Origin of the sequence: Pseudomonas sp. BF-R-19 (assembly GCF_019956445.1) — a bacterium.
GTDB lineage: Bacteria > Pseudomonadota > Gammaproteobacteria > Pseudomonadales > Pseudomonadaceae > Aquipseudomonas > Aquipseudomonas fluorescens_BH.
On sequence record NZ_JAHBDN010000030.1, the window covers coordinates 1 to 57671 of the forward strand.

Annotated in this window: 47 protein-coding genes and 1 pseudogene (1 of these 48 running past the window's edge); 16 read left to right on the forward strand and 32 right to left on the reverse strand. The window is 56.2% G+C overall.

Translation table 11 applies throughout. The features are described 5' to 3' along the window. Window positions 1-138: 138 nt before the first annotated feature. The 23 genes and pseudogenes from KGB28_RS02440 to acnA form a co-directional block, all read right to left on the reverse strand. Window positions 139-1686 (reverse strand): methyl-accepting chemotaxis protein, encoded by a 1548-nt coding sequence (locus KGB28_RS02440; RefSeq protein ID WP_223442153.1) that lies wholly within the window; start codon window positions 1684-1686, stop codon window positions 139-141. 267 nt (window positions 1687-1953) lie between these two features. Then, window positions 1954-2337, reverse strand: coding sequence for a VanZ family protein (locus tag KGB28_RS02445; protein WP_223441931.1), 384 nt, complete (start codon window positions 2335-2337; stop codon window positions 1954-1956). Next, window positions 2334-4427 carry a YjbH domain-containing protein gene (locus tag KGB28_RS02450; protein ID WP_223441933.1) on the reverse strand — a complete coding sequence of 698 codons (2094 nt, stop codon included), beginning with the start codon at window positions 4425-4427 and terminating at the stop codon, window positions 2334-2336. The genes KGB28_RS02445 and KGB28_RS02450 overlap by 4 nt, the downstream gene beginning before the upstream one ends. Beyond that, on the reverse strand, window positions 4424-5155 hold the full coding sequence (locus tag KGB28_RS02455) for a capsule biosynthesis GfcC family protein (protein WP_223441936.1): 732 nt from the start codon (window positions 5153-5155) through the stop codon (window positions 4424-4426). The genes KGB28_RS02450 and KGB28_RS02455 overlap by 4 nt, the downstream gene beginning before the upstream one ends. A gap of 38 nt (window positions 5156-5193) precedes the next feature. After that, a complete protein-coding gene (locus KGB28_RS02460) occupies window positions 5194-5853 on the reverse strand; it encodes a YjbF family lipoprotein (protein ID WP_223441938.1) in 660 nt (219 codons plus the stop codon). Between the two features lie 14 nt (window positions 5854-5867). Beyond that, a complete protein-coding gene (locus KGB28_RS02465; protein ID WP_223441939.1) occupies window positions 5868-6974 on the reverse strand; it encodes a polysaccharide biosynthesis/export family protein in 1107 nt (368 codons plus the stop codon). 86 nt (window positions 6975-7060) lie between these two features. Next, on the reverse strand, window positions 7061-7354 hold the full coding sequence (locus tag KGB28_RS02470) for a hypothetical protein (RefSeq protein ID WP_223441941.1): 294 nt from the start codon (window positions 7352-7354) through the stop codon (window positions 7061-7063). Window positions 7355-7356: 2 nt separating this feature from the next. After that, window positions 7357-7596 carry a hypothetical protein gene (locus tag KGB28_RS02475; RefSeq protein ID WP_223441942.1) on the reverse strand — a complete coding sequence of 80 codons (240 nt, stop codon included), beginning with the start codon at window positions 7594-7596 and terminating at the stop codon, window positions 7357-7359. 123 nt (window positions 7597-7719) lie between these two features. Further along, window positions 7720-8745, reverse strand: coding sequence for a UDP-glucose 4-epimerase GalE (galE, locus tag KGB28_RS02480; protein WP_223441944.1), 1026 nt, complete (start codon window positions 8743-8745; stop codon window positions 7720-7722). Between the two features lie 58 nt (window positions 8746-8803). Then, window positions 8804-9541 carry a WecB/TagA/CpsF family glycosyltransferase gene (locus tag KGB28_RS02485; protein WP_223441946.1) on the reverse strand — a complete coding sequence of 246 codons (738 nt, stop codon included), beginning with the start codon at window positions 9539-9541 and terminating at the stop codon, window positions 8804-8806. A 174-nt stretch (window positions 9542-9715) separates the two neighbouring features. Next, complete coding sequence (locus KGB28_RS02490) at window positions 9716-10777, reverse strand: glycosyltransferase family 4 protein (protein WP_223441949.1); 1062 nt, start codon at window positions 10775-10777, stop codon at window positions 9716-9718. 127 nt (window positions 10778-10904) lie between these two features. After that, window positions 10905-12110, reverse strand: a complete 1206-nt coding sequence (locus KGB28_RS02495) for a glycosyltransferase (protein ID WP_223441952.1) — start codon at window positions 12108-12110, stop codon at window positions 10905-10907. Then, the gene (locus tag KGB28_RS02500) at window positions 12107-13423 is read right to left on the reverse strand and encodes a hypothetical protein (protein WP_223441955.1); all 1317 of its coding nucleotides are present in this window, start codon (window positions 13421-13423) and stop codon (window positions 12107-12109) included. The genes KGB28_RS02495 and KGB28_RS02500 overlap by 4 nt, the downstream gene beginning before the upstream one ends. Then, the gene (locus KGB28_RS02505; protein WP_263296516.1) at window positions 13420-14094 is read right to left on the reverse strand and encodes a glycosyltransferase family 32 protein; all 675 of its coding nucleotides are present in this window, start codon (window positions 14092-14094) and stop codon (window positions 13420-13422) included. Before KGB28_RS02505 ends, KGB28_RS02500 begins: the two co-directional genes overlap by 4 nt. After that, window positions 14084-15331 carry a lipopolysaccharide biosynthesis protein gene (locus KGB28_RS02510; protein WP_223441960.1) on the reverse strand — a complete coding sequence of 416 codons (1248 nt, stop codon included), beginning with the start codon at window positions 15329-15331 and terminating at the stop codon, window positions 14084-14086. The genes KGB28_RS02505 and KGB28_RS02510 overlap by 11 nt, the downstream gene beginning before the upstream one ends. 347 nt (window positions 15332-15678) lie before the next feature. Continuing rightward, window positions 15679-16944, reverse strand: a complete 1266-nt coding sequence (gene wecC, locus KGB28_RS02515) for a UDP-N-acetyl-D-mannosamine dehydrogenase (RefSeq protein WP_223441965.1) — start codon at window positions 16942-16944, stop codon at window positions 15679-15681. A gap of 70 nt (window positions 16945-17014) precedes the next feature. Continuing rightward, window positions 17015-18145: a non-hydrolyzing UDP-N-acetylglucosamine 2-epimerase gene (wecB, locus tag KGB28_RS02520; protein ID WP_223441968.1), complete on the reverse strand. Its 1131-nt coding sequence runs from the start codon at window positions 18143-18145 to the stop codon at window positions 17015-17017. 80 nt (window positions 18146-18225) lie between these two features. Then, entirely contained in the window at window positions 18226-19617 is a 1392-nt protein-coding gene (locus tag KGB28_RS02525; RefSeq protein WP_411740568.1) for an undecaprenyl-phosphate glucose phosphotransferase, read from the reverse strand. A 771-nt stretch (window positions 19618-20388) separates the two neighbouring features. Beyond that, on the reverse strand, window positions 20389-20895 hold the full coding sequence (gene rfaH, locus KGB28_RS02530; RefSeq protein ID WP_223441971.1) for a transcription/translation regulatory transformer protein RfaH: 507 nt from the start codon (window positions 20893-20895) through the stop codon (window positions 20389-20391). Between the two features lie 54 nt (window positions 20896-20949). Beyond that, window positions 20950-23187, reverse strand: coding sequence for a polysaccharide biosynthesis tyrosine autokinase (locus KGB28_RS02535; protein ID WP_223441973.1), 2238 nt, complete (start codon window positions 23185-23187; stop codon window positions 20950-20952). 24 nt (window positions 23188-23211) lie between these two features. After that, entirely contained in the window at window positions 23212-23646 is a 435-nt protein-coding gene (locus KGB28_RS02540; protein WP_223441975.1) for a low molecular weight protein-tyrosine-phosphatase, read from the reverse strand. Window positions 23647-23862: 216 nt separating this feature from the next. After that, window positions 23863-24638 (reverse strand): annotated as a pseudogene (locus tag KGB28_RS02545) (type II CAAX prenyl endopeptidase Rce1 family protein). Window positions 24639-24738: 100 nt separating this feature from the next. After that, a complete protein-coding gene (acnA, locus tag KGB28_RS02550) occupies window positions 24739-27480 on the reverse strand; it encodes an aconitate hydratase AcnA (protein WP_223441977.1) in 2742 nt (913 codons plus the stop codon). A 222-nt stretch (window positions 27481-27702) separates the two neighbouring features. Between acnA and rlmM the strand changes: the two genes are divergently transcribed. Both rlmM and tusA read left to right on the forward strand, forming a co-directional pair. After that, window positions 27703-28776 carry a 23S rRNA (cytidine(2498)-2'-O)-methyltransferase RlmM gene (gene rlmM, locus KGB28_RS02555; RefSeq protein ID WP_223441979.1) on the forward strand — a complete coding sequence of 358 codons (1074 nt, stop codon included), beginning with the start codon at window positions 27703-27705 and terminating at the stop codon, window positions 28774-28776. A 200-nt stretch (window positions 28777-28976) separates the two neighbouring features. Further along, a complete protein-coding gene (tusA, locus tag KGB28_RS02560; RefSeq protein WP_056721984.1) occupies window positions 28977-29228 on the forward strand; it encodes a sulfurtransferase TusA in 252 nt (83 codons plus the stop codon). Between the two features lie 48 nt (window positions 29229-29276). On the opposite strand, the gene KGB28_RS02565 is transcribed toward tusA, so the two are convergent. Continuing rightward, window positions 29277-30686: an MATE family efflux transporter gene (locus KGB28_RS02565; protein WP_223441981.1), complete on the reverse strand. Its 1410-nt coding sequence runs from the start codon at window positions 30684-30686 to the stop codon at window positions 29277-29279. Window positions 30687-31049: 363 nt separating this feature from the next. Here KGB28_RS02565 and pdxB point away from each other — a divergent pair, with 363 nt between their 5' ends. Continuing rightward, window positions 31050-32192 (forward strand): 4-phosphoerythronate dehydrogenase PdxB, encoded by a 1143-nt coding sequence (gene pdxB / locus KGB28_RS02570; protein WP_223441983.1) that lies wholly within the window; start codon window positions 31050-31052, stop codon window positions 32190-32192. 188 nt (window positions 32193-32380) lie between these two features. On the opposite strand, the gene KGB28_RS02575 is transcribed toward pdxB, so the two are convergent. Then, window positions 32381-32560, reverse strand: a complete 180-nt coding sequence (locus KGB28_RS02575) for a PA1571 family protein (RefSeq protein WP_007987263.1) — start codon at window positions 32558-32560, stop codon at window positions 32381-32383. A gap of 251 nt (window positions 32561-32811) precedes the next feature. Here KGB28_RS02575 and KGB28_RS02580 point away from each other — a divergent pair, with 251 nt between their 5' ends. Together KGB28_RS02580 and KGB28_RS02585 are read left to right on the forward strand one after the other, a co-directional pair. After that, the gene (locus KGB28_RS02580; protein WP_223442158.1) at window positions 32812-34629 is read left to right on the forward strand and encodes an ABC transporter transmembrane domain-containing protein; all 1818 of its coding nucleotides are present in this window, start codon (window positions 32812-32814) and stop codon (window positions 34627-34629) included. A 54-nt stretch (window positions 34630-34683) separates the two neighbouring features. Then, window positions 34684-35751 carry a Fic family protein gene (locus KGB28_RS02585; protein ID WP_223442161.1) on the forward strand — a complete coding sequence of 356 codons (1068 nt, stop codon included), beginning with the start codon at window positions 34684-34686 and terminating at the stop codon, window positions 35749-35751. 65 nt (window positions 35752-35816) lie between these two features. Here KGB28_RS02585 and KGB28_RS02590 read toward each other — a convergent pair whose 3' ends face one another. Beyond that, window positions 35817-37745, reverse strand: coding sequence for a transglycosylase SLT domain-containing protein (locus KGB28_RS02590; RefSeq protein ID WP_223441994.1), 1929 nt, complete (start codon window positions 37743-37745; stop codon window positions 35817-35819). Between the two features lie 214 nt (window positions 37746-37959). Here KGB28_RS02590 and KGB28_RS02595 point away from each other — a divergent pair, with 214 nt between their 5' ends. Continuing rightward, on the forward strand, window positions 37960-39879 hold the full coding sequence (locus KGB28_RS02595) for an ATP-binding cassette domain-containing protein (RefSeq protein ID WP_223441996.1): 1920 nt from the start codon (window positions 37960-37962) through the stop codon (window positions 39877-39879). Between the two features lie 189 nt (window positions 39880-40068). On the opposite strand, the gene KGB28_RS02600 is transcribed toward KGB28_RS02595, so the two are convergent. Beyond that, window positions 40069-40509: a universal stress protein gene (locus tag KGB28_RS02600; RefSeq protein ID WP_150724698.1), complete on the reverse strand. Its 441-nt coding sequence runs from the start codon at window positions 40507-40509 to the stop codon at window positions 40069-40071. A 104-nt stretch (window positions 40510-40613) separates the two neighbouring features. On the opposite strand from KGB28_RS02600, the gene KGB28_RS02605 reads away from it, so the two are divergent. From KGB28_RS02605 to KGB28_RS02635, 7 genes are all read left to right on the forward strand, one after another. Beyond that, window positions 40614-41051 (forward strand): hypothetical protein, encoded by a 438-nt coding sequence (locus KGB28_RS02605; RefSeq protein WP_223441998.1) that lies wholly within the window; start codon window positions 40614-40616, stop codon window positions 41049-41051. Between the two features lie 513 nt (window positions 41052-41564). Continuing rightward, the gene (gene fadB / locus KGB28_RS02610; protein ID WP_223442000.1) at window positions 41565-43712 is read left to right on the forward strand and encodes a fatty acid oxidation complex subunit alpha FadB; all 2148 of its coding nucleotides are present in this window, start codon (window positions 41565-41567) and stop codon (window positions 43710-43712) included. A 29-nt stretch (window positions 43713-43741) separates the two neighbouring features. Further along, window positions 43742-44917 (forward strand): acetyl-CoA C-acyltransferase FadA, encoded by a 1176-nt coding sequence (gene fadA / locus KGB28_RS02615; RefSeq protein WP_053160736.1) that lies wholly within the window; start codon window positions 43742-43744, stop codon window positions 44915-44917. 99 nt (window positions 44918-45016) lie between these two features. After that, window positions 45017-45253 carry a DUF1653 domain-containing protein gene (locus KGB28_RS02620; protein ID WP_008050054.1) on the forward strand — a complete coding sequence of 79 codons (237 nt, stop codon included), beginning with the start codon at window positions 45017-45019 and terminating at the stop codon, window positions 45251-45253. 114 nt (window positions 45254-45367) lie between these two features. After that, window positions 45368-47995: a type I DNA topoisomerase gene (gene topA / locus KGB28_RS02625; protein WP_223442003.1), complete on the forward strand. Its 2628-nt coding sequence runs from the start codon at window positions 45368-45370 to the stop codon at window positions 47993-47995. Between the two features lie 143 nt (window positions 47996-48138). Beyond that, window positions 48139-48663 carry a DUF6586 family protein gene (locus KGB28_RS02630; RefSeq protein WP_150724703.1) on the forward strand — a complete coding sequence of 175 codons (525 nt, stop codon included), beginning with the start codon at window positions 48139-48141 and terminating at the stop codon, window positions 48661-48663. Window positions 48664-48757: 94 nt separating this feature from the next. Then, window positions 48758-48991: a hypothetical protein gene (locus tag KGB28_RS02635; RefSeq protein WP_223442005.1), complete on the forward strand. Its 234-nt coding sequence runs from the start codon at window positions 48758-48760 to the stop codon at window positions 48989-48991. A gap of 93 nt (window positions 48992-49084) precedes the next feature. Here KGB28_RS02635 and sulA read toward each other — a convergent pair whose 3' ends face one another. Next, on the reverse strand, window positions 49085-49561 hold the full coding sequence (sulA, locus tag KGB28_RS02640; protein WP_223442009.1) for an SOS-induced cell division inhibitor SulA: 477 nt from the start codon (window positions 49559-49561) through the stop codon (window positions 49085-49087). A gap of 10 nt (window positions 49562-49571) precedes the next feature. Then, window positions 49572-50180, reverse strand: a complete 609-nt coding sequence (gene lexA / locus KGB28_RS02645; protein WP_007995278.1) for a transcriptional repressor LexA — start codon at window positions 50178-50180, stop codon at window positions 49572-49574. Between the two features lie 229 nt (window positions 50181-50409). Here lexA and KGB28_RS02650 point away from each other — a divergent pair, with 229 nt between their 5' ends. From KGB28_RS02650 to KGB28_RS02660, 3 genes are all read left to right on the forward strand, one after another. Further along, window positions 50410-51117: a TetR/AcrR family transcriptional regulator gene (locus KGB28_RS02650; RefSeq protein WP_223442011.1), complete on the forward strand. Its 708-nt coding sequence runs from the start codon at window positions 50410-50412 to the stop codon at window positions 51115-51117. A 158-nt stretch (window positions 51118-51275) separates the two neighbouring features. Further along, complete coding sequence (gene nagZ, locus KGB28_RS02655; RefSeq protein WP_223442014.1) at window positions 51276-52286, forward strand: beta-N-acetylhexosaminidase; 1011 nt, start codon at window positions 51276-51278, stop codon at window positions 52284-52286. 12 nt (window positions 52287-52298) lie between these two features. Then, window positions 52299-53036, forward strand: coding sequence for an S-methyl-5'-thioinosine phosphorylase (locus KGB28_RS02660; RefSeq protein WP_223442017.1), 738 nt, complete (start codon window positions 52299-52301; stop codon window positions 53034-53036). 140 nt (window positions 53037-53176) lie between these two features. On the opposite strand, the gene KGB28_RS02665 is transcribed toward KGB28_RS02660, so the two are convergent. The 3 genes in view from KGB28_RS02665 to mfd are tightly spaced (at most 11 nt apart) and all read right to left on the reverse strand, a layout consistent with a single transcriptional unit that may run on beyond the window. Further along, window positions 53177-55870: a DEAD/DEAH box helicase gene (locus KGB28_RS02665; protein WP_223442021.1), complete on the reverse strand. Its 2694-nt coding sequence runs from the start codon at window positions 55868-55870 to the stop codon at window positions 53177-53179. 11 nt (window positions 55871-55881) lie between these two features. Next, entirely contained in the window at window positions 55882-56460 is a 579-nt protein-coding gene (locus KGB28_RS02670) for a CsiV family protein (protein WP_223442024.1), read from the reverse strand. 10 nt (window positions 56461-56470) lie between these two features. Then, on the reverse strand, window positions 56471-57671 hold the 3' portion of the coding sequence (mfd, locus tag KGB28_RS02675; protein ID WP_223442026.1) for a transcription-repair coupling factor. The gene runs 2249 nt beyond the window's last position; the window shows 1201 of its 3450 coding nt (coding positions 2250-3450); its start codon lies off the right edge, out of view — the gene reads right to left on this strand; it ends in the stop codon at window positions 56471-56473.

Here is a 57671-nt window from a genome sequence, read left to right on the forward strand (position 1 = left end):
CTACTCATCGAGGGCCGAGTGTTGTTACAGCAACGCTCACCACGAGCCCGGATACATTAGCGCAAGCCAGCTTTACCGAAAACAGCCCATGGGGTTGCAGGAGATGGGCTGACCATACATTTTATTGATCAACAACAATCAGCGGTTAAACCGCTCCACCAGTGAATACTGGGTATTGGCAGTCCTGGTCAGCTCTTCACTCAGCAACGCCGAGTTCTGCGCCTGTTCCGAGGTCTGGTCCGCCAGTTCCGAAATGTTGCTGATGTTGCGGCTGATTTCTTCGGCCGCGGCACTTTGCTCTTCGGTCGCGGCAGCGATCTGGGTGGTCATGTCGGTGATGTTGGCCACCGCTTCGCTGATGCCCACCAGTGCCTGGTCCGCTTCCAGTACCCGCGCCACGCCTTCTTCCGCCTGACGATGCCCGGCTTCCATGGTTTGCACGGCGGTGCCGGCGGTTTGCTGAAGCTTGGCGATCAGCGCATGAATCTGCCCGGTGGATTCGCTGGTGCGTTGCGCCAGCTGACGGACTTCGTCGGCCACCACCGCAAAACCACGACCCATCTCGCCGGCACGGGCCGCTTCGATGGCAGCGTTCAACGCCAGCAGGTTGGTTTGGTCGGCGATGCCTTTGATCACGTCGACCACGCCACCGATTTCGTTGCTGTCCTTGGCCAGTTGGGTCACGGTCACGCCGGTTTCACCGACGACTACCGACAGGCGCTGGATGGCTTCGCGGGTTTCCCCGGCAATGTCACGACCACGACCACGACCACGACCACGACCACGACCACGACCACGACCACGACCGGTCAGGCGATTGGCTTCCTGGGTGGCGTCGGCGGTGCGTTGCACGTGGCTGGCGACTTCCTGGGTGGTAGCGGCCATCTGGTTGACCGGAGTGGCCACCTGCTCGGTCTCGACCCGTTGACGTTCCGGGCCGTTGGAGCTGTTGTGCGCCAGGGCGTCGGATTGCCTGGCCTGATCGGTCAGGTGTTCGGCTGTGTCCTGCAGGCGCGTCAGGCAGGTTTTCAGGCGTGCTTCTTGACTGAGGATGGACATTTCCAGACGCGCCTGGGCGCCGCGACTGTCGGTGTACATTTGGGCGATCAACGGATCGGAGGTGGTCTGCTCGGCCAGGCGCAGCAAACGCTTGAGGCCACGCTGTTGCCACTGGAGGCCCATCAGGCCCAGCGGCACCGAAAGACCGGCCGCCAAGGCAAACCCCCAATGGGAGTTCAGCGACGCACCGATCATGAAGCTCAATTGGCTGACTAGAATGAACGGCAGCCAATCCTGCAGGACCGGTAGCCATTTATCGGCGGAAGGTACTGCCGACTTGCCCTGATTGATGCTTTGGTAGAGCGCTTCGGCACGGCGGATCTGCTCTGCGGTGGGCTTGACCCGCACCGACTCGTAACCGATCACCTGATTGCCTTCAAAGATCGGCGTCACGTAGGTGTTAACCCAGTAGTGATCGCCGCTCTTGCAGCGGTTCTTCACAATACCCATCCATGGCAAGCCTTGCTTCAGAGTGCCCCACATGTGCGCGAACACCGCGACCGGAACGTCGGGGTGACGCACCAGGTTATGCGGCGCACGAATCAACTCATCACGAGAAAACCCGCTGATCTCAACGAAGGCATCGTTGCAGTAGGTGATCATGCCCTTGGCATCGGTGGTGGAAATCTACCGTTGCTGAGCGGGGAAGGTTCGTTCGCGTTGTGTAATAGGCTGGTTGTTACGCATGGCGTTTTCAATCCGTGAGGCTTTGACAGGGTGTCGGCAGGGGAGAGGATTTGTTGAGTTTATTTTTCAACAGCCGATGTTGTGCCAAAGGGTGTACACAAAACCAATGTGGGAGCGGGCTTGCTCGCGAAGGTCTGTCAGACAACATGGATGTCAACTGAAGAACATCGCGAGCAAGCTCGCTCCCACAGTGGGACGGCTAGCGCTTTACGACGCCAGCGCAGACACCTTTTTGAACTTGGTGTTCCGATACCCGCGCCACGCCAGAATCACCAACATGCCGCACGTCACACCCGTGGCATTGGCCACCATGTCACCCCATGACGCGCTGCGCAGCGGCATGAAGCTCTGTTCCAGCTCAATCACCATCGAGCCCACCAGCGGCCAGAACAACAACCAGATCAACCGCGTGCCGGGGAACGCCAGATCGGCACTCACCGTCAGGCAGGCAAAACCTGCCCAGTGATGCAGCTTGTCCTGGTTCTCGAACACCTGAGGCACCGGCTCACCGCGCATTCCGGTGAAAACCAGCACCAGCAAGATCACGAAAAACGCCAGTTTGGGCAGGGCTTGCAGGATCCGCTGCTTCATTCGGTGACCTTGTAGAAGTTGTTGTGGAACAGGTCGATGTTGCGACGCTCCGTCAGGGAATACAGCGAGTAGCTGCGCGCCAGTGCGGCACCACCGTCACGGGTCAGCGGCGTCCACGCCAGGCTGGCACGGCGGGTGGTGGAGCTGGCCATCAATTCGTCGAACGGAATCGAGAAGTAAATGCCTTTGCCGAAGCTACCTTCGCCGTACTCTTCCTTGGTCGCATTGGTCACCGTCACCCAGCCACCGAAACGCACGCCATTGTTGAATTCACGGGACAGGTCCAGGGTCACCCCGTAGTCCTTGGCCAGATAACGTCCAACGCTGACCGCACCGAGAATGTCCTGGAACGCACTGCGATAGTAAAGCGTGGCATTGCCGGTGATGGTGTCGTAGTCACGCAGACCAAAGCCCTGATCGAAATCACGCTGCTTGACCCAGTTCATGTCCACACCCACGGCCCAGCGTTCGCCCATCGGACGATACAGCGCTTCGCCACCGACACCGGCAAACATTGACTCCAGATAACCGCCATACAGCATGCCGTAGAGGTCTTCATCCAGCTGTTTGACCTTGTTCATCTGGAAGGTCGGCATCGTCACTTCCGAAGTCGTCATGTACTGGCGCAGGTCGGTACGCACACGTGGCAGACCGCTAGGTGCGTCGTACTTGAACTTGTCGAAGTTGTTCGCCAGGTTCGCGCTCAGGGTGCCGCTCCACCACAGATCAGGCTTGAAGCGATACTCGCCGTTCAAGTCCGCACTGAACTGGTACAACAGGAACCCGTCGGGGCCGCCGACGTTTTGCTTGTAGCCCAGACCCAGGCCATAGCTAAGCGGGTCAGGCTTTTGCTCGAACAGGGTCTTTTCCTGATGCGGTACCGGGACGTTCATCTCGGTCACCCGACGCAGGTCTTCCAGCGGACGATCCTCTTGCATCACTTCACGGAAGGTATCCCGCGGCAGGCTGACTTCCTCGACCGGCAGGCTGTAGCGCGTGTCGACCATGGTGAACCAGTCGATCTCGTCGTTGACGCTGTTGTCCAGAATGCGTGAAGCGCGGCCAACGGCTTTCGGCGTGTGGAAATAGCGCCCCTGTTCGCCATAGACAATCACCTCGGAATCCCGCTGGGTGATACGCGAAACCGTGTAGCCTGCGTTGTTTTGCAGACGCTTGGCGACACCGGCCCACTGCACATCTTGCGGCGCGACCATGGGTTTGGTGTCGGACACAGGCTCGGGCTTCGGGTCGAAGCTTTTGGTCGGCGCCTTGCGGGTTGCAAAGTTGGTGTGCATGGTGATGCCGAACATCGCAGTGTTGCCGCGTTCCCAGGCAGCGTGCAGATCGATCCAGTCGTTGGCTTTGAAAACGAAGCCGAGGTTGATTGGCGAGTCCTGGATTTGGTTGTTGTTCTGCGGCTCGTGCTGGTAGTCGTTGCCTTCGTATTCGAGCTTCAGAGACAGTGGGTCCCAGGGCGTTTGGTAAGTTGCGCCGCCAAAGAAGGAGGGCGATCCGCGGAAGTACTGGTTGCCGTTGAAGTCACCCGCCTGACTACTGTTGGTAGTGGGACGTTCATCGAACTTGTCGTCGATCCAGCCCAACGGATTGTCCATGTCACCACGATTGCCGATGTAACCCCATGCCAGGCCCAGGCTCAGGTCAAAATTGCCAAAGCGTTTGTTGCCGACAAAATATTCGCTGGAGAACAAGCCGGTACCACCAATGTCACGCGCACCCAGTGCCACTTGCGGTATCCAGTGAGACTCTTCGAGCAGGCGCACTTTGGCGTCGATTGCCTTGTCCTTATAGCTTTGGTTGCCACTCAACTCTTCCGAACCATAATCGCGGTTGGTAATAGCGGTGTAGCGGAACGAACCCTCCAACCAATCGAACGGCTGAAACGACACGCTGTAACGACTGTAAGGATCGGTACGGTTAGCGTTCAGTGACAACTCACCCGCAGGCGCCATACGCGCAGTAGGCGTTTGCAGCAGCCCCACACCGCCGAAATCGTTCTGGGTATAGCGCGGCTCTGCCACCGCCCACGTGCTGCAACCCAACAATAAGCAAGGGATCAAGTGATACTTCATGGCTTCACCTCCAGCAATGGCTGGGTGGCAATGAAGGCAGCCAGTTCGGTATTCAGATCAGGCGTGGGATCGCCTTGTTTGCTGTTGTGCACTGGCACATAAATGCGTGCGCCCGGAGCCGGAGGTACGGATGTGGTTTCGTTCCATAACGCCACACCGCCCTTGAATACCCGGCCGTCAGGCTGAATCACGAACAGCCAGTCGGCGTCAGCGTTTGGATCACGGGGACAGTCTTTCAGATAGTCAATCGCTGCCTGTAAAGGTTGGAACGGCAATTCGCACTCACCCAGCACCGCGCCTTCGATCCGAACCGTGGTTGGGCGAAGCGGGTAAAGCAGTACATCGCCGTCACTCAGGAAGCGGTTATCAACGCGGTTCAATTCAACCTGCACCGGGTCAAGTTGGGCGATCTTGCGTCCTGTCACCGGCATGGCCTGCACCTTGTCGCGAAGACGTGCGGCAAGTGCCGCCAATCCAGCCTGATCGCCCACTAGCGCATTACTGTGCAAGGTCGACAGATCGAAAAGAACACCAACCTTGAGACGCTCTTGCGCATCACGCAGAGGGGTATGCAGCCAGGCGGCCCCGAGCAGATAAGCCTTGGGACTCACCTGAGCCTCCAGCAGCACGTCATGCAGGCGCGTGCCGTCCACAATCGAGTAACGCCCGGGCTTGGCGGCATCGCCCTGCACCGTGACCAGCGAGTCAGCATTTGCGGCAAAAGTCATGAGCAGGCTGCAGCAAAGCAGCCAGGAAGAGCGAAAAATCATTGCACTACCGGCTTATTCGGGCGCACTTGAACAATGCGTAGGGGCAATTCGGGGGTCAGGTGTTGCTCGCTGGCCATGATGAAACCATCGGCGGGGTCGACCCAGTAGCGGTTCTGCGCGGTGAAGCCCAGACCGTCCATCGCGATCTCTTCGTCCACGCGCAGCAGTTCCACATCGCGGTCGAGGATGTGCACGGTCTCCAGGCCTTTCCTGTTGAAACGGCTGGTTACGCTGACACCCATTCGATAACCGTCGTTAAAGTCCACCTGACGTCGGGTTTGCAAGCCATCGGGAATACGGTGCAGTCCGGTCTTGAACGGGGACACGCCGTCGAAGCGAGTGCCATCCAGATTGTCGTTGAAACCGACACTGCGAATGGCCAGGCCGTCCTCAAGCATCAGGATCTGGCGGGTCGAAGCCATCCAGAAACCCACACCATCCTGCAGACGCACCAGTGCCATCACGGCTTCACCCGTAGGTGCCGCGATAGTGATCTGGTAGTACGGAGTCGCATCGACCTGCTGCCGTGTGAGTTCCAGAGGCTCAGGCCCTTCGAAAGCTGCCCTCAGCGTATCCATGGAAGCGGTCATCAACGGGTTGCAGGCGCTTACCAGCAAGGAGGCCACCGTTAGGGTGGCCAGTCGCAGAAATTTCACAAGAATTCCAAATCTTAGTTTTCGCTGCCCATGTCATCTTGAATAGCAACACCCGTACGCAGCAGGTTGGCAGTTGGGAAGACCTGGCTGATAAAGCGGTTCCAGCGGGTGACATCGGCCGGGCCGACATAAACCACATCCTGGGGCTTCAGTTTGAACTGCTGGGCAAGGGCAAACGCAGACGGCGACTTCAAGTCTATCTGGAACACCTTGACTGGTTCGTCTGCCAGATTCTCAACCCCACGGATTACATAAACCTCCTTGCCGCTGGAGGTTTCCTGACGTAGGCCACCAACACTGCCAAGGGCATCGGTGAGATTCATGTTGCTACCCTTGAAAATAAGCGGACGGGCTGCAGTGACTTCACCCAACAAATAGACCTTTTTCTGGTCGTTGTAGGGCAGGTGCAATTGGTCGCCGTCTTTCAGGTAGAGATTGTGCAGATTCGAGTTTTTGCGATTGAGTGCGTCGAGATCGATCAGGTATTCACGGCCGTCGCGCTTAAGCACCAGTCCGGAAATATCGGCAGTGCCGGTTTGTACTGAACCTTGGCCAACAGCGTCCAACAGGCTCAAAGGCGTGTTGGTGATCGGCAACTGGCCAGTTTTACCAAAGGCCCCCGAGAGAATCACTTTCTGACTGACAAAGCGCAGGATGCTGACATCCACTTGAGGTTCGGCAACAACCTTGGCCAGGCGAGAGGCAATGATCGAACGCAGTTCGTCAATGGTTTTGCCGGCCGCTTCGATGGTACCTACATAGGGATAGAAGAGCGTGCCATCCGGGCGAATCAGGCGTCCGTTTGCTTCAATTTGCTGCTGTGGACCGGACGGAGCAGTCAGCTCGGGGTGATCCCAAACGGTGATGTAGATCAGGTCGCCAGCACCAATCCGGTACTCGGCCGGTTGATAGCGCAGGAGCTCCGGGGCTACCACGTTGGAGTGGTCTGCCGCCGCTTCAATAGCGACCAGCTTCGGTGTAATCGGAACCAGCTCGATACGGCTGCTTTCCGGGGAACCTTCACGTACCAGATTGCCCGTGTCCATGTGCTGACCAGGGGAGAAAATGCAGCCTTGCAGGGTCAGGCCAACCAGCATGGCCAGGGGAAGCGCGCGATTCATTGTCGAAATTGCTCAAGGGAATAGGCAAAACAAAACCCCCCAGCAAGGCTGGGAGGTTAGCGTATCGAACTTTAAGCGGGGGGCTGTTACCGAGTGGTACCAGTAGTGCCGGTAGTACCAGTGGTGCCGGTAGTACCTGGGGTACCGTCGTTACCGCCGCCACCGCTGTTGGAAGCAGCAACACCGGCAGCGATTACGCCAGCGCCGATTGCCAGACCAGTACCGACGGTTACACCGCCAGCGATTGGAGTGGACAGGGACAACTCGGAAGATGCTCCAGGTTTTGCAGCGGTAGAAGGCGCCTTTGCAGGAGCGGTTTCAGCAGCCATCAATGGCAGGCTGATGGAGGTAACGAGGGCCAAGGCCAGTAGTTTTTTCATGTTCATGCTCCTTGAAAGGATAATCCCTGATGGTTACTTGGCATTAGGGTATTGTAGGACGGTGCTGTATTGCAAGCCTGAGCTGCTATGAGTAACCATTTTTTACGAGATTCAGATGTTAAATGTAAATAAAACATTGACAACAAGTGGTTTTGTAGTGCGCTCACTACCAGTGCTTGCTGGCGACCTTGATCGCAAAAAGACCCATCTCGGCTTAGCATCGCTCCAATTGGCTTTTCCATTAAAATCACCAGCAGGGGAAAGATAAGGGCGCGATAGCATCAGGCTATTTTAAAAAATAGCTTCAACCACTAGTTTTTCGAAAGTTGAGCGAAAAAATTTTCTTAGATGTAAAGCTCTTAATGTTATTTAGTATCGTAACCCAGTGGATTGAGCGACTGCCAGCGCCATGTGTCTACCATCATATCTTGCAGTCCACGCTTGGCCTTCCAACCGAGTTCTAGTTCAGCTTTGGTTGGGTCAGCCCAGCATTCAGCTATGTCTCCTTGACGCCGGTCGACAATCCGGAAAGGCACTGCCTGCTCGCTAGCCTGCTCAAAAGCGCGAATGATTTCCAACACGCTATAGCCCGTACCAGTCCCGAGATTCCAAATATTAATTCCATTTTTTTGGTTAATCACCTGCAACGCCTTGATATGCCCCTCGGCTAGATCAACCACATGAATATAATCTCGTATGCCAGTACCGTCCCGGTTTGGATAATCGCCGCCGAAAACTGAAAGTTCCGGAAGTTTGCCTATAGCGACTTGACTAACATATGGCATCAAATTACTGGGAATGCCATTGGGGTCCTCACCGATCAAACCACTTGAGTGTGCTCCGACTGGATTGAAGTAACGTAATAGTGCGATGCTCCAGCGAGGGTCAGAATACGCTAAATCCTTCAGCATTTCCTCGGCCATTAATTTAGAACGGCCATAAGGATTTGTAGGTGCAGCTGTTGGGAAATTTTCACAAATGGGCATTTGTGTTGGTTCGCCGTAGACGGTAGCGGAGGAGCTGAATACTAAATTAAATAAACCTGCGTTGGCCATGGCCTGACATAGCGTGATGCTACCTCCAACATTATTTTGATAATATGCTAGTGGTTCACGAACGCTTTCACCTACAGCTTTAAGGCCAGCGAAGTGCATTACTGCACTGAAGTTTCGGGAGGCGAAGATATCATCCAGCAATTCCCGATCGCGAATATCTCCTTTAATAAGTTCAGGAGTTTTGTCGCAAATCGTACCAATTCGTTCGAGCGATTTAATCGAGCTATTGCAGAAGTTGTCTAGAACCGTTACTTCAAAGCCTGCATCAATTAATGCTACTGTAGTGTGCGAACCGATATAACCGGCACCACCGGTGATTAATATTTTTTGCGACAAAATAAATCCTCAGAAATAAAGATCGGGCGGTGTGAGTCACGTGTAGCTTGCCTTAGCGCTATGAAGAGCGCTTAAGTTTTTCCTTTAATAGTAACCATGCGAATTTGCTATTTGTATTCAGATAACGCTGCCACATTCTTCCCGGTTCTTGGATAACCCTGTAGAACCATTCCAGTCCGTATTTCTGCATCCATTTAGGCGCGCGTTTGACTTTTCCGGCTACTACGTCAAAAGTTCCACCAACTCCCATTACGAAACTGACACCTAACTGATCACGCCAGCGGTTGATAAAGTTCTCTTTCATAGGGGAAGTAATTGCAACAAATAATAATTGTGCTCGTGACGCACGGATTTTATCGACCAGCGCTGCTTCATCATCCCAAAAATAACCATGGTGATAACCGGCTATTTTGAGCGATGGGTAAAGGGCCGTTACATTACGGGCTGCTGTAGAAACGATGTCTTCTTTCGCTCCCAGCAGGAATACAGAAAAGTCATTAGTTGCACTCATTTTTAACAATTCATGAAACAGGTCTACACCAGCGACTCGCTCCGGTACAGTGTGGCCAAGAAAACGAGCGCCCAGAACTACTCCCATGCCATCAATATTGATGATGTCACATGAGCGGATTGACTCGCTTAGTTGAAAATCGTCACGCATGTTCACCAATTTAGCGACATTTATTACTACATGCTGAGTGAAGCGACCGGCAGCAACTGCGTCGTGGATGTATTCGACAGTTTTATCCATAGATAAAACATCCATGGGGCAACCCAAAACTTCAATTCTTTGCATAGTCATTCTCAGGGGGTAGTATTTGACAGCGTTGGTAGCGTTATGCTGAGAAAATCATGGACACCAAGTCTTAATTTTATACCTGGTTTATGTGTTTAACCTCAGTGCTTGATCTTTCATAATAAATATCTGAGGAGATTTGTGAAGAGGGTTTAAAGCCAGGAGTAAAGTGATTTAATTAAATTTTTTGTATATATTTGATAGTAGATTTAAAACGATTTCTGGCGAGTATTTTTGATTGTAGAGTGCCAATGATTCTATACCCATCTGGGCTTCGTCTATTTTATTATCCATTATAGAGAAAATAATTGCTTTTAATGCTTCTTTATCTCCCGGCTCAAATATAAATCCACTTTTACCATGTGTGATTAGGCTCGGAATTCCTCCCACATTAGTAGCTATAATTGGAACTCCTGCAGACATTGCCTCAAGTAACGACATGGGCATGCCTTCCCCGTATGACGGCAATATAACAAATCGACTTGAGTGTATTAGTTGTTCTTTTTGCTCTCCGGTGATCCAACCAACATACTCTACTTGTTTTTGAAGGTTGTTGCTGTTGATGTATGAAAAAAGCTCATCAACATCGCCATCGCCGCCTACAGCAATTTTAATATTTTCCAAATGGTCTAAGTCGTTTCGTATAACGTCTAAAAGATCGAATAGACCTTTTCTTGCACCGATTCTACCTAGGAATAATAAATCATATATTTTTGGGGTGCTAGGTTTAGGTTTAATTGGTACGACATAGTTATTAAGTATCTGAGTTTTAGCAATGGGCTGTATTTGTTTTATGTAGTGAGCCCAGCTTTCCGACAAGCAAATTATCACGTCGCACTTCGCTAAGATTGACCTTATTATGGATTGTAAGAAATTATTAGATCCTCCATAAAATTTATCAAACTCGCTAGCATGCAGGTGTAATATTACGGGGACTGAAAATAATTTAGATATTCTTATTATAAGTGCTTTTCTGTAAAAGCTCCCCCGTTGAGCAACATGGATGTGAATTACTTTTACGTTGCAAGTGGTAAATTTAATTAGGATTTTAAGTATTGAAAGTAAGAAATGGATTTGCCTTCTAATAAAGCTTCCTTCAATCCATGTAGATATGTAGGAAATATTTTCCTCTACAAAGAGGCCTGAAGCTTTATAGTTGTTTATAACAGATGAAATTCCCCCTTTTCCTAAAATATGGGGCCCGATCATTAAAATAAGTTTCTTAGATTTGCTCAAGAAAAAACCTCTTGTATTTTTATGGGTGTACGTGTTCGGGAAGCTATATTGTTGCTAGTAGCGCTCTATCGAAGTTTCACGAACGTTACAACTATGCATAATTTTTGGCAGTTACTTTTAGTTTGCGCTAGTTGCTAGGGTTTTGTGGTTGAGGTTTATCTTTTATGAGCGTTCTAAAAAAGCTGTCTAGCGCAATTGCTCGTTGCTGATAAGTGTGTTTTTTGCAAATAAACTCGTAGCCTAACTGCCCAATTTCTTTTAGCTCATCCTTCAACATGGAAATTTCCATGATTGTACTTGCGAGCTGCTTGCTTTCCAGAGCACATGACCAACCCGCTCCAGACTCTGCTATTAATTGGTCCTGATACGAATGTTGTGTTGCTATTACTGGTTTACCTAGCGCCATGTATTCAAATATCTTTGTTGGGCTTGCAACATCATATAAAATGTTTTCAGGTATTGGAGATATGCAAACGTCGCAACCTGCCATAGTAGCACAGGACTCCTCCCATGATTTACGCCCATGCATTATAACGTCTGCCGAAATGGACAGTTCTTGTAGAAGATTTTCCAATCGAATCTGATCAATAATGGTTTCATACCAGCCAACCAAATGAAGATTTATCTTGATATTCTTTCTTTGTAGAAGTTTTACCGATTTGAAGACTTCCTCAAATCCTCTCAAGCATGATATTGAACCTGAGTAACCTATGTTTAAAAATTCTATATTTGTTGGTGTTGGCTGTATAGTTGCAGTAGCTTGGATGTCAGCGGCCATATGCATGACAGTTGATTCTCTAAGATACAGTTTTTCTTGAAAGATTCTTTCTTGCATCTTTTCACTTTGAACGATAACGTGCGTTGGTAAATACAATGCTATTTTGCCTAATTGTCGATACGTTCGACCATATATTCTGCGAAGTAGACCGCCTAATCCCTTGCGCTGATAACCAAGCTGTATATAGCCTTCTTCCATTAAAAAGGACATCCAATATACGCATGGTATTTTTTTTAGTTTGCATATGGCGCCAATTAATAGCATCGAGAAATAATCATCTCTGACCACCACTATATCAGGGGCAGTTTTTACAATGGATATAACTGCTAGCAAGTCCCTATATCGTTCAGCTAGATATAAGCCGAGTGGGGTTTTCCACTTTTTGACCGATGTGCTTTGATCATTCAGCATCCAGGTGGGCTTATGTCTATCCCCAATAGCAAACCATGAAAACTTCCAGCCGAGGCTCCGCATGTATTTACCAAAAAGTACAGATATATCTACTCTCCAGAGGGGCATTCTATCTCGGCACACAAATAAAATATTAATAGTCATGTTTGTGTCCTAAGAGTCAATTTGGCGTTTTTAGTCTGTTCTTGTGATGCTTTAAATGCTAAAGCAATTACTAATGCTTGAAGCCATTGGGCTTGAATGGTGGTCGTAAGGCTTAAAGTGTACGGATAAAATAAGAGGCATACGATGCATCCCGAAAAGGCAAAGCTGGATGTCACTTTATTTATGTTTGTCGTTGATGCTCTTAGTGCTTTAAAAGAATATGAAGCTCCAACAATCAGAGGAGCCATGGATATAATTACACCTGCTATACCCCATTCCCATAACATGGCAGATAAGGTTGTGTTGCCCAACTGGAAGCTACTGTGAGCCTGTAGAGCCCCCCCGCCTCCTAGGAAAAAATCTTGTTTTGTTGACAGTAGACCCGATCCGAATAGTAGCGAGAGTATATTATGCTCGTTGCTCGAGTACCAAATTCCGATCGCCGCAATCCGACCTACCTCTCCGGTATCCGGATTGGTATAGCTGTAATCTAGCAATTCAGGAGATAGGTATACAAATATATCTGAGAATGAATTTAAAAAACTGGAATAAAATATATAATAATAGCCATATAGCAGCATTAACGAGAGTGCTGATCCAATGATCACGATTAACATCAGCTTTAGAGGGTTGGCAAATAACACTTTTGGTCTTGAAAGTATAAATATAATAGGAGTGATAAATATTAGGTATTTGATTTCGGCAAGTAAACTGACGCTAAAAATTGCTATTATGTTTGCGGCAAAATATTTAAATTTTATCGATGAGTATAATTGTCTTGCTAGCACTAAGCACAGGTGTAAGCCTAGAAACAGAGCAAGTCCGGCGCTGTTACCGCCGCTAAGGGGAGAGCCGCCAAACGTCCCCACCATGGAGTCCCAAGAGTTGGACAATGGGTAGTAGACAAGATATTGGATTGCTAGTATTGGGATTTGAATGGCAAAAAGCAACTCCCATTGGGTTAGAAGTTTTTGCAAATTTTTTAGTTTAAGTGCATAGAGGCAGAATGCAAGTATTGGAACTAATAAATAGTATCTGATTGATATTAGGAATATGAAAAAATCACCAACTAGGGCCGCACAGTTTACTGAGGCATAACTTACAAATAACAAGGTCCAGAGTAAAATGAATCCTTTTACCTTGTTCAGGTATGTGGCGCTAATTAGAAGCGCCAGAAGAATACAGGTGCAGAAGCCAATCCAGGAAGTGAGAGTGTTTATATCTAGAAAATAGCCAATAGAGCCTATGACTATTAGCGTGACTAGTTGGTTTAATTTAGCTAGTCGAGCTACAGATAGAGTGAGGGGGGTCATATTGGAAATGTCTTTTTGGCGTAGCGGAGTATGTGGATTAGATAGTCAATATATGTTTTTGGCTTCGTCCAAGAAGCGTTCCAATGATGTATTGCATATGTATTTTCGGTGATGTCGGAAAACATTAATTGGCTGGTTGTGCTCTCTTGACAATACGGGTTGTACGGGTAGAAAAATTCTTTTGGGTAAATGTAGTTGCTGTGATTTGAGGTGTTGAGAATATTGCCCATTATCAATGGAATAGTGATGAATTGAGGCTTTTTTCCTGCGATATTTTGGTTCATGGCGTTCATGCAGTCGAGGAAGAATGCGTCGCCTGCGACGGCTCCAATGATCCCTGCACTAACTTGTGTCGATGTTTCAAAGCCCATGAATAACTTGTTGTTTAGAAGGTCGCTCAAAGGTCTGATTACTTCCATGTCAGTATCAAGATAAATACCTCCATGTTCATAGAGGGCAAGCATGCGCATATAATCGGCTACAAATGCCCATTTGCCTTTTTCATACGCTAGTTTCATATATGGATGTTCATCAATGGGGGTGTTACTTTCATTCCATTCGATGATCTCAAAATTTTCTAAATTTGCATGCCAGCTCGCCATACAACGCTTAATCAATGCTGGAAATGGTTGGCCTCCAAACCAGCAGTAATGAATTTTGTTAGGAATCATGTTGTACTCCTTTTTTTTCTTTATAGATAAGTGCGAACTTTGGGGCAATGGAAAAAACGTATTGAACGCTATTTGCTGCGATTAAACCCCACATTCCAAATGTGGACATTAATAGTATACTGGCGACAAAGATAATGTTAGAGGTGAAAGTTATTATCATGGTCTGTTTGTATCCGCCGACTGCTAAAAGTAGGGGGTGGATAAAAATAAAAGAAGCAACCAGTGTCTGAATTGCTAAGAAGCAAAAGATGTAGTCTTCATATCCTTTGTTAGCTACTTCGTTTGTGATGAAGTAATGTAGCCAGTATTGGGATGTCATGTATAGAATAAGAAGTCCTAATGTGCCAGCTACAAATAAAATAATTCCAAGCTTGTATGAGCGCTCCAAGGCACAGTTTAGCCCATTGTTTTTGATATCGTTCAGCATCTCTGGGTATAATATTTGGTATATAGGGCCTGCGAATTGTAAAAAGACGCCAGAAATTCTTTTCATTATATGGTAGAGCGATAATAGCTCTAGGCCAAATATGGCACCTACAAGTAGGCGATCTAAATAAATAACGGGTAGGTCCGCGATCTGGGCAAGCCATCCCCATTTAGATTGTGTGAATAATAAATTTAATGGTCGACATCTGGCTTTTCGCACGCTGAAGAATGTTGCTGCAATGAATGCAATTTTTACTGAATCCCCCAGAGCATTGATCCAGAGAGCATCTAATATGCTATGTACAGTTAAACTTAATGCAAGGATAAGTTTTATTCCTGCAGGTAGGAGAGTGTAAATAGCAATGGTGGTATATTTGTTTTCGGCTCGAAGGTTTGATAATAGTGTGCCGCTTGGCGAACTGATAATTGTCAGTGCGCACGGAATCAGCCATAAAAATATAATTCCATCAAGTTTAAGGATGAGTAATAGGAAAATGGCAGTTGAAAGACCTAGGGCTAAAGAAATTATAGTGCCAGTGTATTCGAGTAAAAATCCGGTAAGTAAATATTCATCTTTGTTCTCGCAGCCTTCTGATAACTGCCTAGATATTGGTTGCCAAACTTGAAAATTTGTTAAAGCAATAGCGATTAATGTGATGGTTTGAACTAACGTTAAAACGCCAAAATCGGCATATCCTAGCTTTCTGATAAAAATCGGAATGATCACGAATGCTGCGGCGCTTGCAAGTAAATTAGCACTCGTCAACATGCCGGTATTTTTGAATAGTTTTCCAAGTGCTCGGTCTAGCATCTTCGAGTGTTCCTGTTCATACCTTCCTCCATTTTTATTTGATGGGTCGGATAACGATTTTGAAGGCGTGACTTACCTATGGTTATATATCGTTTATATCTAAAAAATGGTTGTTCGCAGTTTTTATAGTATAGATAAAGCTTGATTGGTGTGGATTTTTAATTTGGCTGGTTACGAGTTTTACGCTGTAAATTAGTCGTTTCAATTGTTATGTGGTGCATAGAGAATTTATTTAATGTTCGCGACTATTAAAAATAGGCTTTTTTTCAATTATAAGTTCCATGGGCTTGCTTTCCAGTGTGAAACTACTGCACGATTTTAGTTGCGTGTTGCTGGAGTGGTGTTTGTCAACTAAGAATGCCGCGTGCGTCAATACAGATCTTCTCTAAAAATAGATTTTTTGGTGTGTCTTTAAATTCCTTGTGATCAACAAGTAGTAGCACGATATCCGCCTCCGCTAACGAACGTTCGATATTGGTGAGCTCGAGCTTTGTCACTAGATTGTCAGGTAGTTTTTCTATGTTTGGTTCGACTGTGAATACGCGACCGGAATGCAAGGCCGCTATTTGCATTGCGATGGCAAGTGCAGGGCTTTCTCGAAGATCATCGATATCCGGTTTGAATGCTAGCCCAAAGCACGCAATGGTAATATCTCGCGCCGTTCTGTCTTGTTTGTCTTTCAAGAATTCGGAAATTGCTAGTTTAACTTTCTCAATTATCCATTGAGGTTTGCTATCATTTACTTCACGAGCTGTGCGAATTAATTTCGCTTGTTCCGGTGTCTTGCTGACAATAAACCATGGGTCAACTGCAATGCAGTGACCTCCGACACCAGGGCCGGGTTGAAGTATGTTAACTCGGGGGTGGCGGTTTGCCAGACGAATTAGCTCCCAAACACTAATGTCTAATTTATCGCAGATCATCGAAAGTTCATTGGCGAAAGCGATATTTACGTCGCGGAAGCTGTTTTCAGTAAGTTTGCACATTTCCGCTGTGCGGGCATTGGTGACAATGCATTCGCCTTGGACGAAGATCTTGTAGAGACTAATGGCTAGTTCTGAACACTTCGGCGTCATGCCCCCGATTACCCGGTCATTCTGTACTAGTTCGCGCAGTACGTGGCCCGGCAATACGCGCTCAGGGCAGTGAGCAATTCGGATGTCTGAGCTTTCACCATGGGTTTGCGGAAAGCTCAAGTCCGGACGAGCGACAGAAAGCCACGCGGCCATCTGCTCGGTGGCTCCTACCGGAGAAGTCGATTCAAGAATAACCAAGTCGCCTTTCTTCAGTACCGGGGCAATGCTTTTACTGGCGGACTCGATATAGCTCAGATCCGGTTCATGGTTGCCCTTGAAAGGTGTCGGTACGGCAATTAGAAATGCGTCAGCAGGTTCTGGTTTGGTAGTTGCGCGTAAATAACCTTCAGTTACGGCTGCGTGCACAACCATGTCCAAGTCTGGCTCAACGATATGAATTTGTCCGCGATTGATGATATCTACCGCGCTTTGATTAACGTCAACTCCGATGACTTTTTTCTTGCGTGAAGCGAATACGGCCGCTGTGGGCAAACCGATATAGCCGAGACCAATGACAGAGATGGTTGCGAAAGGCATGAAACGTCCTTGCTTAATGATAGTTGAATTCGATGTTAACTTGATTGCCGTCGAGCGAAGTGATGGCTCTCTAGTTGGAAGTGTGATGGCCGAGTAGCGTTTCAAGAATGCGTTGGCAAGCGTTGCCGTCACCATAGGGATTATGGGCAACGCTCATTGTGCGGTAAGCAACTGGGTCGATCAGTAGGCGGTTCAATTCCCGGACGATGTTGGCGGTTTGGGTACCGACCAACTTCACTGTGCCAGCGGCGACTGCTTCCGGTCGTTCTGTCGTATCGCGCATTACTAGTACCGGTTTGCCCAGCGAAGGCGCTTCTTCTTGAATGCCGCCAGAGTCGGTCAGGATGATGTGCGCGCGGCTCATCATGTAGACGAAAGGGAGGTAGTCCAGAGGCTCAATCAAATGGACATTGTCGATCCCAGTCAGTAGACGATTGACAGGCTCGCGGACATTGGGATTGAGATGCACGGGATAAACGATATCGACCTCTGGATGTTGCTGGGCAACCTCCATTAGCGCTTGGCAGATTCGCTCAAAGCCGTCGCCGAAACTTTCTCGACGATGGCCAGTAACGAGGATCAACTTGCGGCTAGGATCAAGAAACGCGCTGGGTGCCGCCGCTCTGCTGTTTAGCGCCTGATCCTGATCCAGGCGTGCTATGACGCCAAGCAAAGCATCGATTACCGTGTTGCCTGTGATGATGATGCTCTCAGGGGTGACGCCTTCATGCAGCAAGTTGACTTGCGAGGTTTCAGTTGGGGCGAAGTGCAGGTTGGCCAGTGCGCCTGTGAGCTTACGGTTGCCTTCTTCAGGCCATGGCGAATAGAGGTTGCCCGTCCGTAGGCCCGCTTCCACGTGCGCGACCGGAATTTGATGGTAGTAGGCCGCAAGACTGGCTGCAAAGGTGGTCGCGGTGTCTCCGTGTACCAAAACAACATCCGGTTTGAATTGCGCAAATACGCTCTTCAAGCCTTGCATGATTGCCGTACTGACGTCCGTCAGGTCCTGGCCGGGTTTCATGATGTTCAGATCGAAATCTGGCTGGATGGCAAACAGGTCAAGCACTTGGTCGAGCATCTCGCGGTGTTGGCCTGTAACGCAGACCTTTGCATCGAAACGATCGTCAGACGCAAGTGCAAGAACCAGTGGAGCCATCTTGATAGCTTCGGGACGGGTGCCAAAGACGCAGAGGGTTTTCATTAGATACAGGCCATAATATTGGTGTTTGGTAGTGTCGAGGGTTGCGCTGAATAAGTGCTGTAACGAAAGGGCGACACGCTTCAGTAAATATTCTTCGATAGCAGCGTGAACGGCGTCTTGATCAATATCTTGATGTCCAGCCACAACGACCAGTTATTGATATATGCAAGATCCAGCTCTACACGCTTCTCCATCTTGTCAATAGTTTCCGTCTCTCCTCGGTAACCGCTGATCTGTGCCAGTCCGGTAATCCCAGGTTTGATTCGGTGTCGAGCCATATAGGCATCAATTTTTCCGGTGTAGTAATCGTTATGGGCCACGGCGTGAGGTCGCGGGCCAACCAGCGACATGCGGCCCTGCAGCGCATTGAACAGCTGCGGCAATTCATCAATGGAGGTGCGGCGGATAAAGCGACCGACTCGGGTGATGCGTGGGTCTTCACGGCTAGCCTGTTTGACTTCCTGGTCGTCGTGCATGCGCATGGAGCGAAACTTCCAGACCTTGATGATCTTACCGTTCCAGCCATGGCGTTTTTGTTTGAACAGCACGGGGCCGGGCGATGACATCTTCACCGCGAGGGCGGTGACCAATAACACCGGACTGAGCATGATAATGGCGAGCAGTGCGACGGTGCGATCCAGTAAGGCTTTGGAGAGCGCTGCGGTCGGGTAAGAGGTTAGCGGGCTCTCATTTAGGTGGATCGCAGGGAGCCCCTCGATTTTCGATACTGAGTGGTTCAGCAGAATCAAGCTTCGCAGGTCGGGAATCCAGATGACGTCGACGCTGGAGTCCAGCAAATCGATGTAAAGTTCCTCGATCTTTTCGGCTTCGGTCAGTGGCAATGCTATGTAAAGTCGGCGAATGCGATGGGTCGCGATCAGGTCGCGCAAGTGGGCGAGACTGCCCAGAATAGGGTAAAGGCTATCGCTTGGTAACGGCAGGTCGTCCGTCGCCACTAAGCCTATCAGCGGTTCGTTTTTTTGCAGGGCTAGTTTGTCTGCAAGGTCGAGGGCCAACTCGCCCGTGCCGACGATCAGCGACGTGCGAGCAGCCTGAAGTTTCTGTTGGTAGCGTCTGGCCAGATTATGCAATGGCAAGTACAGGCAAGCTTGCAGTGCGAAACCAGCGAAGATCCACGTCAGGATCACTTCGCGGGAGAATAGTTCGCTGGTCTTGGTGATGAAGGCTATAACCATCAAGCCCGAGAGCAACACTAGCCATCCGGCAAGCAGACGGCCAAGTCCGACCACGTAGCCATGATGCTTGTGGTAGACCTGCATCATGGAATACGCCGGTACCGAACCCAGCAGCATGAACGCGCTAAGCATGCGGTATTGGGTATCGACGTCCCCTGTCTTCATCACAGCCAGTGCGCAAAGAAGGAGAATGAGTACGGAGGTTGCGGCCAGCCATTGAGCCCAGAACGTAAGGCTGCGGCCTGCTGGCATCGTGGTGCTGCGCTTGCGTATCAAGATAAGGTCCCTCGCGTTGGATGGACATAGCCGTCCAGGCTGTGCCCGCTGAGAGGAGGAATTACCTCCATGCGGCTGGAGTTACTGTTTGGGCCTGAGGCACAAACCGGTCCTTGTCGTGGCGTTCCCCATATCCGTGGCGGGGGACGCACTTGCCTTGGCCAATATCAAGGTTTTTGGCACGCTACCGCCCCAGGATTTACCGTTGGTTTCCTGAGAACGTGCGCCGTGGGTGCGACGTGAGCCGAATGCGCAAGCGCTGGCAATTTTTAGGGAGAAAGGATCAATCAGGCAGGGCCGAGTCTTTGCTCGGTTAATAGCACGCAGAGGAGATAAGTCTTTCCTTGACTGCTGCACAACAGGAGGTCTGTGCAATGGCATCCCGCCGAAATGAGCTGTTTTCTCAGCCGACGGCGCATTTTACTGATTTGGTAGGAAAAGTGAAGGCAAATACAGTCCCCACTGAAAGATCCTACATACAGGACTGTGTGTTGTGAGTAATGGATCACGGATTCAGTTTTGGGAATGACTTGCTGGAGTAGTGGCTTTTTGATATTTATATGAAGTTTTAGGCGGTGCAGATTCGGGTTTTGGTGGAAAGCGGCGTAATTGATTGTAGTGGCAGGGGGGGCTTTGTCAGGTACGTGCGGCGGGTGTTTTTACGGGAAGGGGCTATAGCGTGGTTTAAGGTCAAAAGATCACAGCCTCTGGCAGCTCCTACAGGGGGGGGATGCGGATGTATTGTTTTTGTTTTAGAGAGCGAGTGTGGGGTCAGGTTTTTTCTATGGCGCTGATCGGGATACTAAGGGTGTGTTCGCGATGCAGGAGTTGAAGGAGGATTACGATGCGTTCGGCGCCGTCGCGGGAGAGGAAGATGGCCTCGAGTTCTTTGTAGCTGCCGCTGTTGATTCGCACGCGGTCTCCGGGCTCAAGCGATACGGATTCTTGCGGATTTTCTCTGAGTCGTTGTTTGAGTTGGTCGATGAGTTCGTCTGCTACGGCGATAGGCTGTTTGCCGAACGTCACCAGTTGGTTCACTCCGCGAGTTGAGCGGATGGGGTGCCAGTTATCGTTCAGTTGGTCGAGCTGGATGAACAGGTAGCCAGGGAACAATGACTCCACCGAAGTGGTTCGACGGCCGCGCTGGATACGTTCGATGTGATGGGTGGGGCGGTAGCACTTGAAGGCTTGGCGCGTCAGGTTTTCCTCGGCGCGTGAGTCTTGCCGTGGTTTGCACTGGATCAGGTACCAGCGGGGTGGCGGATGCTGGGGAGGCATGCAGAGGCTCTCATGGGTCGATCAGGGCAGCGGTGCTGCCCTGATATTCCGGTGTTATTTGTCTGAAGCGTATTCGTATTGGTAGTAGCTGTAGTTGCCATAACCGTAGGCAGACGCTTTGCGTTCCACGGCGTTGAAAATCGCGCCTTTGATAACAATGCCGTTTTGTTCGAAGCGGCGCTTGGTCACCAGGATTTCCTTGGCGGCATTGACGCCGAAACGGGTCACCATCAGGCTTGTACCCGCCTGGCGTCCGACCAGGGCGGCATCGGTGACCGCGAGGATCGGCGGGGTGTCGATGATGACCAGGTCGTACTGGCTGCTGACGTTTTCCAGAAACTGGGTGAAGTTGCTGTGCATCAGCAATTCCGATGGGTTAGGTGGAATCTGTCCGCGGGTGATGACGTGGAGGTTATCCACCTCGGTCGCGTGGGTCGCGGTGTCCAGGTCGATTTTGCCGGCTAGCAGGTCAGATAAGCCATTACTCACGTCTTTGCGGAACAGTTTGTTCAGGTAACCCTTGCGCATGTCGGCGTCGACCAGCAGCACCTTCTGCCCGGTCTGGGCGATGATGGCCGCCAGGTTACCCGAGACGAAGGATTTGCCCACAGCCGGACTCGGGCCGGAGATCATCAGGATGTTGTTCTTGGCTTCTAGGGTTGCGAAGTGCAGGCTGGTACGCAGGCTGCGTAACGATTCCACGGCAAGGTCTGCGGGGTTGTTCACTGCCAACAGAAGAGAGCCAGTAGTGGAGCGGCCGTTACCCTTAACATTGCTTTCAATAAGGGACTGTCCCTTACTGAGCGGGATCGAGGCATAAACAGGAATGCCTAGCTGTTCGATGGCCTCCGGATCTTCAATGCCGCGGTTCAACGCTTTGCGGATCAGTACGTAAGCCACGGCAATCAACCCGCCGAGCAAGGTGGCGATCAGCACGATCAGCGATTTTTTTGGTTTGACCGGTTTCTCGATATTTGCGTCCGCCGAGTCGATGATACGGACATTGCCCACCGTGCCCGCACGGACGATGTCCAACTCCTGGGTTTTGTTCAGAAGTTGGGTGTAGATTTCGGTGGTGACCTGCATGTCGCGAGCCAGGCGCAGCAATTCCTGCTGGGTTTCCGGCAGGTTCTTGACTTTCTTTTCCAGTGCGAGTTTTGTTTGGTTGAGTTGGCCCATTTGGGTTATCAGCGCCTGGTAGGCTGGGTGCTCGCGGGTGAAGCGGTGCTCCATTTCCGCTTGCTTGAGCTTCAGTTCAGAGATGAGGGTTTCCAAGGCTACGATCTGATCGAGCACGGCTTTAGTTTCGATGGTGATGTCCACCGAGCGGGCGCTGGTTTGGTAGGCGTTGAGCTGGCCTTCAGCTTTTTCCAGCTGCTTACGCACATCCGGTAACTGAGTTCGCAGGAACTCAAGGCTTTGCGCCGCCTCGGCGGAGTTGCGCTCAACGTTCTGCAATACATAGAGGCGGCTAATTTCATCCAGTACCCTTTTGGCCAGTACGGGATTTTCGTTTTCCAGCGACAGCGCGATAATGCCGGATTCTTTACCGCGCTCGCTGGCCGACACATCTTCCTGGTACTGCAAAATGGTATTGAGGCGACGCTGTTTGGTAACGCTGAACAGCGCACCAACGTTTGCATTAAGTGCGGCTACTTGTAACTTGAAGCCATTCTGCTCTAGCGTTTCGCCAGCTTCGCCTGTTACAACGACGTCGTCGTCGTCGTCGTCGACTAGGGTGAAGGCTCCATTGGCTCCGGCGCGTAGCGTCAGCGTTTTGCCCAGGTAATCATCCGGTACTTCCAGTTGGAAGATGTCGAGTTTTTCGCCACCCCATGTATAGCTGTTCAAACCAAACAATGGAGAGGCCAGCTCGTTTGGATTGGTTGGCTGAAAGCGTCGGCTCAGGAAGTGACCGATCAGCGGGAAATAGTTCGGCTGGATGATAATGTCGAGCTTGAGGTTCTCCACCGCCTTGCCCAGCACTGCTCGGGATCTGAGTAACTCAATTTCGGTCACCGCCGGGGAGGTGCCTCCGAACATCTCGCTCATTTCCCCCATGCCGCCTAGCGCGGCCAAGCCGCCTTTTTTCTCCTCGACCTGGACTAGTGCATTCGCTTGATAGATCGGCGTTGACAACAGGGCGACAGCGACACCCACTGCGCAAAAAAACGCGGTGATGCCGATGATGATCCACTTGCTATCGATCAAGGTGCCGAATAGCGCGAGTAGATCGATTTCATCATCGTCGTCGCGGTGTTCCTGAATAGGTAGGCTGTTTTGGCTTGGCATGCGGGGTACTTTTACAAGAGGTGATTATAATTTTTGCGACCAGCTGTCGACGCCTTGCGTCATCAGTTGGTAAACGTGTTCGAAGGCGACTTTCTGCTGGCGGTAGGGGTCGGGAATTTCCTGGTTGTTCTGCCATTTGCCCAGCAGGAACGTCTTGCCGCGGACTTCCGGCGCCATACGGGCGATGCTGTCCACATGGCGTTGTTCCATGGTGAGGATGACATCGGCTTGTTGCAGATGTTCGCGAGTCAGTTGCCGGGCTTTGTGGTCCGGGTGATCGCCGCCATGCTCGCGCAGTACTTCCAGCGCGGTCTTGTCCATGGGGTTGTCTACAAGCGCGCCGAGGCCCGCCGAGCTGACGTCGATGCCGCGATGGGCCAGTCTGCTTTTAAGCAGGGCTTCGACGGTGGGGCTGCGGCAGATGTTGCCGACGCATACGACCAGGATTTTATTGAACATAGGGCTGCGATGGTTGCGATATCGAGGGTGATGACCGCACAGGCAGCAGGAAGGAGGGGTGGAATTCCTTTCCAACGCAACAGTACGGCTTTCTCCGGTGCATTGCTGCCGCCGGGGTCATTTCAAAAGCGTTCACTCTAGAGGCGTAGGGGGGGGGGGTCAAGGCTCAGCTGTGATTTTCTGTCGTACGGGCGTTTGCCTTTGCTGGAAGTATTATTATGCCATCACTGGGTAAGTGAACAGGCCGAAGTGCAGCAGATTCAAGCCGAAGTGGGTGGCGACTGAGGCGGCCAAACCTGCGTAGCGGTAGGCCAGACCGTAGCCGATACCGGCCAGGGTCGCCAGGAAGACCCATTGCCAGCCGGCGCCCCAGTGGGCCAGGCCGAACAGTAGCGCAGCGAGAAGCAGGGCGAGGTGTTCGCCGTAGGGCAGGTGTTTGAGTCGCTGGGTGAGGCCGCCTTGTATATAGCCGCGGAACAGGGCTTCTTCGACCAGGGTGACCAGCAGGAGGTTGTTGAGGAGCCAGAGTCGGGCGACGTCGGGCCATTTGGGGGACCATTCGATGATGCCGAGCAGGCAGGCGCTCGCGAGGGTGAGCAGGGCGGTCAGGCTGAGGGTTATGGCGCTTGTTTTGAGGGTTTGGGTGAGGGAGCGTTGGGCGATGATCCAGGGGCAGGCGAGGATGAGCCAGAAGCCGATCAGGGGCTTGTCGAGGTTCAGGTACATCGAGAAGGGGATGGCGTTTTCGCTGAAGCGTTGTGGGGGGATGACTTGCGCGTTGTGGAAGCCTGGCAGGTAGTGGAGGGCCAGGGTTAGGGCGAGGAGGATGAATAGGGTGTGGCCCAGGTAGCGGGCGTAGGGGGGGGTGGTTGGATGGCGAGGCCGGCGAGCAGGAATATGGTGAGGGGGAGGGCTGCCTGGAAGGAGAGTTGGCCGTGGGTGAGTGCTAGGATGTAGCCGGCGGTGAGGAGCGTCAGGTACGGCCAGGGCAGTCGGAGCTTGCTCCTTCAGGCGGGGGGATTCATGGGTTGTGTGAATATCCGGGAAGTGGATGCGGGGTTGGTGTTGGGCACCAACCCCGTTTTGGTGGGTTCAGGAGGCTATTAGCTGGCGCAGGACGTAGTGCAGGATGCCTCCGGATTTGAAGTATTCGACTTCGTTCAGGGTGTCGATTCGGCACAGGACTTCGATTTTTTCGCGGCGGCCGTCGGGGCGGGTGATGGCCAGGGTCAGGTTCATGCGGGGTGTCAGTTCGACGTTGGTCAGGCCGAGGATGTCGAGGGTTTCTTTGCCGGTGAGGTTGAGGCTTTTGCGGTTCTGGTCGAGTTTGAATTGCAGGGGCAGCACGCCCATGCCGACGAGGTTGGAGCGGTGGATGCGTTCGAAGCTTTCGGCGATGACGGCTTTGACACCGAGCAGGTTGGTGCCTTTGGCGGCCCAGTCGCGGCTGGAGCCGGTGCCGTATTCTTGGCCGGCGATGACCACCAGCGGGGTGCCGGTGGCCTGGTAGCGCATGGCGGCGTCGTAGATCGGGATTTTTTCGCCGGTCGGGATGTAGAGCGTGTTGCCGCCTTCTTCACCGCCGAGCATTTCGTTGCGTATGCGGATGTTGGCGAAGGTGCCGCGCATCATCACTTCATGGTTGCCACGCCGCGAGCCGTAGGAATTGAAGTCTCGCGGTTCCACGCCCTTGTCGCGCAGGTATTGCCCTGCCGGGCTGTCGACCTTGATGTTGCCGGCCGGGGAGATGTGGTCGGTGGTCACCGAGTCGCCGAGCAGTGCGAGGATCCTGGCGCCGTTGACATCCTTGACCACGGGCGGCGGGCCGCCGATGTCGTCGAAGAACGGTGGGTGCTGGATGTAAGTCGAGTCGGACTGCCAGACATAGGTCGCCGCCTGCGGTACTTCAATCGCCTGCCATTGCGCGTCACCGGCAAACACCTCGGCGTATTCCTTGTGGAACATGGCGGTGTTGACCTGACTCACGGCGTCGGCAATTTCCTTGCTGCTTGGCCAGATGTCCCGCAGGTAAACCGGCTTGCCGTCCTTGTCATCGCCCAACGGCTCGCGGCTGAGGTCGGTGCGAACCGTGCCGGCCAGCGCATAGGCGACCACCAGCGGCGGGGAGGCCAGCCAGTTGGTTTTCACCAGCGGATGCACCCGGCCTTCGAAGTTGCGATTGCCCGAGAGCACGGAGGCCACGGTGAGGTCGGCTTGCTGGATGGCTTTCTCGATGGGCTCCGCCAGCGGCCCGGAATTACCGATGCAGGTGGTGCAGCCATAGCCGACCAGGGCAAACCCCAGCTCATCGAGGTAATGGGTCAGGCCGGCCGCCTTGTAGTAGTCGGTGACCACTTTCGAGCCGGGGGCCAGCGAGCTCTTCACCCAGGGTTTGCGTTTCAGGCCTTTTTCCACGGCCTTCTTCGCCACCAGCCCGGCCGCCATCATCACGCTGGGGTTGGAGGTGTTGGTGCAGGAGGTGATCGCGGCGATAACCACGGCGCCGTTTTTCAGGCGATAGGTCTGGCCTTCGTAATCGTAATCCGCTTCGCCGGCCATATCGGCATTGCCGACGGCAACACCGCCACCGCCTTCACTTTCCAGGCGGCCTTCTTCCTTGCTGGTGGGCTTGAATTGCAGGTCGGTGAAGTCGCTGAACGCTTGCGCGACGTTGGGCAGCGACACCCGGTCCTGTGGGCGTTTTGGTCCGGCGAGGCTGGCTTCGACGCTGCCCATGTCCAGTGCCAGGCTGTCGGTGAACAGCGGTTGCTGGCCGGGCAGGCGCCACAGGCCCTGGGCCTTGCTGTAGGCCTCCACCAGTTGCACCGTTTCCAGGGGCCGGCCGGACAGGCGCAGGTATTCCAGCGTGACGTCGTCCACCGGGAAGAAACCGCAGGTGGCGCCGTATTCCGGGGCCATGTTGGCGATGGTCGCGCGGTCGGCCAGGGGCAGGTCGGCTAGGCCATCGCCGTAGAATTCGACGAATTTGCCCACCACGCCTTTCTTGCGCAGCATCTGGGTGACGGTCAGCACCAGGTCGGTGGCGGTGATGCCTTCCTTGAGCTTGCCGGTGAGTTTGAAGCCGATGACTTCGGGAATCAGCATCGACACCGGTTGCCCGAGCATTGCCGCCTCCGCCTCGATACCGCCGACGCCCCAGCCAAGCACGCCGAGGCCGTTGATCATGGTGGTGTGGGAATCGGTGCCGACCAGGGTGTCGGGGAAGGCGTAGGTACGGCCGTCCTCGTCCTTGGTCCAGACCGTGCGGCCGAGGTATTCAAGGTTCACCTGGTGGCAGATGCCGGTGCCCGGTGGCACCACGCTGAAATTGTCGAAGGCACTCTGGCCCCAGCGCAGGAACGCATAACGTTCGCCATTGCGCTGCATTTCAATGTCGACGTTCTGCTCGAAGGCGCTGCTGCTGGCGAACTTGTCGACCATCACCGAGTGGTCGATCACCAGGTCCACCGGCGACAGCGGGTTGATCCGCTGCGGATTGCCGCCGGCCTTGGCCATCGCCGCGCGCATGGCGGCCAAGTCGACCACCGCCGGTACGCCGGTGAAGTCCTGCATCAGCACCCGCGCCGGGCGGTACTGGATTTCGCGGTCGGAGCGACGCTCCTTGAGCCACGCGGCCAGCGCCTTGAGGTCGGCGCCGGTGACGGTTTTTTCGTCCTCCCAGCGCAGCAGGTTTTCCAGCAGGACTTTCAACGACATCGGCAACTTGTCCAGATCGCCCAGGCTTTTGGCGGCATCGGGCAGGCTGAAGTAGTGGTAGGTCTTGTTGCCGACTTGCAGGGTCTTGAGCGTTTTCAGGCTATCGAGGGACGGCATTGCGATCACTCCTTTGAGTCCGCACGGCTACGGACAGAGGGAACGGATAGAGGACTAAACCTAGTCCTCTTTAGTGCTTAAGGCTAATAACTGGACTCTATGGGCAAGTCCGAGGTTCCGAAGTCGGCTATCATGCGCGGGTTTTCGTGACAGGCTTTGCTTCAACGCAAGCCTGGGCATCGCGCAGTGGCCGAAATTCCTCGTCATTGCCCAGGAGTAAGAATGAACACCCTCTTTATGCATTGCCGGCCGGGCTTCGAAGGCGAAGTCTGTTCCGAGATTTCCGACCTCGCCGCGCGCTTGAACGTGGCCGGTTATGCCAAGGCCAAAGCTGCAACTGCCTGCGCCGAATTTGTCTGCACCGAAGAAGACGGCGCCGAGCGCCTGATGCGCGGGCAGCGTTTCGCCGAGCTGATCTTCCCGCGCCAGTGGGCCCGGGGGATTTTCATCGATCTGCCGGAAACCGACCGCATCAGCGTGATCCTCGCGCATATGGCGGACTTTCCGCTGTGCGGCAGCCTGTGGCTGGAAATGGTCGACACCAATGACGGCAAGGAACTGTCGAACTTCTGCAAGAAATTCGAAGTGCATCTGCGCAAGGCGCTGATGGCGGCCGGCAAACTGGTGGAAGATGCCCACAAGCCGCGCCTGTTGCTGACCTTCAAGAGCGGCCGCGAAGTGTTCATGGGCCTGGCGGAGTCGAACAACTCGGCGATGTGGCCGATGGGCATTCCGCGATTGAAATTCCCCCGCGAGGCACCGAGCCGCTCGACCCTCAAGCTGGAAGAGGCCTGGCACCACTTCATCCCGCGCGACCAGTGGGACGAGCGCCTGCACAGTGACATGACCGGTGTTGACCTCGGGGCAGCCCCCGGCGGTTGGACCTGGCAATTGGTCAACCGTGGCATGCTGGTGACCGCCATCGACAACGGCCCGATGGCCGAAAGCCTGATGGACACCGGTCTGGTGCAACATCTGATGGCCGACGGCTTCACCTTCAAGCCCAAACAACCGGTGGACTGGATGGTCTGCGACATCGTCGAGAAACCGGCGCGCAACGCCGCGATGCTGGAAGAGTGGATTGGCGAGGGGCATTGCCGCGAAGCGGTGGTCAACCTCAAGCTGCCGATGAAGCAGCGTTACGCCGAAGTGAAGCGTTTGCTCGAGCGCATTGCCGATGGCTTCAAGGGAAGGGGCATCAAGGTCGAGATTGGCTGCAAGCAGCTGTACCACGACCGCGAGGAAGTGACTTGCCATTTGCGCCGGCTGGATGTGAAGAAGCCGAAATCCCGCTGATATCCATCCATGGCTTTTGTGGCGAGGGAGCTTGCTCCCGCTGGGCTGCGAAGCAGCCCTAAAGTCAGCTATCAGCTATGGGTGTGTCTGACACACCACATACACAGGTTTTGCGACGGCTTCGCCGCCGAGCGGGAGCAAGCTCCCTCGCCACAAACCCGGCAATGCGCGACAATGCCGGCCAGTTTCAGGAGTGAATCATGAGTGAAATGCTTGATACGCCGGTAGACGGCACCCTCGACGCCACCGGTCTCAACTGCCCAGAGCCGGTGATGATGCTGCACCAGCATATCCGTGATCTGGTGCCTGGCGGCCTGCTCAAGGTGATCGCCACTGACCCGTCGACCCGTCGCGACATTCCCAAGTTCTGCGTGTTTCTCGATCATGAACTGGTGGCGCAGCACGAAGATGAGGGCACCTACCTCTACTGGATTCGCAAGAAGTCCGTTTAACGGTAGCCAAAAAAAGACCTGCAAAAGCAGGTCTTTTTGTTTGTGCAGTCAACCCGCCGAGCGGCTGTTACGAATCCGCCGGCGCGCACTGAGCGTCAGGCGGATCGACAGCATCAGCGCCGCACAGCTCAAACCGGCAATCAACCCTTCCCATAGCCCGCTCGGGCCGCTGGCCGGACCGAACCAGTCGGTCAGTCCCAGCACGTAGCCGACAGGCAGGCCGATGCCCCAATAGGCGAACAAAGTCAGGATCATCGTTACCCGGGTGTCCTGGTATCCACGCAGCGCGCCCGCGCAGATCACCTGGATGGCATCGGAAAACTGGTACAGCGCGGCATAGACAATCAACATCGACGCAATCTGGATTACGGCCTTGTCAGGCGTGTAGATCGAGGCGATAGGTTCGCGCAGGAGCAGGATCAGGGTCGCCGAGAACGCCGCGAACACCAATGCCGCGCCGAGCCCGACCTTCGCCGCGAAGCGCGCCTGCCAAGGATTGCCGGCCCCCAGTGCCTGACCGACCCGCACGGTCACCGCCATGCCCAGCGAGTAAGGAATCATGAACAGCAACGAGCTGATATTCAGGGCGATTTGATGCCCGGCCACCACGGTGGAGCCGAGACTGCCGATCAACAGGGCGATGACCGCGAAGATGCTGGACTCGGCGAACACGGCGATACCGATCGGCAGGCCAATGCTGACCAGGCGCTTGATCACGGCCCATTTCGGACGGTCGAAGCGCACCAGCACACGGGTGCGGGCATAGAACGGCGCCCAGAAGGTCCAGCCGGCCATGCTCAACGCCATGAACCACATCACGATGCCGCTGGCCCAGCCGCACCCGACGCCGCCCAGGGCTGGTGCGCCGAAATGGCCATAGATCAACGTGTAGTTCAGCGGGATGTTCAGCAGTAGGCCGCACAGGCCAATGACCATGCTCGGACGGGTCCGACCCATGCCATCGCTGTAGCAGCGCAGCACGTAATAAAACGCCATGCCCGGCAAGCCGAAGGCGATCCCGTGCAGGTAACCCATGCTCGGCTCGATCAATTGCGGATCGACTTTCATCCAGTGCAGGATCGGCTCGGCGCCGAGCAGCAGGCCACTGCCGATCAACCCGACACACAGTGCCAGCCACAGCGCCTGGCGTACCAGCGGGCCGATTTCGTCAAACTGCCCGGCGCCAAAGCGTTGCGCGACCTTGGGTGTGGTTGCCAACAGGACGCCGGACATCAACAGGTAGACCGGAATCCAGATCGAATTGCCCAAGGCCACCGAGGCCAGGTCCCGTGGGCTGACGCGGCCGGCCATCACCGCATCGACGAAGCCCATGGCCGTGGTGGCCAGTTGCGCGATCATGATCGGCAGGGCCAGGCCGAGCAGGCCTTTGAGTTCCAGGCGAACGGGCGTCGTCCGCGCCGGAGCTATGGCGGCGGTATTCTCAATTACAGGATTCAATGGCGAAACGTCCAAAAGGTATTGATGCACAGGCGCGCATTCTACGCGTTGACGCGGCAGTCAGGAAAAGACCCGTGTTGTGGATTTGTAATCATCCACCCGATTGTGTGCCGATCATTATTGTGGCGAGGGAGCTTGTCGGATCGCCGCACCGTCCCGTTGGGCCGCGCAGCGGACCCGATTCAAGCGACTCGTTTCAACAGAAACTCCGCCAGCACAGGTTTGGGGACTGCTTCGCAGTCCAGCGGGAGCAAGCTCCCTCGCCACAAGGTGTGTGCTTCCCTTCATATTCAATGCGTCAATGCCCACTGGCCCACCACCAGCATCTACGCCTACACTGCCGATCCGCCAAAGGAGCCTGCCATGCTGATTGTTGCCGACGAAAATATCCCCCTGCTCGATGCCTTCTTTGAAGGTTTCGGTGAAATCCGCCGGGTACCGGGTCGCGCCATCGACCGTGCCACGGTCGAGCAGGCCGATGTGCTCTTGGTGCGTTCGGTGACCAACGTCAATCGCGCGCTGCTCGAGGGCAGCAAGGTGCGCTTTGTCGGTACGTGCACCATCGGCACCGATCATCTGGACCTGAATTACTTGCAGCAGGCCGGTATCACCTGGTCCAGCGCACCGGGCTGCAATGCCCGCGGCGTGGTCGACTATGTGCTCGGCAGTCTGCTGACCCTGGCCGAAATCGAAGGTGTCGACCTGACCCGGCGTACCTACGGCGTGGTCGGTGCCGGCGAAGTGGGTGGCCGGTTGGTCAAGGTCCTGCAAGGCCTGGGCTGGAAGGTGCTGGTGTGCGATCCACCTCGGCAAGCTGCTGAAGGTGGGGATTACGTCAGCCTCGAGCAGATCATCGACGAGTGCGACGTCATCAGCCTGCACACGCCATTGACTAAGCAGGGTCAGCAATCGACCTGGCATTTGTTCGATGAAAAACGTCTGAACCAGCTCAGGTCCGGCACCTGGCTGATCAATGCCAGTCGCGGGCCGGTGGTCAACAACGCGGCCCTGCGCGACGTGCTGCTGGAGCGCGAAGACCTGCAAGCGGTGCTCGATGTCTGGGAAGGCGAGCCTGAAGTCGACGTGGCGCTGGCCGAACTCTGCGTGCTGGCAACGCCACACATTGCCGGTTACAGCCTCGATGGCAAGCAGAGGGGCACCGCGCAGATTTATCAGGCGTATTGCGATTTCCTCGGGCAACCGGCCCGCGTCAGCCTGAGCGATTTGCTGCCGGCACCGTGGCTGTCGCACGTGACCCTCAATGCGCAAAGCGACCCGGCCTGGGCGTTGGCGATGCTATGCCGTGGCGTGTATGACCCGCGACGTGACGATGCGGAATTCCGTCGCAGCCTTGTCGGCAGTGTCAGCGAGCAGCGTGCGGCATTCGATGTGCTGCGCAAGCAATACCCGTCGCGCCGTGAAATCGACGGGTTGCAGGTGCGGATCGAGGGGGATGCGCCTGAGTTGCAGCGGATTGTGGCGGCGTTGGGCGCAACGGCAATCTGATAGACCGTGGCGGCCCCTTCGCGAGCAAGCCCGCACACACTGGATCTTCATGCACCACAAATCCCCTGTGGGAGCGGCGGTGCGACGATTCGACTTGCCCGCGAAGGGCGCGACACAGTCCCGGATTGGATCAGCAGGCATAAAAAACCCGGCCAACAAAGGGCCGGGTCAAGAAGACGGTGGCTATATCACTTTTGTTCGGCAGGTTTGACCAATCGCTTTTCCAGTTCGCTGCAAGCTTTCTGGATCATTTTTTCAGTGATCGGTACTTCGCGACCCTGCTCGTCAATAATCGAGCAACCCAGAGACTGGTCTGGTTGCGTGCGGATCACTTGAATCTTGTCATCGCTGCTGTGTTGCAAGGACATGGCCTGTCTCCTCATCAGGTTGTGTGCTTACTGTAGAACCGCCAGGTGACCGGGCTATGACAACTCCCTGCGATCTTTCCGGGGGGACAGAACCAGTCCACCAGAAATGCCTTCGCGTGGCTACCCGAACTTTAGACCAATAGCGTCTAGCCTCTAGTGTTGCTGGACATAATTAACCTGACTCATTGTGATTTGCAGCGAGCCACCCCATTGAGCGGTATAGGCTGACCCTAATGACTGCCTTGTCCAGGATGATTACGATGCTCTCTGCCCGTCACCGCCGTGCCATTCGCCTGGCCAGCCGTTTCATCGCGCCGTATCGCTGGCAGGCCTTTGGCGCCTTGCTGGCGCTGATCGCCACCGCAGGCATCACCTTGTCCATGGGGCAGGGCATCCGCCTGCTGGTGGACAAGGGGTTCATGACCCAGTCACCGCATCTGCTCAATCAGTCCATCACACTGTTCATGTTGCTGGTGATGGGGCTGGCGATCGGTACGTTTGCAAGGTTTTACCTGGTGTCGTGGATCGGCGAGCGCTGCGTCGCCGATATCCGGCGCAACGTGTTCAATCATCTGATTTACCTGCACCCGGGTTTTTACGAAGACAATCGCAGTTCGGAAATCCAGTCGCGCCTGACCGCCGATACCACGCTGCTGCAATCGGTCATCGGCTCTTCACTGTCGTTGTTTTTGCGCAATCTGTTGATGGTGATCGGCGGGATCGTTCTGTTGTTTGTCACCAACCCCAAGCTCACCAGTATCGTGGTGGTTGCCTTGCCGCTGGTAATTGCGCCGATCCTGATCTTCGGTCGCCGGGTGCGTAACCTCTCACGCCTGAGTCAGGACCGGATTGCCGATATCGGCAGTTATGTGTCGGAAACCCTGGGCCAGATCAAGACCGTGCAGGCCTACAACCACCAGGCCCAGGACGAGCGCCGGTTTGCCGTGACGGTGGAAGAGGCGTTCAACACCGCACGCAAGCGCATCTTCCAGCGGGCCTGGCTGATTACCCTGGTGATCGTGTTGGTCCTGGGTGCGGTCGGGGTGATGCTCTGGGTCGGCGGCATGGACGTCATCGCCGGGCGAATTTCCGCCGGCGAGCTGGCGGCGTTCGTGTTCTACAGCCTGATCGTCGGCAGTGCGTTCGGCACGTTGAGCGAAGTGATTGGCGAGTTGCAGCGGGCAGCCGGCGCGGCCGAGCGGATTGCCGAGTTGCTGCGTTCGGAAAACATCATCCTGCCGCCAGTGGCTGGCGCGGTGACACTGCCGGAGCGGGTCAATGGCCAACTGCAACTGCACAATGTGCGTTTTTCCTACCCGTCGCGGCCGGAAAGTTATGCCGTCGACGGCTTGAACCTGACCGTCAATGCCGGTGAGACGCTGGCGCTGGTCGGGCCATCGGGGGCCGGTAAATCCACGGTGTATGACTTGCTGTTGCGTTTTTACGACCCGGCGGAGGGGCGCATCCTGCTCGATGGCGTGCCGTTGACTCAACTCGATCCGTTGGACCTGCGCCGCTGCTTCGCCCTGGTGTCGCAAACCCCGGCGCTGTTTTTCGGCAGCATTGAAGAAAATATCCGCTACGGCAATCCGCAGGCGACCTTGGCCGAGGTACAGGAGGCGGCAAAAATCGCTTACGCCCATGACTTTATCGAAGCCATGCCCAATGGTTACCAGACCCATCTGGGTGACGGTGGTCTCGGCTTGTCCGGCGGCCAGCGCCAACGCCTGGCTATCGCCCGCGCATTGCTGGTGGACGCGCCGATCCTGCTCCTCGACGAAGCCACCAGCGCCCTCGACGCCCAGAGCGAACACCTGATCCAGCAGGCGCTGCCGAGCCTGATGAAGAATCGAACCACCCTGGTAATCGCCCATCGCCTGGCCACGGTGAAAAACGCCGACCGAATCGCGGTGATGGACCAGGGGAAACTGGTGGCGGTGGGCACGCATCATGAACTGATTGCCAGCAATGCCTTGTATGCGCGGTTGGCAGCGTTGCAGTTTGGTGTCGACGATGATCACGACGCTCACCTTTCCAAAAAAATCGGGAAGGGTCATGAGGTTGAATAAATGCCGAAAGGTTCGGGCAATATGGCGGTCTCAGTGACGAGCCAGGATGAGGAAATGAACCGATATCAACCGCCGTTGACGTTGACCACAAAAATACTCGCGTTGATCGCAGAGATCAGTGAGCAGATTGGTCAGCTTTCGGCTGTGGATGATTCTCGTCAGACACCTCAATTACGGCGTGGCAATCGAATCCGAACGATTCAGGCTTCATTGGCAATCGAAAATAATACGCTCAGCATTGAACAAGTGACCGCCGTTCTATCGGGGCAGCGCGTCCTGGGTTTACCTCGGGAAATCCAGGAAGTGCGTAATGCCTTTGCTGCCTACGAATCGATGCCGGGCTGGCAGCCGGGCAGTCGACCCGACTTGCTTCGAGCGCATGAGCTGTTAATGCATGGGCTGATCGACGATTTCGGACGGTTCCGGCGCGACGGCGTGGGAATTTATCGTGGCGAACGATTGGTTCATATGGCTCCGCCTCCAAGTCGCGTTGCGCATTTGATTGATGATTTGCTGGCATGGGTGGACACCTCGGATTGGCATCCGTTGATTATCAGTTGTGTATTCCATTACGAGTTCGAGTTCATTCACCCGTTCGCAGATGGCAACGGCCGCATGGGACGTCTTTGGCAAACGCTGATACTTAGCCAGTGGCGTCCGATATTGGCTTATCTGCCCGTCGAAGCTGTTATCCGGGATCAACAGGATGCCTACTATGCGGCATTGTCCGAGGCGGACCAGACGGCCGAGTCGACGCCTTTTGTCGAGTTTATGCTTCAGGCCTTGAGCGTGGCGCTCAAGGAAGCGTCACGGAGCGCGTCAGTAACCGACCAAGTAACCGATCAAGTAACCGACCAAGTAGCGAGGCTACTTTTGGTGCTTGAAGGGACTGAGCCGCGCAAGGTAAGTGAGTTGATGGCAGAAGTGGGATTGGCTCACAAGGCGACTTTCCGGGCTAACTATCTGAAACCGGCATTGGGTAAAGGATTGATTGAAATGACTCATCCCGACTCACCCAATAGCCCGGCCCAACGATATCGATTGACCGAATATGGCAAGCAATCTGCAAAAAAACCGAGCAGTGTCGGCGTTCCCGAAACCTATAGGCGGCCCCTGATTTGACTCGTCAATAAAAATGCCCGCATCAATCGATGCGGGCATTTTTGTCGGCGAGTTAAATCACTTCATTATTGATCATCAAAATACCGCTCATGCCAATCCACGATCGGCTGCGGTGAGTTGAGCTTCTCGCCATAGATCACCGAATACGACAGCACGTTTTGCACGTACTGGCGGGTTTCGTCGAACGGAATGCTTTCCACCCATACGTCGAAACTCAAGTGATCCGCACCGCGCAGCCATTGGCGCACTCGGCCGGGGCCGGCGTTGTAGGCGGCGGAGGCGAGGACGCGGTTGCCGTTGAACTGGCTGTGCACCTGGCTCAGGTACGCAGCGCCAAGCTGGATGTTCTTGTCCGGGTTGAACAGTTGCTGTGGCGAGCTATAGGGAATGCTGAACTTGCGTGCGGTTTCCTTGGCGGTGGCGGGCATCAGTTGCATCAGGCCCGAGGCGCCGACCCCGGAGCGGGCATCTTCCATGAAGGCGCTTTCCTGGCGAGTGATGGCGAACGCCCAGCTCGGATGCAGGCCGCGATTCTTCGCTTCACGCACCAGCGTGTTGCGGTAGGCCATCGGGAAACGGATATCCAGATCGTCCCAATACTGCGCCTGGCTGATGGTGCGAATGGCCGGGAAATACCATTTCAAGTCGTAAGCCAGTTTGGCCTGGGCAACCATCTCGTCACGGCTGAAGTGGCGGCTGACGTGGTACCACTCGCGGCGACCGTCGACGATTTGTCCGCGAGCGTGGAACTCCAGGGCGCGACGTATGCCGGGGGTGTTGCGCACTTTGTTGATCAGCGCCTGGCTCATCACCAGCGGCTTGTTGTTCAGTGAATACGGAGACTGTGAGCGGTCGGCGGCGAGGAAACCATAGAAGTCGCGTTCGCGGGCCAGGTTTTTATAGAGTGTCAGCGCTTCCGGATTCTGCGGTTGCGCCAGCTCCAGGCTGCGGGCCTGCCAGTAACGCCAGCGGTTGGTGTTGGCCAGGTCTTGGGGCAGGCGGCGGGTCAACTGGTAGGCATCGTCCCAGCGCGCCAGGCGCAGGAGCAGGCGCAAGCGCCATTCGGAAACCGTGTTGTCGCGCAGTTCCGGATCGTATTTGGTCATGACGTCCAGGGCTCGGCCGTCGAAACGTTTAGCAAGCGTCAGCCCGATTTCCCGGGCGATTGCGACTTTTTCATCCCGGGAGAAATGCATGCTGCTGGCGTAACCGTCGAGCAGGTTCATGGCCTTGTCCGGGTCCTGGCGGGCCAGGCGGCGCAGGCCGAGGCTGACCACGTCGGACATGGCTTCATCGGCCGGAGTGAAGCGTGACGGCTGGTTGAGCAGTTCCGGTTTCTGCGCCACGTCGATCAGCAAGCGACCGCGCGGGGCGAGAGTGGTCAGGCCGTTGACCAGGCTGTTGGCCAGCGGGTAGTTGCGCGCCTGGGCGGCGAGCTTCGTGCGTTCCCAGCGTTTTTGCTCGGTCAACTGACCATCGGCAGCCCACATGCCGAACAGGGAATCGCAGGCGTCGGGCTGGGATTTCCCGGTCAACCAGAGCTTTTCAGCGTTGGCATAACCTTCGGCTTTGAGGTTGTGGCTGATCTGGTATTGCGCATTCAGGCAGTCCAGTTCGGTGAAGTTCATTTTCGGGTCGTAATACTTGACGAAGGTCGCCCAGTCGCCCCGGTCCGCCAGCCAGCGCAACCAGCGCAGCTTCATCCAGTTGGCCTGGGGCAGGTCGCCGTGTTCGGCGAGGAATTTCTCGATTTCGGCGTTGCTCGCGGTTTTCAGGCGCGCGGTCAGCTCGTCGTACGCCAGGTACGGTTCCAGCGGATAATCGGCGAGGGCCTGGCTGTACCGAAAGTACGGCCCGGTATCACCCTTGGCCAAGGCGCGCTTGGCTTCATCGTAATACCGGCGTTGGGTGGACAGGTCCACCGCCTGGGCGGATTGAATCGCAGTGGCTGTAAGTAAAAGGCAGGACAATAGATTGAAAAGGCGACTGCGCATGAGACGTCCGGGCAGAGAAAATCATGACAAGCGCGGGTCAGGCCCGCGCTGAATTGTCTGTAGCTTAGCCTTTTGCCAGCAGCCGGTGAAAGCTTTGCGGGTCTTCCCGCGTCAGTTCGCAACATTTGTCATGCAGAGTGCTACGAGAGTGAAATTGCCGGCCTTCTGAAGCCTCAAGTCAGGTAGAATGCGCGCCCGGTTTTTGGAGAAGCTCATGACCCTGCTCAAATTCAGCGATGTGTCCCTTGCTTTCGGCGCTATGCCGTTGTTGGACAAGGTGTCCTGGCAGATCGCCCGTGGTGAGCGGGTGTGCATCATCGGCCGCAATGGCACTGGCAAGTCAAGCATGATGAAGCTCGTCAAGGGCGACCAGAAGCCCGATGACGGCTCCGTTTGGCGCGCACCAGGACTCAAGATCGGCGAATTGCCGCAAGAATTGCCGGTGGCCGACGAGCGGACAGTATTCGACGTGGTGGCCGAAGGCCTGGACGGTGTTGGCGCCTTGCTCGCCGAATATCACCACCTGAGCCAGAACATCGTCACTGACGCCGATCTGGACAAACTGATGCACGTCCAGCACGACCTCGAAGCCCGCGATGGCTGGCGCTTGCAGACCCTCGTTGACAGCACCCTGAGCCGCCTGCAACTGCCGGCCGACAAGACCCTCGCCGAATTGTCCGGCGGCTGGCGTCGCCGCGTCCTGCTGGCCCAGGCCCTGGTGTCCGAACCGGATCTGCTGCTGCTCGACGAACCGACCAACCACCTGGACATCGGTGCCATCGCCTGGCTCGAAGAGGCGCTGAAGGATTTCCAGGGCGCCGTGCTGTTCATCACGCACGACCGTTCTTTCCTGCAGAACCTGGCAACCCGCATCCTCGAACTGGATCGCGGCGGCCTGATCGACTGGAACGGCGACTACGCCAGTTTCCTCGTGCACAAGGAAGCCGAACTCGCCGCTGAAGCCACGGCCAACGCGCTGTTCGACAAGCGCCTGGCCCAGGAAGAAGTGTGGATTCGCCAGGGCATCAAGGCCCGTCGTACCCGTAACGAAGGCCGCGTACGTGCGCTCAAAGCCTTGCGCGTCGAGCGTAGCGAGCGTCGTGAGCGTACCGGCAAGGCCAACATTCAGCTGGATACCGCCGACAAGTCCGGCAAGCAGGTGATGGTGCTCGATAACGTGAGCTTCGCTCACCCGGGCGGGCCGTTCCTGATCAAGGACTTCTCCATGGTATTGCAGCGCGGCGACCGCATCGGTCTGCTGGGCGCCAACGGTACCGGCAAAACGACGTTGCTGAAGCTGATGCTCAGCGGCCTGCAACCGACCAGCGGCAAGGTGGAAGAGGGCACCAGGATCGACGTCGCCTACTTCGACCAGTTGCGCCATCAGCTGGACCTGGAAAAGACCGTGATCGACAACGTCGCCGAAGGTCGAGACTTCATCGATATCGACGGCCAGAGCCGCCACGTGCTGAGCTACCTCGGCGACTTCCTGTTCAGCCCGCAGCGTGCCCGCACGCCGGTCAAGGCGCTGTCCGGTGGTGAGCGTGCCCGACTGTTGCTGGCCAAGCTGTTCAGCAAGCCGGCGAACCTGCTGGTACTCGACGAACCGACCAACGACCTCGACGTCGAAACCCTCGAACTGCTCGAAGAGGTCTTGCTGACCTTCAACGGCACCGTACTGATGGTCAGCCACGACCGGGCATTCCTCGACAACGTGGTTACCAGCACCCTGGTCTTCGAAGGTGAAGGCAAGGTTCGCGAGTACGTCGGTGGCTACCAGGACTGGCTGCGCCAGGGCGGCTCGCCGCGCCTGCTGGGTGTGACCGAGAGCAAGTCCGGCAAGGCCGACCTGAACTCCGCCGTAGTGAAGGCCGAGCCTGCGCCGGTTGCGGCGGTCGTCGAAGCGCCAGTGGCGAAGAAAAAGCTCAGCTACAAACTGCAGCGCGAGCTGGAAGCGTTGCCGGGGCAGATCGAAGCCATGGAGCAGCAGATTGCCGTCGTTGAGGCGCAGATGGCCGATGCGGGCTTCTATCAGCGTCCAGCTGCGGAAACCGCTGCGGTGATTGCTCAACTGGAGCAGTTGCAGGCTGAACTCGACATCATGGTCGAGCGTTGGGCCGAGCTGGATGCCTGATTGACGCTGCAATAAAAAAACCCGGCGTTCAGTGATGAACGCCGGGTTTTTCGTATGAAGATTTGAAGGTTGTTAATCTTCAATGTGGGAGCGAGCTTGCTCGCGATGGCGGCCTGTCAGTCAACATTGATATCGACTGACAGTGCCCCATCGCGAGCAAGCTCGCTCCCACAGGGGGTACCTACAACTTCAGGATTTGTTTTGCAGGCGCACCGCCAGCACATCGCAAGGCGCGCCATGCAACACGTCATTGGCGGTGGAGCCCAGCAGTAGTGCCAGGCCGTGCCGGCCATGGCTGCCGACCACGATCAGATCGCATTGCTGTTCCTTGGCGAAGTGATGGATTTCCTGGCGTGGCTGGCCGTAGGTGAGGTGGCAATTGGAGCTCTCAAGCTCTGAGTATTTGTGCTTCAGGCGGTCAAGGCGCTCCTTGGCCTGATCGAACTGCTGCTGTTGCAGTTGTGACAGGTCCATCGGCACGTCGCCGCCGAAGGCCATCGCCATCGGCTCGACAATGTGCACCAGCGACAATTTCGCGCCATTGCTCACCGACAGTTCGCGAGCGCGGTGGATGACAGGGTCGCACTCTTCGGTCAGATCTACAGCGACCAGAATATGGTTGTAGGGCATGAGGTGCTCCTCCTGAGGGATGCAATATGGGTAAGTATGGCTGGTTTCAAGCGCATTGGTTCCAAAGTGACACAATGGGCTCATTCAAATTCGGGAGTACAGATATGACGGTCTGGATAGTGGTGTCAATCCTGTTGGTGGTGCTGAGCCCGCTGGCATGGTTGCGGCCGTCGCGAGTTCAGAGCGGGCGCATCGCCTTGCGGATGGAGGCCAGGCGCATCGGGCTGGCCATGCAATTGGCACCTCAGGAGTGGCCACACTGGCTCAGCCAGGAGCCGCCCAGCCCCTGCGCCCAGTACCATCGTCCGCGGCGTGGCAGTCAGCCGGCGTGCTGGAGTTACTGGCAAAAATCACCGGGTGTCTGGGTCAATCAATGGCAGGAAATCTGTGAAGATCGGCCGCTGCTCGATCATTTCGAAAAATTGCCAGGCAATGTCTTCAAGGTCGAGGCCGACAAGCAAATAATCGCCTTGTATTGGGGCGAGAAGGGCGAGGCCGAGGTGTTGCAACAGATCGATGCCACGCTCAAGGCATTAGCCTGACACCGCAAGCAGTAAAAATCTTCAGGCAATAAAAAGCCCGACAAAATCATCGGGCGGGGTTGGCCAGGCAGGCCGGTAAAACGGTGTGGGCTGATCTTACGCTGGGCATTCGCCAAAGCGTTCAACTTTTTCCCCTGGTTTCGCCAGCGTAGCTTGTTAAACACGGGCTGCAGCGAATTAGGGCGACTTTTCTAACAATTGATTCTATGAATGACCTTGCATGCTTCGGCGTGTTTAAGGTCTTCGCAGTACGGAAATGACCGGAAAGTCGCGTTTCAACCCGTTTTTCAGGCGATTGACAATTGTCGGAAATTCCGTGAAGGTGACGTACCCAAATCAAACGGGCGTATGAATTGAGCGTTTGTATTTCAGATCGCTCCTACAGAATCCCGACTATCGCGTTGGCGGGTGTGCCGGGGGAATGGGCGTAGCATTGACGATCAACGTCCCTGCCAAGCCATTCGCCTGCGTCCGACGTGTACTGTTCAGCTTCCATATCGTGGAGATCAGTTGATGATTTACGAAGGTAAAGCCATCACGGTTAAGGCTCTTGAAAGTGGCATCGTCGAACTGAAGTTCGACCTCAAGGGTGAGTCCGTCAACAAGTTCAACCGTCTAACCCTGAACGAACTGCGTCAGGCCGTAGACACCATCAAGGCAGATGCTTCGATCAAGGGCGTGATCGTCAGCAGTGGCAAGGACGTGTTCATCGTCGGCGCCGACATCACCGAATTTGTCGACAACTTCAAGCTGCCGGATGCAGAACTTGTTGCTGGCAACCTCGAAGCCAACAAGATTTTCAGCGATTTCGAAGACCTCAACGTCCCGACCGTAGCCGCGATCAACGGCATCGCGTTGGGTGGCGGTCTGGAAATGTGCCTGGCGGCGGACTACCGCGTCATGTCCACCAAGGCCAAGATCGGTCTGCCGGAAGTCAAGCTGGGCATCTACCCGGGCTTCGGCGGTACCGTGCGCCTGCCGCGCCTGATCGGTGCCGACAATGCCATCGAGTGGATTGCCGCTGGCAAGGAAAACCGTCCTGAAGACGCGCTGAAAGTCGGCGCCGTCGACGCAGTGGTTGCTCCAGAGCAGCTGCAGGATGCTGCGCTGGAACTGGTCAAGCGCGCCATCTCCGGCGAGTTCGACTACAAGGCCAAGCGCCAGCCGAAGCTGGAAAAGCTCAAGCTGAACGCCATCGAACAAATGATGGCTTTCGAAACCGCCAAGGGTTTCGTGGCCGGCCAGGCTGGCCCGAACTACCCGGCGCCGGTTGAGGCGATCAAGACCATCCAGAAAGCCGCGAACTTCGGTCGCGACAAGGCGCTGGAAATCGAAGCTGCCGGTTTCGTCAAGCTGGCCAAGACCTCTGCCGCGCAGAGCTTGATCGGCTTGTTCCTGAACGATCAGGAACTGAAGAAGAAGGCCAAGGCCTACGACGAAATCGCCAAGGACGTGAAGCAGGCCGCCGTACTGGGCGCCGGCATCATGGGTGGCGGTATCGCCTACCAGTCGGCTTCCAAAGGCACGCCGATCCTGATGAAGGACATCAACGAGCACGGTATCGAGCAGGGTCTGGCCGAAGCCGCCAAACTGCTGGTTGGCCGCGTTGATAAAGGTCGCATGAGCGCCGCGAAAATGGCTGAAGTGCTCAACGGCATCCGTCCAACCCTGTCCTACGGTGATTTCGGTCACGTGGACCTGGTGGTCGAAGCGGTCGTCGAGAACCCGAAGGTCAAGCAAGCCGTACTGGCTGAAGTTGAAGACCAGGTCAAAGAGGACACCATCCTCGCGTCCAACACCTCGACCATTTCCATCACCTTGCTGGCCAAGGCCCTCAAGCGTCCGGAAAACTTCGTCGGCATGCACTTCTTCAACCCGGTGCACATGATGCCGCTGGTGGAAGTGATCCGTGGCGAGAAGTCCAGCGAGCTGGCTGTTGCCACCACCGTTGCCTACGCCAAGAAAATGGGCAAGAACCCGATCGTGGTCAATGACTGCCCGGGCTTCCTGGTCAACCGCGTCCTGTTCCCGTACTTCGGCGGTTTCGCCAAGCTGGTCAGCGCCGGTGTGGACTTCGTCCGTATCGACAAGATCATGGAAAAATTCGGCTGGCCGATGGGCCCGGCCTACCTGATGGACGTGGTCGGCATCGACACCGGTCACCACGGTCGTGACGTGATGGCTGAAGGCTTCCCGGATCGCATGAAGGACGACCGTCGCTCGGCCGTCGACGTGCTCTACGAAGCCAAGCGCCTGGGCCAGAAGAACGGCAAGGGCTTCTACGCCTACGAGACCGACAAGAAGGGCAAGCAGAAGAAAGTCGCCGATCCGTCGGTGCTGGAAGTGCTCAAGCCGATCGTTTACGAGCAGCGCGAAGTCACCGACGAAGACATCATCAACTGGATGATGATCCCGCTGTGCCTGGAAACCGTGCGTTGCCTGGAAGACGGCATCGTCGAAACCGCTGCCGAAGCCGACATGGGTCTGGTCTACGGTATTGGTTTCCCTCCATTCCGTGGCGGTGCGCTGCGTTACATCGACTCGCTCGGTGTGGCAGAGTTCGTCGCCCTGGCTGACCAGTACGCTGATTTGGGCGCGCTGTACCACCCGACCGCGAAGCTGCGCGAAATGGCCAAGAACGGCCAGAGCTTCTTCGGTTAAGCGCCCCCAACTAGAGTGAGAGTGAACTTATGAGCTTGAATCCTAGAGACGTCGTGATTGTCGACTTCGGTCGTACTCCGATGGGCCGCTCCAAGGGCGGCATGCACCGCAACACCCGCGCCGAAGACATGTCGGCGCACCTGATCAGCAAACTGCTGGAACGCAACGTCAAGGTTGACCCGAGCGAAGTCGAAGACGTGATCTGGGGCTGTGTGAACCAGACCCTGGAGCAGGGCTGGAACATCGCGCGCATGGCGTCGCTGATGACCCAGATCCCGCACACCTCGGCCGGCCAGACTGTCAGCCGCCTGTGTGGCTCGTCCATGAGCGCTCTGCATACTGCTGCGCAAGCGATCATGACCGGAAACGGTGACGTTTTCGTGGTTGGTGGCGTCGAGCATATGGGCCACGTGAGCATGATGCACGGTGTCGATCCGAACCCGCACATGTCGCTGTACGCGGCGAAAGCCTCGGGCATGATGGGCCTGACCGCGGAAATGCTGGGCAAGATGCACGGCATCACTCGCGAGCAACAGGACGCTTTCGGCGTGCGCTCCCACCAACTCGCCCACAAGGCGACTGTGGAAGGCAAGTTCAAAGACGAAATCATCCCGATGCAGGGCTACGACGAGAACGGTTTCCTGAAAACCTTCGACTACGACGAAACCATTCGTCCGGAAACCACCCTGGAAAGCCTGGCGGCTCTGAAGCCGGCGTTCAATCCGAAGGGCGGCACCGTGACAGCGGGCACCTCGTCGCAGATCACCGATGGTGCCTCGTGCATGATCGTGATGTCAGCGCAGCGCGCACAGGACCTGGGCATCCAGCCTCTGGCGGTGATTCGCTCGATGGCAGTGGCAGGTGTGGATCCGGCAATCATGGGCTATGGTCCAGTACCGGCCACACAAAAAGCATTGAAGCGCGCGGGTCTGGGTATCTCCGACATCGACTTCTTCGAGCTCAACGAAGCTTTCGCCGCACAGGCCCTGCCGGTGCTGAAAGATCTGAAAGTGCTCGACAAGATGAACGAGAAGGTTAACCTGCACGGCGGCGCGATCGCCCTGGGCCACCCGTTCGGTTGCTCCGGTGCGCGTATCTCCGGCACTTTGCTCAATGTGATGAAGCAGAATGGCGGTACCTTCGGGGTAGCCACCATGTGCATTGGTCTCGGCCAAGGCATCTCCACCGTCTTCGAACGCGTTTAAGCGTTTCGTTGATGGAAGCCGGGGCCAAGTGCCCCGGTTTTTGTTTTTCCGGATTTATTTTTGTTTTTATTTTGAAAAAATTTCAGTGAGGGCCAAAGCATGCCGATACAACCTGGGCTCTACCAACATTACAAAGGTCCGCAGTACCGCGTATTCAGTGTTGCGCGGCATTCGGAAACCGAAGAAGAAGTGGTCTTCTATCAAGCCCTGTATGGCGATTACGGCTTTTGGGTGCGTCCCTTGAGCATGTTCCTGGAGTCTGTCGAAGTTGACGGCGAACAGGTGCCACGCTTTGCTTTGGTGCAGGCCGAAGAAAGCCTTTTCAACAAGCCATAAGCTGAGTGCGCGCAAAACCCTGCGCTTGACCTCACCTTGTTGCCACTATATATAGCGGTGCCGCGTCAGGCGCCAACCGCCTTTCACTTCTCGAATTCAGGAATTTTCTGATCCATGGGCAAATCGCTGGTCATTGTGGAATCCCCGGCTAAGGCCAAGACCATCAACAAGTATTTGGGCAACGAATACGTGGTGAAGTCGAGTATCGGCCATATCCGAGACCTGCCCACCAGCGGTTCGGCTAGCGCCAGCAAAGAGCCAGCCGCCAAGCGCGGCAAGGCTGCTGCGGGTGAAGTGCCGGCACTGTCGCCGAAAGAAAAGGCGCGCAAGCAACTGGTCGCGCGCATGGGTGTCGATCCGGATCATGGCTGGAAAGCCAAGTACGAGATCCTCCCGGGCAAGGAAAAAGTCATCGAAGAGCTGCGCCGGCTCGCCAAGGATGCTGACACCATCTATCTCGCAACCGACTTGGACCGCGAGGGGGAAGCCATTGCCTGGCACCTGCGCGAAGCCATCGGTGGAGACGACACCCGCTACAAGCGCGTGGTGTTCAACGAAATTACCAAGAAGGCGATCCAGGAAGCCTTCTCAAAACCAGGCGAGCTGGATATCGATCGTGTCAATGCCCAGCAGGCGCGTCGTTTTCTCGATCGCGTCGTGGGCTACATGGTTTCGCCACTGCTGTGGGCCAAGATCGCTCGCGGTCTGTCCGCCGGTCGCGTGCAATCGGTTGCCGTGAAACTGGTCGTTGAGCGTGAGCGCGAGATCCGTGCGTTCATCCCGGAAGAATACTGGGAAGTTCACGCCGACCTCGGTACCGCCAAAGGCGCGACCGTGCGTTTCGACGTGGCTCGCGAAAAGGGCGAAGCCTTCAAGCCGCTCAACGAAACCCAGGGCATGGCCGCGCTGGAGAAGCTCAAGGCTTCCAGCTACAGCATCGTCAAGCGCGAAGACAAGCCGACCAGCAGCAAGCCGTCGGCACCGTTCATCACCTCCACCCTGCAGCAGGCCGCGAGTAACCGCCTGGGCTTCGGTGTGAAGAAGACCATGATGATGGCCCAGCGTTTGTACGAAGCCGGCTACATCACCTACATGCGTACCGACTCCACCAACCTCTCGGTTGATGCCGTGGCGATGGCGCGTACCTATATTGAAGGCGAGTTCGGCAAGAAGTACCTGCCGGAAACCCCGAACGTCTACAGCAGCAAGGAAGGCGCACAAGAGGCTCACGAAGCGATTCGTCCGTCCGACGCCAATACCGAGCCAAGCAAGCTGTCGGGCATGGAGCGTGACGCTGAGCGCCTCTACGAGCTGATCTGGCGCCAGTTCCTCGCTTGCCAGATGCTGCCGGCGCAATACCTGTCGACCACGGTCACTGTGGGTGCCGGCGACTTCGAGCTGCGCGCCAAGGGCCGCATCCTGAAGTTCGACGGTTACACCCGCGTCATGCCGCAAATCGCCAAGCCAGGCGATGACGACGTACTGCCGGACATGGCCCAGGGCGACGCGATGAAGCTGATCAAGCTTGATCCGACCCAGCACTTCACCAAGCCGCCGGCGCGTTACTCGGAAGCCAGTCTGGTAAAAGAAATGGAAAAACGCGGCATCGGTCGTCCTTCGACCTACGCGGCGATCATTTCGACCATCCAGGACCGCGGCTACGTGGCGCTGCACAACCGTCGTTTCTACTCGGAAAAGATGGGCGACATCGTCACCGAGCGTCTGGCCGAGAGCTTCTCGAACCTGATGGACTACGGCTTCACCGCCGGCATGGAAGAGCATCTCGATGACGTGGCCCAGGGCGAACGCGACTGGAAAAACGTACTCGACGAGTTCTACGGCGACTTCAAGAAGAAACTCGAAGTAGCCGAAAGCCCGGAAAACGGCATGCGGGCCAATCAGCCGGTCATGACTGACATTCCGTGCACCACCTGCGGTCGACCGATGCAGATCCGTACCGCGTCGACCGGTGTGTTCCTCGGTTGCTCGGGCTACAGCCTGCCGCCGAAAGAGCGCTGCAAGGCCACCGTCAACCTGGTGCCGGGCGACGAAATCGCTGCGGACGACGAGGGTGAGTCGGAGTCGCTGGTGTTGCGTGGCAAGCATCGCTGCCCGATCTGCAGCACGGCGATGGATGCCTACCTGCTCGATGAAAAGCGCAAGCTGCACATCTGCGGTAATAACCCGGATTGCGATGGCTACGAAATCGAAGAGGGCACCTATCGCATCAAGGGCTATGAAGGTCCGAGCCTGGAGTGCGACAAGTGTGGCAGCGAGATGCAACTCAAGACCGGCCGTTTCGGCAAGTTCTTCGGTTGCACCAATGCCACCTGCAAGAACACCCGAAAACTGCTGAAGAGCGGTGACGCGGCGCCGCCGAAGATGGATCCGGTGAAGATGCCTGAGCTGAAATGCGAAAAGGTCAACGACACCTACATCCTGCGCGACGGTGCATCCGGTCTGTTCCTGGCGGCCAGCCAGTTCCCGAAAAACCGCGAGACCCGTGCTCCGCTGGTGATGGAAATCGTCCCGCACAAGGATGAGATCGATCCGAAGTATCACTTCCTCTGCGAAGCGCCGAAGAAAGATCCGGATGGCCTCCCGACTGTGATTCGTTACAGTCGCAAGACCAAGGAACAGTACGTGCAGACCGAGGTCGAGGGTAAGCCGACTGGCTGGAAAGCGTTCTACGACGGCGGCAAGTGGACGGTCGAAGACAAGCGCCCGGCAGCGAAGGCGTAAAGCGTCGCGGCACTGAAAAGGCCGCATGAGAACCCTCGGGTTTTCATGCGGCCTTTATTGTTTTGGGCTTGCGGTTGGATCGGCTGATCCACGACACTGTCCAACCTGCATGAAGCAATTATTTCGTTGTGGAGGCTGCCGTCATGGCCCACGAACTGTATACCCGTACCAATCAGAAGATTTATTTCGCCGGCTTGTCGCTCGAAGCGCTGGCCCGCACTGAAGAGGGGCGGGCGATGAATTCGCTGGCGCTGATCCAGGCCGGACGCGAATCCGCGCTGTTTCACCTGTACGGCGCGCTGTTGGGTCTGTGTCACGAAATCGCCGGTTTCTATCGCTTGCCCCAGGCCAATGCGCCCCGTGCAGAGTTGTTGCTGACTCGCGAGGTGCTGGAAACCATCGCCATTCCAGAAATGGCTGAGCTGGTCGAGTTGGCCAATAACCCGGAGACCTGGCTGGCCAAGCTGTTGGCCGCCCATGCTGCGCTGTTTCAGCCGCCACGCGCGCCCCACAAGCCGAAAGGGGACGTGACCCAGCCACTGATTCAGGCTGTCAATCTGGATGAAGAGGAGGCAGTGGAAGAGCTGAGTCGGGAGGAGTTGGAGAGCTGGCGCCAGAATCTGAAGGGGTTGGCGATCCGCTTTCGCGAAGGCCTGAACGAGTGCTGAAAGAAACAGTTTTGGGATGACATCTGGTCAAGATCCCAAGCGAAGCCCGCGCGATGCCTATATAATCCCCGCCTTTCGTGGAGAACAGTCCTTTATGCCAACGTCCTTTCTAGAAATTGTCGAGCTACCAGACGGCCGTATCGAGCTGCGCAGGGCCGAGGACGAGGGTTCTCTGGTTACTTTGGATTTCTCTGAGGACGCCAAGGCATTCCTGCAAGGGCAGCACGTGGAAGTCGCCAAGGCGATGTTGAGCGTGGGTGTTCAGATGGCTGGTCGCCTGGTTGAAGGCGAATTCGAAAAGGAAGAGGGGTCGCGGGTTCTTCATTGAGCCCCGTCTGTCGCTTTTCTTGATGTCGTTACTCATCGGCTTCTCTGTCCCTGGAGAAGCCTTGCGCGGTGAAGCACGCGTATTGTCTGCCGGTTAACCCAGTCGAATATTCAGGCTCTGAGCGTCCCCGGTGCGGGCGGCGCTGATCAGTTGTTGCCGCGATTGGGGGCTCAACGGGTTGATCCAGCTGACCACCGTGTGGCTGCGACCCAGGCGCAGGGCTTCGCAGGTCAATTGCTGGGCGCTCTGACTGCCCCGCGGTTGCAGCAACAGAATGCGCTCGCGGTTGAGGCCGGCATCTCGCAACCAGGCTTGAGTCAGGCTGGCGGGCGGCGCGATCAGTGTCAGCCAGCGTGCGTCCTGGTCCTGGCTCAATTCCCTGAGGATCGGTGCCAGGAGGTTCAGGCAGTTCCCGGCTGCACCACGCAGTGACAGCTCGCTGAAAACGTCAGGTTCGGCGCTCCAGGGGGACTCGACTACGTCTTTCAGGATCGGCGCCAATGGCTGTGCCATGAACGCTTCGAACAACGGCAGTTGGGTTTGCTGTGGTGATGGCTGTGGGAACTGCATGGAGCCTCCTTTAGCGGCGAATGACGCCGACACTCAAGCCTTCGATCACCAGTTCCTGGTCTTGAAGGTTCACTTCAATAGGGGCGAACTCGGGGTTCTCGGCGATCAGCCAGACTTTGCTGCCGTCACGCTTGAAGCGCTTGACGGTCACTTCATCGCCGATTCGCGCCACCACGATCTGGCCGTTACGGGCTTCGCGGGTGGTGTGGACCGCCAGCAGGTCGCCATCGAAAATGCCGATATCCTTCATGCTCATCCCGTGGACGCGCAGCAGGTAGTCGGCGCGCGGATGGAAGAAGGCGGGATTGATGTTGCAGGACTCTTCGATGTGTTGCTGCGCAAGAATCGGGGCGCCGGCTGCGACCCGGCCAATGATCGGCAGGGTGGAATCGTCGGCCTTGGCTTCGAAGCCGGGAATGCGGATGCCACGGGAGGCGCCAGGCGTCATCTCGATTGCACCCTTGCGGGCCAGTGCCTTGAGGTGTTCTTCCGCCGCATTGGGCGACTTGAAACCCAGTTCCTGAGCGATTTCCGCGCGGGTGGGTGGATACCCGTTGTCTTCCAGGCAGCGTTTGATGAAGGCCAGAATCTCTGCTTGTCGTGGCGTCAGCTTTAGCATATCGATCGCTCTGTTTTTTTATACAGTGACTGGGATTATATACAGTAAGGCGGTCTTGGCAATGCTCCATTTTTCAGTCGCCGCCAGATGGTCGAACAGTCAGTGGATTGAAGCTTCGCCGTTGTGTGGTTAAATGCCTGACCGACCATTCCCGAAACGAACTGCCAGACTTGACAATGCACAGGCTGAAACGTATGTTTCAAACAAGTGTTTGTCAGGCGGAGTAGCCATGGCCCAGTCGGAAACCGTTGAACGCATTCTTGATGCTGCCGAGCAGTTGTTCGCGGAAAAAGGTTTCGCCGAAACCTCGTTGCGCCTGATCACCAGCAAGGCGGGTGTCAACCTGGCGGCGGTGAACTATCACTTCGGTTCGAAGAAGGCGTTGATTCAAGCGGTTTTCTCGCGGTTCCTCGGGCCGTTCTGCATCAGTCTCGATAAAGAGCTGGAGCGGCGCCAGGCCAAGCCCGACATCAAGCCTACTCTCGAAGAGTTGCTGGAAATCCTTGTCGAGCAGGCACTGGTGGTGCAACCGCGCAGTGGCAACGACCTGTCTATCTTCATGCGTTTGCTGGGGCTGGCGTTCAGTCAGAGCCAGGGGCACTTGCGTCGTTATCTGGAAGACATGTACGGCAAGGTGTTCCGCCGCTACATGATGCTGGTCAACGAAGCGGCGCCACGTATTCCGCCCATCGAACTGTTCTGGCGCGTGCACTTCATGCTGGGTGCGGCGGCGTTCAGCATGTCCGGTATCAAGGCCTTGCGCGCGATTGCCGAAACCGATTTCGGCGTGAACACCTCGATCGAGCAGGTCATGCGCCTGATGGTGCCGTTCCTGGCTGCCGGCATGCGTGCCGAATCCGGTGTGACGGATGTGGCCATGGCCACGGCCCAGTTGCGTCCACGCAGCAAATCGACTCCGGTTGCCGCCAAGGTTTAACCGCACACGGGTGGGCGCGGCAGCTGACATCCGCTAAGCTAGCCGCCCATGCCGACTCTCGTTCTGAACCCGTTTCCCATTGATATCGCCGACCTGCCGGGCACTGTGCCAGGCGGTGAATCCGTGTGGGCCGGGTTAACTGTTATCAAGGAATTTTTATGACTGCTGGCTTGCAAGGCTCGTTGATGGTGGACGTCGCCGGTACCTGGCTGACGGCTGAAGATCGCCAATTGTTGCGCCAGCCCGAAGTGGGTGGCCTGATCATCTTTGCCCGTAACATCGAGCACCCACGCCAGGTGCGTGAATTGAGTGCGGCGATCAGAGCCATTCGTCCGGATCTGCTATTGGCGGTGGATCAAGAGGGCGGCCGCGTGCAGCGTCTGCGCCAGGGTTTCGTGCGCTTGCCCGCCATGCGCGCCATTGCCGACAATCCGAACGCCGAATACCTGGCCGAGCAGTGCGGCTGGATCATGGCGACCGAAGTGTTGGCCGTTGGCCTGGACCTGAGCTTCGCCCCGGTGCTCGACCTCGATTACCAGCGCAGCGCCGTTGTCGGCACTCGTTCGTTCGAAGGTGATCCCGAGCGCGCTGCCTTGCTCGCGGGTGCATTCATCCGCGGCATGAATAGCGCCGGGATGGCGGCTACCGGCAAGCATTTCCCTGGCCATGGCTGGGCTGAAGCGGATTCCCACGTCGCGATTCCCAACGACGAGCGCAGTCTCGACGAGATCCGCGCCAATGACCTGGTGCCGTTTGCCAAATTGAGCAAGCAATTGGCTGCGGTCATGCCGGCCCACGTTATTTATCCACAAGTCGATTCCCAGCCCGCCGGTTTCTCCCGCCGCTGGTTGCAGGACATCCTGCGCGGCGAGTTGCAGTTCGATGGCGTGATCTTCAGTGACGACTTGTCCATGGCAGGCGCTCATGTGGTCGGCGATGCCGCCAGCCGTATCGAAGCGGCGCTGACTGCCGGTTGCGACATGGGCCTGGTGTGCAACGACCGTGCGGCCGCTGAACTGGCCCTGAGCGCTGCCCAGCGTCTGAAGGTCAAGCCTTCCGAGCGCATTGCGCGGATGCGCGGCCAGTCGTTCGCCAACTCCGAATACCGTCAAGACCCGCGCTGGCTGGCCGCTGTCGGCGCGCTCAAAGAAGCTCAATTGATTGATTAAGGACTGTTCGTTATGACGGTTTACGCGATTATCGGCGGCACTGGCCTGACTCAACTCGAAGGCCTGAGCATTCGCCAGTCACTGGCAGTGGACACGCCTTATGGCGCACCTTCGGCCGACGTTCAGATCGGCGAGTATGCCGGCAAGGAAGTGCTGTTCCTCGCGCGTCACGGTCATCCGCATCGTTTTCCGCCGCATCAGGTCAACTACCGCGCCAACCTCTGGGCGCTGAAGCAGGCCGGTGCCGAAGCCATTCTGGCGGTCAACGCCGTGGGCGGCATCCATGCAGCAATGGGCACCGGGCATTTCTGCGTGCCGCATCAGTTGATCGACTACACCAGCGGTCGTGAGCACACCTACTTTGCCGATGACCTGGAACACGTTACCCATATCGACTTCAGCTACCCCTACAGCGAACCGTTGCGCCAGCAACTGATTGCGGCATTGACGGCGGAAGGTGTGGGCTACAGCAGTCATGGCGTGTATGCCTGCACGCAAGGACCACGCCTGGAGACAGTGGCTGAAATCGCCCGACTGGAGCGCGATGGCTGCGACATCGTCGGCATGACCGGTATGCCGGAAGCGGCCCTGGCCCGCGAGCTGGAACTGGATTACGCCTGTCTGGCGCTGGTGGTGAACCCGGCGGCGGGCAAGTCGACGGCGGTGATCACCATGGCCGAGATCGAGCAGGCGTTGCATGACGGCATGGGCAAGGTGAAATCGACATTGGCGCGGGTGCTCAAGGGCTGAGTCAGGCGCTATACCGAGTCGCTCCCTTCGCGAGCAAGCCCGCTCCCACAGTGTCCGCGTCGAACACAACTTTTGCGGACACCACTGAACCTGTGGGAGCGGGCTTGCTCGCGAAGAGGCCGGTTCAGGCGCCGAAAGTCTCAACGCTTTTCAAGGTTTTCCGGCAGCGGCGCAAACAGCGCCTCGATATCATCGCTCTGCAGCTTCCAGTCCCCGGCCTTGCGCCCATCCAATACACCGGCCGCGAGGTCGGATTTTTCCTTTTGCAGGTGCTGAATCTTTTCTTCCACCGTGCCGCGCGCAATCAACTTATAGACGAACACCGGCTTCTCCTGGCCGATGCGATATGCGCGGTCGGTCGCCTGGTTTTCCGTCGCCGGGTTCCACCACGGGTCGTAATGAATCACCGTGTCCGCCTCGGTCAGGTTCAGGCCAACGCCACCGGCCTTCAGGCTGATCAGAAAAATCTGACGCTTGCCGCTCTGGAATTCCTTCACCGGGGTGCGGCGGTCGCGGGTCTGGCCGGTCAGCAGGGCGTAGGCCACGCCGCGTTTGTTCAGTTCGTCTTCGATCAGTGACAGCATCGAGGTGAACTGCGAGAACAGCAGGATCCGCCGACCTTCCTCGAACAATTCCTCGAGCATCTCCATCAGGCTGTCGAGCTTGCCCGAGGTGCTGCCACGGCTTGGCAGGGTCGCCTCGTTGACCAGGCGCAAATCGCAGCACACCTGACGTAGCTTGAGCAGGGCTTCGAGAATGATGATCTGGCTGCGGGCCACGCCTTTGCGGGTGATCTCGTCACGGACTTTCTTGTCCATGGCCAGGCGCATGGTTTCGTACACGTCGCGCTGGGCTTCGTTGAGTTCGACCCAATGGATGATCTCGGTTTTCGGCGGCAACTCGGTGGCCACCTGTTCCTTGGTGCGGCGCAGCAGGAAAGGTTTGATCCGGCCGTTGAGGTGCTGGAGCCTGACTTCGCTGGTGCGTTTTTCAATCGGTACGCGGTAATCGCGGTTGAAGCTTTTGACGTCGCCCAGCCAGCCGGGCAAGAGGAAGTGAAACAACGACCAGAGTTCGCCGAGATGGTTTTCCAGCGGTGTGCCGCTCAGGCACAGGCGCTGTCGGGCATTGAGCTCGCGGGCAGCCTGTGCGGCCTTGCTGTTCGGGTTCTTGATGTATTGCGCTTCGTCCAGCACCAGTATGTGCAATGGCTGCGCCGCCAGGCGTTCGACATCCTTGGGCAGCAGCGCATAGGTGGTCAGGATCAGATCGTAGTCAGCCAGCTTGTCGAAATGCTTTTTGCGGCCGGCACCGTATAGCGCCAGTACCTTGAGCTGCGGCGTAAAGTGCGCCGCTTCGTCGAGCCAGTTGGGAATCAGGCTGGTCGGCATCACGACCATGCACGGCCGATCGAGGCGGCCGGCGTTTTTCTCGCTCAGAACGTGCGCCAGTGTCTGCAGAGTTTTGCCCAGGCCCATGTCGTCCGCGAGAATTCCACCCACTTCCAGCTGCCGCAGCGACTGCATCCAGCTCAAGCCTTCGAGCTGATACGGACGCAGCGTCGCATTCAGGCCGTCCGGGGCGGTGGCCGTGTGGTCCTTGATGTCACGCAGGCGCTGGGCCAAGGTGCGAATCTGTTCGCCACCCTCCCAGAGCAGTGGCATGTCTTCCAGCGGGTTCAGGCGCGTGGCATCGGCCTTGCTCAGGCGCAGCGTGGTGTCGCCGGGCTCCTGCAGATAGAACTCGCCGAGGGTGGCCAGCACCGGCTTCAAGCGGCCGAAGGGCAGGGCGACTTGCAGTGGGCCGTGCTCGGAGTTCGGGCGATTGGGGATATTGACCAGGATCAGCTCGTCGTCGCGGCGTCGGGCCAGGCGTTCCGGGTTGAGGATTTCGGTGTGGGAGCGCATCAGGTTGAGCAGGATCGGCAACAGGCTCAGGCGTTCGCCGTTGACGATGATCCCCAGTTCCAGATCGAACCAGTCACGCTCCGGGGCCTGTTCGACCGTGGCGTACCAGTCGTCTACCGCCGTCAGGTCGAAACCGAAGTCCTCGTCGATCTGCAATTCCCAGCCCTGGGTGCGCAGCTTCGGCAGTTCATTGAGGGTAAAGGTCAGCCAGGCGCTGTCATTGACCATCTCGAACAGCTCGCCGGCACTTTCCGGCAAGGCCTTGCTTTGCCGGGTGGCGACTTTGAAGCCGAGGATTCGCAATTGTTCCCGGTAGGACTGTTCCACTTCCGGGTGGCGTTTTATCCGCAGCGTCTGGGTTTCCTGGCGAATCAGGATATCGGTGTTTTTCTGTCCGCAAACGTACTCATCCAGATAACTGAAGGACAGCGCCGCCCGATGCTGGATGTAGCGCTGCATTCGGCCGTTGCGCGGTTCGAACGCGCTGAACTCGATGCTGGCCAGCCACAGGCGCGGGACGGGCTGCACATTGTCCACCAGCACTTGCGGCGGGGCTTTCGGGCTGCGGTTTTCCAGGACTGCCTGGAGCTTTTCCAGGAGTTCGGCGTCTTTGGCGGCAGCGGGGTAGTCGAGGGTTTCCTGCACTTGCAGGAGCACCGCTGCACAATGTTTGCAGTTGTTGTGGACCGGGCAGGAGCAGGTGGCGTCGACCATCAGCAGCGTGCCTTTGGCTGACTCGCGCAGGCGAATGGTCTGACGGTAAACGTTACCGCCAGAGCCTTCGCAGGCGGAAATGATCGTGGCGTCGCCGGCCTCGACGATCCTGACACGATTCTCCAGCGCGTAGCGGCGGCCACGCTCCAGGCTCTGTTCCTTGAATCGGCTGACCCAGGACGGTGCCAGGGGTTTGCTCAGGGTCGCGGACATAGAGACTTCAATCAGTCCGGAATTTCTTCGGGAGCTGCTCGGGGTGCGGGGGCGGTCAGCGAAGTGATCTTGATCAGCAGGCCGAGATGGCCGTTATCGAGAAAATTCAACTGGCCGTTCTTGGTGTGGCTTTCCTGTTTCAGGCGCTCGCTGGCGGTCACCATGCCATTGGCATCGATCTGGTTGACCCAGAAATCGGCGTCGACGTCGGTAAAGCGGCCCAGCGTCATGTTCAATGTGCCCTCGATCGGGAACTGACCATACTGTTCCTTGCCGTCGCTGATCGCCACTTTGCTGGCAGTTTCGCCGAGGGGCTGTTGCCAGGCCTTGTGCAGCAACACCGTGTAGTCGGCGCTGCTGGTGAGTTTTTCCACCTCGCCATTCAGGCTTGGCGTACGCAGGCTGTCGGGGCTGACCGGTTGGGCGCCAGCTGCCCAGTCTTCCGGTGCGGCGCGGCTGACAACCGCCGGCACGGCGTTTTGACGGACCAGAATCATTTCGACCTGATACAGGTCATCGGCATATGCCGTGGGTGCGACCAGCGCTGGCATCAACAGGGTCAGCAAGGTCAGAGAGCGAAACAGGCGCATGCGGCGTCCTTCAAGCAGTTTTCGGAACGAGGCGCTCGAACAGCGCCTCTACAGTATTAAAGCGCTCTTCCGGGCGCTCCATCGGAACCATGAACTTGAACATCGTGGCGCCTTCGAATTTGTAGCGTTTTGGCTGGCTCTGGATCAGTTTGATCAGGGTCAGCGGATCGACCGGCGTCTGTGCCGCGAACTCGACGCGACCGCCTTGCGGGCCGCCATCGACTTTCTTGATGCCCAGTTGCTCGGCCTGCAATTTCAATGCAGTGATGCGGATCAGGTTCTTGGTCGGTTCCGGCAACAGGCCGAAACGGTCGATCATCTCCACCTGCAAATCCTTGAGGCCGTCCTCGTCGGTGGCCGAGGCAATGCGCTTGTAGAGAATCAGGCGGGCGTGGACATCCGGCAGGTAGTCTTCCGGGATCAACGCCGGTACGCGCAAGTTGACTTCCGGGCCACCGCCGAGCGGTTGATCGAGGTTCGGCTGCTCGCCCTTGCGGATCGACTTCACCGCGCGCTCGAGCATTTCCATGTACAGCGTGAAGCCGACGGCCTGGATCTGCCCGCTCTGCCCGTCACCGAGCAGTTCGCCGGCGCCACGGATTTCCAGGTCGTTGGTGGCGAGCACGAAGCCCGCGCCGAGGTCCTGGGTGTTGGCAATCGCTTCCAGGCGCTTTTCCGCGTCCGGGGTGATTTGCTGGCGTGGCGGCGTCAACAGGTAGGCGTACGCCTGGTGGTGGCTGCGTCCGACCCGGCCGCGCAACTGGTGCAATTGTGCCAGGCCGAACTTGTCGGCGCGTTCGATGATGATGGTGTTGGCGCTCGGTACGTCGATGCCGGTCTCGATGATGGTCGAGGCGATCAGCACGTTGAAGCGCTTGTGGTAGAAGTCGCTCATCACCTGTTCGAGTTCGCGCTCGCGCATCTGCCCGTGACCGATGCCGATCCGTGCTTCCGGCACCAGCTCGGCCAAATCGGCGGCGCATTTCTCGATGGTCTTCACGTCGTTGTGCAGGTAGTAGACCTGGCCGCCACGCAGCAGCTCACGCAGCAGGGCCTCTTTGACCGTGCTCTTGTTCTGCTCCATGACGAAGGTGCGTACCGACAGGCGACGGGCCGGCGGCGTGGCGATGATCGACAGGTCGCGCATGCCCGACACCGCCATGTTCAGCGTGCGCGGAATCGGCGTGGCGGTCAGGGTCAGGATGTCGACT

Coding starts and splice junctions, on each gene's coding strand:
- rfaH (WP_223441971.1), bottom strand. CDS start 20,895: ATGCCTCCCCAGCATCCGCCACCCCGCTGGTACCTGATCCAGTGCAAA.
- sulA (WP_223442009.1), bottom strand. CDS start 49,561: ATGCAGTTCCCACAGCCATCACCACAGCAAACCCAACTGCCGTTGTTC.
- fadA (WP_053160736.1), top strand. CDS start 43,742: ATGAGCTTGAATCCTAGAGACGTCGTGATTGTCGACTTCGGTCGTACT.
- KGB28_RS02665 (WP_223442021.1), bottom strand. CDS start 55,870: ATGTCCGCGACCCTGAGCAAACCCCTGGCACCGTCCTGGGTCAGCCGA.
- fadB (WP_223442000.1), top strand. CDS start 41,565: ATGATTTACGAAGGTAAAGCCATCACGGTTAAGGCTCTTGAAAGTGGC.
- lexA (WP_007995278.1), bottom strand. CDS start 50,180: ATGCTAAAGCTGACGCCACGACAAGCAGAGATTCTGGCCTTCATCAAA.
- wecC (WP_223441965.1), bottom strand. CDS start 16,944: ATGCCTTTCGCAACCATCTCTGTCATTGGTCTCGGCTATATCGGTTTG.
- topA (WP_223442003.1), top strand. CDS start 45,368: ATGGGCAAATCGCTGGTCATTGTGGAATCCCCGGCTAAGGCCAAGACC.
- KGB28_RS02580 (WP_223442158.1), top strand. CDS start 32,812: ATGATTACGATGCTCTCTGCCCGTCACCGCCGTGCCATTCGCCTGGCC.
- KGB28_RS02670 (WP_223442024.1), bottom strand. CDS start 56,460: ATGCGCCTGTTTCGCTCTCTGACCTTGCTGACCCTGTTGATGCCAGCG.
- KGB28_RS02585 (WP_223442161.1), top strand. CDS start 34,684: ATGAACCGATATCAACCGCCGTTGACGTTGACCACAAAAATACTCGCG.
- KGB28_RS02475 (WP_223441942.1), bottom strand. CDS start 7,596: ATGGAAAAGCCAATTGGAGCGATGCTAAGCCGAGATGGGTCTTTTTGC.
- KGB28_RS02465 (WP_223441939.1), bottom strand. CDS start 6,974: ATGAATCGCGCGCTTCCCCTGGCCATGCTGGTTGGCCTGACCCTGCAA.
- KGB28_RS02595 (WP_223441996.1), top strand. CDS start 37,960: ATGACCCTGCTCAAATTCAGCGATGTGTCCCTTGCTTTCGGCGCTATG.
- KGB28_RS02590 (WP_223441994.1), bottom strand. CDS start 37,745: ATGCGCAGTCGCCTTTTCAATCTATTGTCCTGCCTTTTACTTACAGCC.
- KGB28_RS02620 (WP_008050054.1), top strand. CDS start 45,017: ATGCCGATACAACCTGGGCTCTACCAACATTACAAAGGTCCGCAGTAC.
- KGB28_RS02650 (WP_223442011.1), top strand. CDS start 50,410: ATGGCCCAGTCGGAAACCGTTGAACGCATTCTTGATGCTGCCGAGCAG.
- KGB28_RS02635 (WP_223442005.1), top strand. CDS start 48,758: ATGCCAACGTCCTTTCTAGAAATTGTCGAGCTACCAGACGGCCGTATC.
- tusA (WP_056721984.1), top strand. CDS start 28,977: ATGAGTGAAATGCTTGATACGCCGGTAGACGGCACCCTCGACGCCACC.
- KGB28_RS02495 (WP_223441952.1), bottom strand. CDS start 12,110: ATGACTATTAATATTTTATTTGTGTGCCGAGATAGAATGCCCCTCTGG.
- KGB28_RS02575 (WP_007987263.1), bottom strand. CDS start 32,560: ATGTCCTTGCAACACAGCAGCGATGACAAGATTCAAGTGATCCGCACG.
- nagZ (WP_223442014.1), top strand. CDS start 51,276: ATGACTGCTGGCTTGCAAGGCTCGTTGATGGTGGACGTCGCCGGTACC.
- KGB28_RS02630 (WP_150724703.1), top strand. CDS start 48,139: ATGGCCCACGAACTGTATACCCGTACCAATCAGAAGATTTATTTCGCC.
- rlmM (WP_223441979.1), top strand. CDS start 27,703: ATGAACACCCTCTTTATGCATTGCCGGCCGGGCTTCGAAGGCGAAGTC.
- KGB28_RS02660 (WP_223442017.1), top strand. CDS start 52,299: ATGACGGTTTACGCGATTATCGGCGGCACTGGCCTGACTCAACTCGAA.
- KGB28_RS02445 (WP_223441931.1), bottom strand. CDS start 2,337: ATGAAGCAGCGGATCCTGCAAGCCCTGCCCAAACTGGCGTTTTTCGTG.
- KGB28_RS02600 (WP_150724698.1), bottom strand. CDS start 40,509: ATGCCCTACAACCATATTCTGGTCGCTGTAGATCTGACCGAAGAGTGC.
- KGB28_RS02605 (WP_223441998.1), top strand. CDS start 40,614: ATGACGGTCTGGATAGTGGTGTCAATCCTGTTGGTGGTGCTGAGCCCG.
- KGB28_RS02450 (WP_223441933.1), bottom strand. CDS start 4,427: ATGAAGTATCACTTGATCCCTTGCTTATTGTTGGGTTGCAGCACGTGG.
- wecB (WP_223441968.1), bottom strand. CDS start 18,145: ATGAAAACCCTCTGCGTCTTTGGCACCCGTCCCGAAGCTATCAAGATG.
- KGB28_RS02540 (WP_223441975.1), bottom strand. CDS start 23,646: ATGTTCAATAAAATCCTGGTCGTATGCGTCGGCAACATCTGCCGCAGC.
- KGB28_RS02470 (WP_223441941.1), bottom strand. CDS start 7,354: ATGAAAAAACTACTGGCCTTGGCCCTCGTTACCTCCATCAGCCTGCCA.
- KGB28_RS02500 (WP_223441955.1), bottom strand. CDS start 13,423: ATGACCCCCCTCACTCTATCTGTAGCTCGACTAGCTAAATTAAACCAA.
- KGB28_RS02510 (WP_223441960.1), bottom strand. CDS start 15,331: ATGCTAGACCGAGCACTTGGAAAACTATTCAAAAATACCGGCATGTTG.
- KGB28_RS02535 (WP_223441973.1), bottom strand. CDS start 23,187: ATGCCAAGCCAAAACAGCCTACCTATTCAGGAACACCGCGACGACGAT.
- KGB28_RS02505 (WP_263296516.1), bottom strand. CDS start 14,094: ATGATTCCTAACAAAATTCATTACTGCTGGTTTGGAGGCCAACCATTT.
- acnA (WP_223441977.1), bottom strand. CDS start 27,480: ATGCCGTCCCTCGATAGCCTGAAAACGCTCAAGACCCTGCAAGTCGGC.
- KGB28_RS02485 (WP_223441946.1), bottom strand. CDS start 9,541: ATGCAAAGAATTGAAGTTTTGGGTTGCCCCATGGATGTTTTATCTATG.
- pdxB (WP_223441983.1), top strand. CDS start 31,050: ATGCTGATTGTTGCCGACGAAAATATCCCCCTGCTCGATGCCTTCTTT.
- KGB28_RS02455 (WP_223441936.1), bottom strand. CDS start 5,155: ATGACTTTTGCCGCAAATGCTGACTCGCTGGTCACGGTGCAGGGCGAT.